This window comes from Tigheibacillus halophilus (genome assembly GCF_042683165.1).
Lineage (GTDB): Bacteria > Bacillota > Bacilli > Bacillales > Amphibacillaceae > Tigheibacillus > Tigheibacillus halophilus.
In genome coordinates this window covers 1-56,818 of the sequence record NZ_JBHUIZ010000014.1, presented here as the reverse complement: position 1 = coordinate 56,818, position 56,818 = coordinate 1, and the positions used below count along the sequence as shown (strand labels likewise).

70 protein-coding genes, 1 other RNA gene, 2 pseudogenes and 1 other annotated feature are annotated in these 56,818 nt (G+C 39.7%); of the genes and pseudogenes, 65 read left to right on the top strand and 8 right to left on the bottom strand.

Going from position 1 to position 56,818, the window contains the following annotated elements:
• Window positions 1–80 precede the first annotated feature (80 nt).
• The 9 genes from ACFSMW_RS14885 to ssrS all read left to right on the top strand — a co-directional run bounded on the left by ACFSMW_RS14885 (window position 81) and on the right by ssrS (window position 10,403).
• Entirely contained in the window at window positions 81–383 is a 303-nt protein-coding gene (locus ACFSMW_RS14885) for a LapA family protein (RefSeq protein WP_390356955.1), read from the top strand.
• A 143-nt stretch (window positions 384–526) separates the two neighbouring features.
• Window positions 527–2,866 (top strand): single-stranded-DNA-specific exonuclease RecJ, encoded by a 2,340-nt coding sequence (recJ, locus tag ACFSMW_RS14880; RefSeq protein ID WP_390356953.1) that lies wholly within the window; start codon window positions 527–529, stop codon window positions 2,864–2,866.
• Window positions 2,856–3,368 carry an adenine phosphoribosyltransferase gene (locus tag ACFSMW_RS14875; RefSeq protein ID WP_390356951.1) on the top strand — a complete coding sequence of 171 codons (513 nt, stop codon included), beginning with the start codon at window positions 2,856–2,858 and terminating at the stop codon, window positions 3,366–3,368. Before recJ ends, ACFSMW_RS14875 begins: the two co-directional genes overlap by 11 nt.
• Window positions 3,369–3,563: 195 nt before the next feature.
• Window positions 3,564–5,765 (top strand): RelA/SpoT family protein, encoded by a 2,202-nt coding sequence (locus ACFSMW_RS14870; RefSeq protein WP_390356949.1) that lies wholly within the window; start codon window positions 3,564–3,566, stop codon window positions 5,763–5,765.
• 14 nt (window positions 5,766–5,779) lie between these two features.
• Complete coding sequence (gene dtd, locus ACFSMW_RS14865) at window positions 5,780–6,226, top strand: D-aminoacyl-tRNA deacylase (protein ID WP_390356947.1); 447 nt, start codon at window positions 5,780–5,782, stop codon at window positions 6,224–6,226.
• A 183-nt stretch (window positions 6,227–6,409) separates the two neighbouring features.
• Entirely contained in the window at window positions 6,410–6,583 is a 174-nt protein-coding gene (locus ACFSMW_RS14860) for a hypothetical protein (protein ID WP_390356945.1), read from the top strand.
• Window positions 6,584–6,643: 60 nt separating this feature from the next.
• Window positions 6,644–6,873, top strand: a binding site (T-box leader).
• A gap of 173 nt (window positions 6,874–7,046) precedes the next feature.
• Window positions 7,047–8,336, top strand: a complete 1,290-nt coding sequence (gene hisS, locus ACFSMW_RS14855) for a histidine--tRNA ligase (RefSeq protein WP_390356943.1) — start codon at window positions 7,047–7,049, stop codon at window positions 8,334–8,336.
• Entirely contained in the window at window positions 8,329–10,098 is a 1,770-nt protein-coding gene (gene aspS, locus ACFSMW_RS14850; protein ID WP_390356941.1) for an aspartate--tRNA ligase, read from the top strand. Before hisS ends, aspS begins: the two co-directional genes overlap by 8 nt.
• A gap of 122 nt (window positions 10,099–10,220) precedes the next feature.
• A non-coding RNA gene (gene ssrS, locus ACFSMW_RS14845) (6S RNA) lies at window positions 10,221–10,403 on the top strand.
• A 47-nt stretch (window positions 10,404–10,450) separates the two neighbouring features.
• Here ssrS and ACFSMW_RS14840 read toward each other — a convergent pair.
• Complete coding sequence (locus ACFSMW_RS14840; RefSeq protein WP_390356939.1) at window positions 10,451–11,104, bottom strand: RsfA family transcriptional regulator; 654 nt, start codon at window positions 11,102–11,104, stop codon at window positions 10,451–10,453.
• Between the two features lie 150 nt (window positions 11,105–11,254).
• A complete protein-coding gene (locus ACFSMW_RS14835; RefSeq protein WP_390356938.1) occupies window positions 11,255–12,532 on the bottom strand; it encodes a replication-associated recombination protein A in 1,278 nt (425 codons plus the stop codon).
• A gap of 309 nt (window positions 12,533–12,841) precedes the next feature.
• Between ACFSMW_RS14835 and cymR the strand changes: the two genes are divergently transcribed.
• The 17 genes from cymR (at window position 12,842) to mtnN (ending at window position 29,088) form a co-directional block, all read left to right on the top strand.
• The gene (gene cymR, locus ACFSMW_RS14830; protein WP_390356937.1) at window positions 12,842–13,258 is read left to right on the top strand and encodes a cysteine metabolism transcriptional regulator CymR; all 417 of its coding nucleotides are present in this window, start codon (window positions 12,842–12,844) and stop codon (window positions 13,256–13,258) included.
• Window positions 13,259–13,321: 63 nt separating this feature from the next.
• Window positions 13,322–14,494, top strand: coding sequence for a cysteine desulfurase family protein (locus ACFSMW_RS14825; RefSeq protein ID WP_390356935.1), 1,173 nt, complete (start codon window positions 13,322–13,324; stop codon window positions 14,492–14,494).
• The gene (gene mnmA / locus ACFSMW_RS14820) at window positions 14,484–15,596 is read left to right on the top strand and encodes a tRNA 2-thiouridine(34) synthase MnmA (RefSeq protein ID WP_390356934.1); all 1,113 of its coding nucleotides are present in this window, start codon (window positions 14,484–14,486) and stop codon (window positions 15,594–15,596) included. The genes ACFSMW_RS14825 and mnmA overlap by 11 nt, the downstream gene beginning before the upstream one ends.
• Before the next feature lie 103 nt (window positions 15,597–15,699).
• Window positions 15,700–16,368, top strand: a complete 669-nt coding sequence (locus tag ACFSMW_RS14815; protein WP_390356932.1) for a tetratricopeptide repeat protein — start codon at window positions 15,700–15,702, stop codon at window positions 16,366–16,368.
• Between the two features lie 12 nt (window positions 16,369–16,380).
• On the top strand, window positions 16,381–18,705 hold the full coding sequence (gene recD2 / locus ACFSMW_RS14810; protein ID WP_390356930.1) for an SF1B family DNA helicase RecD2: 2,325 nt from the start codon (window positions 16,381–16,383) through the stop codon (window positions 18,703–18,705).
• A 70-nt stretch (window positions 18,706–18,775) separates the two neighbouring features.
• On the top strand, window positions 18,776–18,967 hold the full coding sequence (locus tag ACFSMW_RS14805) for a hypothetical protein (protein ID WP_390356928.1): 192 nt from the start codon (window positions 18,776–18,778) through the stop codon (window positions 18,965–18,967).
• 54 nt (window positions 18,968–19,021) lie between these two features.
• Window positions 19,022–20,089, top strand: a complete 1,068-nt coding sequence (locus ACFSMW_RS14800) for an AI-2E family transporter (protein ID WP_390357271.1) — start codon at window positions 19,022–19,024, stop codon at window positions 20,087–20,089.
• A gap of 330 nt (window positions 20,090–20,419) precedes the next feature.
• Window positions 20,420–23,074: an alanine--tRNA ligase gene (alaS, locus tag ACFSMW_RS14795; RefSeq protein ID WP_390356926.1), complete on the top strand. Its 2,655-nt coding sequence runs from the start codon at window positions 20,420–20,422 to the stop codon at window positions 23,072–23,074.
• A 61-nt stretch (window positions 23,075–23,135) separates the two neighbouring features.
• Window positions 23,136–23,402: an IreB family regulatory phosphoprotein gene (locus tag ACFSMW_RS14790; protein ID WP_390356924.1), complete on the top strand. Its 267-nt coding sequence runs from the start codon at window positions 23,136–23,138 to the stop codon at window positions 23,400–23,402.
• A gap of 4 nt (window positions 23,403–23,406) precedes the next feature.
• Window positions 23,407–23,835: a Holliday junction resolvase RuvX gene (ruvX, locus tag ACFSMW_RS14785; protein ID WP_390357270.1), complete on the top strand. Its 429-nt coding sequence runs from the start codon at window positions 23,407–23,409 to the stop codon at window positions 23,833–23,835.
• Window positions 23,836–23,853: 18 nt separating this feature from the next.
• Entirely contained in the window at window positions 23,854–24,144 is a 291-nt protein-coding gene (locus ACFSMW_RS14780) for a DUF1292 domain-containing protein (protein ID WP_390356922.1), read from the top strand.
• A gap of 162 nt (window positions 24,145–24,306) precedes the next feature.
• Window positions 24,307–25,428: an endolytic transglycosylase MltG gene (gene mltG, locus ACFSMW_RS14775; protein ID WP_390356920.1), complete on the top strand. Its 1,122-nt coding sequence runs from the start codon at window positions 24,307–24,309 to the stop codon at window positions 25,426–25,428.
• Between the two features lie 280 nt (window positions 25,429–25,708).
• Window positions 25,709–26,350: an O-methyltransferase gene (locus tag ACFSMW_RS14770; protein WP_390356918.1), complete on the top strand. Its 642-nt coding sequence runs from the start codon at window positions 25,709–25,711 to the stop codon at window positions 26,348–26,350.
• A gap of 67 nt (window positions 26,351–26,417) precedes the next feature.
• Window positions 26,418–27,050 (top strand): uridine kinase, encoded by a 633-nt coding sequence (udk, locus tag ACFSMW_RS14765; RefSeq protein WP_390356916.1) that lies wholly within the window; start codon window positions 26,418–26,420, stop codon window positions 27,048–27,050.
• A gap of 149 nt (window positions 27,051–27,199) precedes the next feature.
• Window positions 27,200–27,676 (top strand): transcription elongation factor GreA, encoded by a 477-nt coding sequence (gene greA, locus ACFSMW_RS14760; protein WP_390356914.1) that lies wholly within the window; start codon window positions 27,200–27,202, stop codon window positions 27,674–27,676.
• 85 nt (window positions 27,677–27,761) lie between these two features.
• Window positions 27,762–28,379, top strand: coding sequence for a YrrS family protein (locus ACFSMW_RS14755; protein ID WP_390356912.1), 618 nt, complete (start codon window positions 27,762–27,764; stop codon window positions 28,377–28,379).
• Window positions 28,380–28,395: 16 nt separating this feature from the next.
• Window positions 28,396–29,088, top strand: coding sequence for a 5'-methylthioadenosine/S-adenosylhomocysteine nucleosidase (gene mtnN / locus ACFSMW_RS14750; protein ID WP_390356910.1), 693 nt, complete (start codon window positions 28,396–28,398; stop codon window positions 29,086–29,088).
• Between the two features lie 448 nt (window positions 29,089–29,536).
• On the opposite strand, the pseudogene ACFSMW_RS14745 reads toward mtnN, so the two are convergent.
• The 6 genes and pseudogenes from ACFSMW_RS14745 to ACFSMW_RS14720 all read right to left on the bottom strand — a co-directional run.
• Window positions 29,537–29,941: pseudogene (locus tag ACFSMW_RS14745) on the bottom strand (sigma-70 family RNA polymerase sigma factor); the annotation flags it as partial.
• 15 nt (window positions 29,942–29,956) lie between these two features.
• Window positions 29,957–30,466, bottom strand: coding sequence for an ImmA/IrrE family metallo-endopeptidase (locus ACFSMW_RS14740; RefSeq protein WP_390356908.1), 510 nt, complete (start codon window positions 30,464–30,466; stop codon window positions 29,957–29,959).
• A 91-nt stretch (window positions 30,467–30,557) separates the two neighbouring features.
• Window positions 30,558–31,325, bottom strand: a complete 768-nt coding sequence (locus ACFSMW_RS14735; protein WP_390356906.1) for a DUF1829 domain-containing protein — start codon at window positions 31,323–31,325, stop codon at window positions 30,558–30,560.
• A gap of 20 nt (window positions 31,326–31,345) precedes the next feature.
• The gene (locus ACFSMW_RS14730) at window positions 31,346–31,828 is read right to left on the bottom strand and encodes a DUF6978 family protein (protein WP_390356905.1); all 483 of its coding nucleotides are present in this window, start codon (window positions 31,826–31,828) and stop codon (window positions 31,346–31,348) included.
• Between the two features lie 17 nt (window positions 31,829–31,845).
• Window positions 31,846–32,766: an exonuclease domain-containing protein gene (locus ACFSMW_RS14725; protein WP_390356903.1), complete on the bottom strand. Its 921-nt coding sequence runs from the start codon at window positions 32,764–32,766 to the stop codon at window positions 31,846–31,848.
• A gap of 146 nt (window positions 32,767–32,912) precedes the next feature.
• The gene (locus ACFSMW_RS14720; protein ID WP_390356901.1) at window positions 32,913–33,338 is read right to left on the bottom strand and encodes a helix-turn-helix domain-containing protein; all 426 of its coding nucleotides are present in this window, start codon (window positions 33,336–33,338) and stop codon (window positions 32,913–32,915) included.
• A gap of 161 nt (window positions 33,339–33,499) precedes the next feature.
• Here ACFSMW_RS14720 and ACFSMW_RS14715 point away from each other — a divergent pair, with 161 nt between their 5' ends.
• The 39 genes and pseudogenes from ACFSMW_RS14715 to ACFSMW_RS14525 form a co-directional block, all read left to right on the top strand.
• Entirely contained in the window at window positions 33,500–33,748 is a 249-nt protein-coding gene (locus tag ACFSMW_RS14715; RefSeq protein ID WP_390356899.1) for a helix-turn-helix transcriptional regulator, read from the top strand.
• Window positions 33,749–33,819: 71 nt separating this feature from the next.
• Window positions 33,820–33,978 carry a hypothetical protein gene (locus ACFSMW_RS14710; RefSeq protein ID WP_390356897.1) on the top strand — a complete coding sequence of 53 codons (159 nt, stop codon included), beginning with the start codon at window positions 33,820–33,822 and terminating at the stop codon, window positions 33,976–33,978.
• Between the two features lie 67 nt (window positions 33,979–34,045).
• The gene (locus tag ACFSMW_RS14705; RefSeq protein WP_390356895.1) at window positions 34,046–34,330 is read left to right on the top strand and encodes a helix-turn-helix domain-containing protein; all 285 of its coding nucleotides are present in this window, start codon (window positions 34,046–34,048) and stop codon (window positions 34,328–34,330) included.
• Window positions 34,314–34,574: a hypothetical protein gene (locus ACFSMW_RS14700; RefSeq protein ID WP_390356893.1), complete on the top strand. Its 261-nt coding sequence runs from the start codon at window positions 34,314–34,316 to the stop codon at window positions 34,572–34,574. The genes ACFSMW_RS14705 and ACFSMW_RS14700 overlap by 17 nt, the downstream gene beginning before the upstream one ends.
• Window positions 34,575–34,677: 103 nt before the next feature.
• The gene (locus tag ACFSMW_RS14695) at window positions 34,678–34,950 is read left to right on the top strand and encodes a hypothetical protein (RefSeq protein ID WP_390356891.1); all 273 of its coding nucleotides are present in this window, start codon (window positions 34,678–34,680) and stop codon (window positions 34,948–34,950) included.
• Between the two features lie 63 nt (window positions 34,951–35,013).
• On the top strand, window positions 35,014–35,244 hold the full coding sequence (locus tag ACFSMW_RS14690; protein WP_390356889.1) for a hypothetical protein: 231 nt from the start codon (window positions 35,014–35,016) through the stop codon (window positions 35,242–35,244).
• Window positions 35,241–36,056 carry a DNA adenine methylase gene (locus ACFSMW_RS14685; protein ID WP_390356887.1) on the top strand — a complete coding sequence of 272 codons (816 nt, stop codon included), beginning with the start codon at window positions 35,241–35,243 and terminating at the stop codon, window positions 36,054–36,056. The genes ACFSMW_RS14690 and ACFSMW_RS14685 overlap by 4 nt, the downstream gene beginning before the upstream one ends.
• A 34-nt stretch (window positions 36,057–36,090) precedes the next feature.
• Window positions 36,091–36,264 carry a hypothetical protein gene (locus ACFSMW_RS14680; protein WP_390356885.1) on the top strand — a complete coding sequence of 58 codons (174 nt, stop codon included), beginning with the start codon at window positions 36,091–36,093 and terminating at the stop codon, window positions 36,262–36,264.
• Between the two features lie 26 nt (window positions 36,265–36,290).
• A complete protein-coding gene (locus ACFSMW_RS14675) occupies window positions 36,291–36,479 on the top strand; it encodes a hypothetical protein (protein ID WP_390356884.1) in 189 nt (62 codons plus the stop codon).
• Window positions 36,476–37,273, top strand: a complete 798-nt coding sequence (locus ACFSMW_RS14670; protein WP_390356882.1) for a DNA replication protein DnaD — start codon at window positions 36,476–36,478, stop codon at window positions 37,271–37,273. The genes ACFSMW_RS14675 and ACFSMW_RS14670 overlap by 4 nt, the downstream gene beginning before the upstream one ends.
• Before the next feature lie 12 nt (window positions 37,274–37,285).
• A complete protein-coding gene (locus ACFSMW_RS14665) occupies window positions 37,286–38,098 on the top strand; it encodes an ATP-binding protein (RefSeq protein WP_390356881.1) in 813 nt (270 codons plus the stop codon).
• Between the two features lie 2 nt (window positions 38,099–38,100).
• The gene (locus ACFSMW_RS14660) at window positions 38,101–38,268 is read left to right on the top strand and encodes a hypothetical protein (RefSeq protein WP_390356879.1); all 168 of its coding nucleotides are present in this window, start codon (window positions 38,101–38,103) and stop codon (window positions 38,266–38,268) included.
• The gene (locus ACFSMW_RS14655) at window positions 38,265–38,516 is read left to right on the top strand and encodes a hypothetical protein (protein WP_390356877.1); all 252 of its coding nucleotides are present in this window, start codon (window positions 38,265–38,267) and stop codon (window positions 38,514–38,516) included. The genes ACFSMW_RS14660 and ACFSMW_RS14655 overlap by 4 nt, the downstream gene beginning before the upstream one ends.
• Window positions 38,517–38,565: 49 nt before the next feature.
• Window positions 38,566–39,252 carry a dUTP diphosphatase gene (locus ACFSMW_RS14650; RefSeq protein ID WP_390356876.1) on the top strand — a complete coding sequence of 229 codons (687 nt, stop codon included), beginning with the start codon at window positions 38,566–38,568 and terminating at the stop codon, window positions 39,250–39,252.
• 120 nt (window positions 39,253–39,372) lie between these two features.
• Window positions 39,373–39,531, top strand: a complete 159-nt coding sequence (locus ACFSMW_RS14645; RefSeq protein WP_390356874.1) for a DUF3954 domain-containing protein — start codon at window positions 39,373–39,375, stop codon at window positions 39,529–39,531.
• Complete coding sequence (locus ACFSMW_RS14640) at window positions 39,531–39,956, top strand: hypothetical protein (RefSeq protein WP_390356872.1); 426 nt, start codon at window positions 39,531–39,533, stop codon at window positions 39,954–39,956. Before ACFSMW_RS14645 ends, ACFSMW_RS14640 begins: the two co-directional genes overlap by 1 nt.
• An 89-nt stretch (window positions 39,957–40,045) precedes the next feature.
• Window positions 40,046–40,501, top strand: coding sequence for an ArpU family phage packaging/lysis transcriptional regulator (locus ACFSMW_RS14635; protein WP_390356870.1), 456 nt, complete (start codon window positions 40,046–40,048; stop codon window positions 40,499–40,501).
• Window positions 40,498–41,040 carry a site-specific integrase gene (locus ACFSMW_RS14630; RefSeq protein ID WP_390356868.1) on the top strand — a complete coding sequence of 181 codons (543 nt, stop codon included), beginning with the start codon at window positions 40,498–40,500 and terminating at the stop codon, window positions 41,038–41,040. Before ACFSMW_RS14635 ends, ACFSMW_RS14630 begins: the two co-directional genes overlap by 4 nt.
• A gap of 180 nt (window positions 41,041–41,220) precedes the next feature.
• Window positions 41,221–41,706: a hypothetical protein gene (locus ACFSMW_RS14625; RefSeq protein WP_390356866.1), complete on the top strand. Its 486-nt coding sequence runs from the start codon at window positions 41,221–41,223 to the stop codon at window positions 41,704–41,706.
• Between the two features lie 180 nt (window positions 41,707–41,886).
• Window positions 41,887–42,669, top strand: a complete 783-nt coding sequence (locus tag ACFSMW_RS14620) for a putative periplasmic lipoprotein (RefSeq protein WP_390356864.1) — start codon at window positions 41,887–41,889, stop codon at window positions 42,667–42,669.
• 67 nt (window positions 42,670–42,736) lie between these two features.
• The gene (locus ACFSMW_RS14615) at window positions 42,737–43,171 is read left to right on the top strand and encodes a hypothetical protein (protein ID WP_390356862.1); all 435 of its coding nucleotides are present in this window, start codon (window positions 42,737–42,739) and stop codon (window positions 43,169–43,171) included.
• The gene (locus tag ACFSMW_RS14610; protein ID WP_390356860.1) at window positions 43,161–43,505 is read left to right on the top strand and encodes an HNH endonuclease; all 345 of its coding nucleotides are present in this window, start codon (window positions 43,161–43,163) and stop codon (window positions 43,503–43,505) included. Before ACFSMW_RS14615 ends, ACFSMW_RS14610 begins: the two co-directional genes overlap by 11 nt.
• A gap of 157 nt (window positions 43,506–43,662) precedes the next feature.
• A pseudogene (locus ACFSMW_RS14605) lies at window positions 43,663–43,821 on the top strand (helix-turn-helix domain-containing protein); the annotation flags it as partial.
• A 27-nt stretch (window positions 43,822–43,848) separates the two neighbouring features.
• Window positions 43,849–44,175: a hypothetical protein gene (locus ACFSMW_RS14600; protein ID WP_390357269.1), complete on the top strand. Its 327-nt coding sequence runs from the start codon at window positions 43,849–43,851 to the stop codon at window positions 44,173–44,175.
• A gap of 3 nt (window positions 44,176–44,178) precedes the next feature.
• Window positions 44,179–45,849 carry a terminase large subunit domain-containing protein gene (locus ACFSMW_RS14595; protein ID WP_390356858.1) on the top strand — a complete coding sequence of 557 codons (1,671 nt, stop codon included), beginning with the start codon at window positions 44,179–44,181 and terminating at the stop codon, window positions 45,847–45,849.
• 14 nt (window positions 45,850–45,863) lie between these two features.
• The gene (locus ACFSMW_RS14590) at window positions 45,864–46,166 is read left to right on the top strand and encodes a hypothetical protein (protein WP_390356856.1); all 303 of its coding nucleotides are present in this window, start codon (window positions 45,864–45,866) and stop codon (window positions 46,164–46,166) included.
• A gap of 38 nt (window positions 46,167–46,204) precedes the next feature.
• Window positions 46,205–47,344: a phage portal protein gene (locus ACFSMW_RS14585; protein ID WP_390356854.1), complete on the top strand. Its 1,140-nt coding sequence runs from the start codon at window positions 46,205–46,207 to the stop codon at window positions 47,342–47,344.
• Window positions 47,341–48,075 (top strand): head maturation protease, ClpP-related, encoded by a 735-nt coding sequence (locus ACFSMW_RS14580; protein WP_390356852.1) that lies wholly within the window; start codon window positions 47,341–47,343, stop codon window positions 48,073–48,075. The genes ACFSMW_RS14585 and ACFSMW_RS14580 overlap by 4 nt, the downstream gene beginning before the upstream one ends.
• 19 nt (window positions 48,076–48,094) lie before the next feature.
• Complete coding sequence (locus ACFSMW_RS14575; protein WP_390356850.1) at window positions 48,095–49,309, top strand: phage major capsid protein; 1,215 nt, start codon at window positions 48,095–48,097, stop codon at window positions 49,307–49,309.
• A 101-nt stretch (window positions 49,310–49,410) separates the two neighbouring features.
• Window positions 49,411–49,845 (top strand): Ig-like domain-containing protein, encoded by a 435-nt coding sequence (locus ACFSMW_RS14570; RefSeq protein ID WP_390356849.1) that lies wholly within the window; start codon window positions 49,411–49,413, stop codon window positions 49,843–49,845.
• Window positions 49,846–49,850: 5 nt separating this feature from the next.
• Window positions 49,851–50,153: a phage gp6-like head-tail connector protein gene (locus tag ACFSMW_RS14565; protein WP_390356848.1), complete on the top strand. Its 303-nt coding sequence runs from the start codon at window positions 49,851–49,853 to the stop codon at window positions 50,151–50,153.
• The gene (locus ACFSMW_RS14560; RefSeq protein ID WP_390356846.1) at window positions 50,140–50,508 is read left to right on the top strand and encodes a phage head-tail adapter protein; all 369 of its coding nucleotides are present in this window, start codon (window positions 50,140–50,142) and stop codon (window positions 50,506–50,508) included. Before ACFSMW_RS14565 ends, ACFSMW_RS14560 begins: the two co-directional genes overlap by 14 nt.
• Window positions 50,505–50,903 carry an HK97 gp10 family phage protein gene (locus ACFSMW_RS14555; protein WP_390356844.1) on the top strand — a complete coding sequence of 133 codons (399 nt, stop codon included), beginning with the start codon at window positions 50,505–50,507 and terminating at the stop codon, window positions 50,901–50,903. The genes ACFSMW_RS14560 and ACFSMW_RS14555 overlap by 4 nt, the downstream gene beginning before the upstream one ends.
• Complete coding sequence (locus ACFSMW_RS14550; RefSeq protein WP_390356842.1) at window positions 50,903–51,283, top strand: hypothetical protein; 381 nt, start codon at window positions 50,903–50,905, stop codon at window positions 51,281–51,283. Before ACFSMW_RS14555 ends, ACFSMW_RS14550 begins: the two co-directional genes overlap by 1 nt.
• A gap of 11 nt (window positions 51,284–51,294) precedes the next feature.
• Window positions 51,295–51,927, top strand: coding sequence for a major tail protein (locus ACFSMW_RS14545; protein WP_390356840.1), 633 nt, complete (start codon window positions 51,295–51,297; stop codon window positions 51,925–51,927).
• A gap of 129 nt (window positions 51,928–52,056) precedes the next feature.
• Entirely contained in the window at window positions 52,057–52,437 is a 381-nt protein-coding gene (gene gpG, locus ACFSMW_RS14540) for a phage tail assembly chaperone G (RefSeq protein ID WP_390356838.1), read from the top strand.
• A 14-nt stretch (window positions 52,438–52,451) separates the two neighbouring features.
• Window positions 52,452–52,604 (top strand): phage tail assembly chaperone GT, encoded by a 153-nt coding sequence (gene gpGT, locus ACFSMW_RS14535; protein ID WP_390356836.1) that lies wholly within the window; start codon window positions 52,452–52,454, stop codon window positions 52,602–52,604.
• A gap of 11 nt (window positions 52,605–52,615) precedes the next feature.
• A complete protein-coding gene (locus ACFSMW_RS14530; protein WP_390356834.1) occupies window positions 52,616–56,323 on the top strand; it encodes a tape measure protein in 3,708 nt (1,235 codons plus the stop codon).
• Window positions 56,316–56,818: distal tail protein Dit (locus ACFSMW_RS14525; protein WP_390356832.1), on the top strand; the 503-nt coding region annotated here is incomplete at its 3' end. The genes ACFSMW_RS14530 and ACFSMW_RS14525, both read left to right, overlap by 8 nt.

Below are 56,818 nucleotides of genomic sequence, written 5' to 3'. Positions count from 1 at the left end.
TCCTCTATCTTTTGATAGAGGGTTTTTATTTGTGCATGAAAATAAGCGAAGCGGGGTAAAAGAATTTTAGGAGGGATAAAATGAAGGGACAAACTTACGTTATTCTAGCAATCATTTTTATCATTCTGATTGCAGTTTTCGCTGTCACCAATGTATCTTCGGTAGAAGTGAATTATTTCTTTTGGCATACTGAATCACCATTGATTCTTGTCATCTTGTTTTCTGTTTTAATGGGTGTGCTTATTACCGCTGCAACAGGTATGTTAAGGATGTATCGTTTGCAGCGCAAAGCAAAAGCTCTGGAGAAAGAAAACAATGTGTTGCGCAACACATTGGAAAAGAACGGTCTATTAGAAGAAAATTATGGAAAAAATGAACAATAGCATGTGGATGATACATGATTAGTGTTTGATCAGGAAAAAGTAAACATGTCTGTCTCGTTTTTAAAGGAAATGTTGAACATCCATGATTAGTGATTGCTCCCCTGCGATCTGTTTTGTATAATAGATTAGTCAGGGGTGAACTTATGATAAGCAGTCTAGCAAATTGGAAGTTGAAAAAAGAATTAGCGGAAAAGCGGCAGTGGCAAGGCAGCACGAATGAAATTTCACCGATTGTCCAGGAATTGCTATTGCAGCGCGGCATTACTGATGAAGTGCGAGCACAGGCGTTTTTACAACCTGACATAGCCGATTTGTATGCCCCGACTAATTTATCTTCTATGGCAGAGGCTGGGGAACGTGTACATAATGCGATTAGAAACAACGAAAAAATTCTTGTTTTTGGCGATTATGATGCGGATGGTGTCAGTTCGACCACTGTAATGATGAGTGCGTTGACTGAACTTGGGGCAAATTGTGCCTTTTATATACCAAACAGGTTTACTGAAGGCTATGGACCGAATGAAGCGGCTTTCCGCCAGGCTTATGATAATGGCTTCCGATTGATCATAACAGTCGATACAGGTATTGCGGCTGTCACAGAAGCCGCCTTTGCTAAACAGTTGGGGCTGGATTTGATAATCACGGACCATCATGAAGCACAAGAGCAATTACCGGATGCCTTCGCGATAATCCATCCTAAATGCTCACCTGATTACCTTTTTAAGGAGCTTGCAGGGGTCGGAGTGGCTTTTAAATTCGCACAATATCTTCTCGGTTATTTCCCAGCCCACCTGCTGGATTTAGTAGCTATTGGCACCATTGCAGATTTGGTGCCGTTGGTAAATGAAAATAGAATCCTTGCATTTCATGGTTTGCGACAATTGTCCGTCACACAGCGTAAAGGGTTAGCCGCTTTGAAAAAATGCTGTGGTTTGCAGGGAGAAGTAACCGAAGAGCATGTCGGTTTCCAAATCGGTCCTCATTTAAATGCTGTTGGCCGGTTGCAAGACGCTGATTTGGCTGTACAGCTCTTAATGACAGACAATGAAGAAGAAGCTGAGGAATTGGCTTCAATGGTACAGACCTTGAACAAAGAGAGAAAAAAAATTGTCGCTGAGATTGCTGATGAAGCGAAAAATATGCTTTTACATACTTCAGACGAAGATGGCGTAATTGTGGTAGCCCAAAAAGGCTGGAATGAAGGAGTATTGGGCATCGTTGCATCCAGGCTGGTCCGAGACTACGACAGACCGGCAATCGTGCTATCCATCAATGAGGAGACAGGTACTGCTAAAGGTTCTGCTCGCAGTATCCCAGCGTTTGATCTATTTCAGGGGTGCATGGAGGTCAATCATCTGTTTTTGAATTTTGGCGGACATTCACAAGCTGCAGGTATGACTTTAAAGTTGGAAAATATCGAGAAACTGCGCAACGAGCTGAATGGTATCATCCACATGAAATTATCCCCTGAAGATTTCAAACAGGAATTGCTCATAGATGCTGCATTGCAACCTTCCGATGTGACGTTGGAATTAATCAAGGAAATCGGTCGGCTGGCCCCTTTCGGGATGAAAAATAATAAGCCTGTTTTTCTGTTATCGGGAATCCCGTTCGGTATCCGAAAACTAGGTAATGGTAATAAACATCTGAAAATGCAGTTTGAGAATGCAGGCACCTCCATAGATGGCATTGGTTTTGGACTGGGTGAATGGGCTGACTTCATTACTCCGAATGCGGGTGTTTCGGTGGCAGGGCAGCTGGCCGTTAATGAATGGAACGGTGTCAGAAAACCGCAGATTATTATGCAAGATTTACGCATAGATGATTGGCAGCTGTTCGACCACCGTGGAAAAAAATCAAGGGACATGACAAGCTACTTGCAGAGAAGCTCGCATCCGGCAGTCATTAGCCATACAGATGAAATTGAAAAGGGTTGGGGCCTTGTGCATGTTCAAAAGACCACATATACATGTGCTGAGTCTGAATTGGGGCAAGTCACAGATATATTTCTGTTTGATTTACCGGATGATTTGCAACAGCTTGAAAAGATAGTCAAGAAAATCAGACCGGTAAATATTCACGCTTGTTTTTATGTGCAGAATAGTTCCTATCTGACAGTTTTCCCAGGAAGAAATGAATTTAAGAAGCTTTATGCCTATATATTCAAGCGTAAAAAAATAGATTCAAAAATGGATATGGAAATGCTGGCTGCAGTCACTGGATTGAATAAGCAGAACATCCAATTTATGCTGCGTGTATTTTTGGAATTGGATTTTGTAAAGCTGGAGAATGGAATAATCACATTACTTGAGAAACCGCACAAAAAGGATTTAACTTCTTCTTCGCTTTACCAACAACGAAGGAATCAAATGGATGTGGAGAAGACACTTTATTATTCCACTTATGAGAATCTTAGTAAATGGTTTGAGCAGATTCTTCATATTTCGGAAGAAGCCAAGGAGGAAGTGGCATATGGATTATAAAAAATTTATCAAGATCGTAGATAATTGGCCAAAAGAAGGAATCGAATTCAAAGATATCACGCCATGGATGGATAATGGAGAAGCTTTTAAATCTGCAGTGAACGAAATCGTGGACTTTGCAAAGGAAAAAGATATCGATATTGTGGTTGGACCGGAAGCAAGAGGATTTATAATTGGTTGTCCAGTTTCATACGCCCTTGGAATCGGCTTTGCACCAGTGCGCAAAGAAGGAAAACTTCCCCGGGAAGTTATCAAGGTAGATTATGGATTGGAATACGGAAAAAATGTTCTGACAATCCACAAAGACGCAATCAAACCAGGACAGCGTGTATTGATCACAGATGACCTGCTTGCCACAGGCGGTACAATCGAAGCGACTATAAAGCTTGTGGAAGAACTCGGTGGAGTTGTTGTTGGCTGTGCATTCTTGATTGAGCTTTCTTATCTGCATGGTTTAGATAAATTGAAGGATTATGAAGTACTGGCCCTGGTCAAGTACTGATTAAAATCGAATATACAGATGTTAAGGTCCGGCCTGCAACTAGATGGTCTGGCCTTCTGCTTTATTTTTCCAAGTTTTTATATTTATTTCTTTACATTTCGGGTATAATTCTTGATACTATTAGCAAGCATTGTTTTACGTGATATGTTGAACATCCTTCAAGAGGGAATTTCTGTAATGGATTAAGGTGATGACATGGCAAAAGATGGTTTGAAAACAATAGACAATATTATAGATGAAGCAAAGGTATACTTATCTGAGAATGATACTGCATTTATTCGGCGTGCATTTGATTTTTCCCAGAAAGCCCATGAAGGACAATTCCGTAAATCGGGAGAGGCTTATATCATTCATCCGGTTCAAGTTGCTGGCATTCTTGTTGGACTGCAAATGGATCCAGCCACAATTGCTGGAGGTTTCTTGCATGATGTGGTAGAAGACACAGATGTCACGCTGGAACAGCTACAGTCTGTTTTCAATGAAGAAGTCGCAATGCTGGTCGATGGTGTAACAAAGTTGGGAAAAATCAAATATAAATCGAAGGAAGCACAGCAAGCGGAAAATCATCGGAAAATGTTCGTTGCCATGGCAAAAGATATCCGTGTCATTTTAATAAAGTTAGCCGACAGGCTGCATAACATGCGCACATTGAAACATTTACCACCCCAAAAACAGCGCCGGATAGCTAATGAAACATTAGAAATCTTCGCTCCTCTGGCGCACCGGCTGGGAATTTCCACTATTAAATGGGAGCTTGAAGATACTGCGCTGCGTTATTTGAACCCCCAACAGTATTATCGTATTGTCCATCTGATGAAACTGAAAAGACAGGAAAGAGAAACATATATCAAGGAAGTCATGGACCAAATTGAAGACCAGGTAAATGCGGTAAATATTGAAGCGGATATTTCTGGCCGCCCCAAGCATATATATAGTATTTACCGTAAAATGGTCAAACAGCATAAACAGTTTAACGAAATCTATGATCTGCTTGCAGTAAGGGTGCTCGTTGACAGCATTAAAGATTGTTATGCTGTGCTCGGCATCATTCATACTTGCTGGAAACCGATGCCGGGAAGATTTAAGGACTATATCGCTATGCCGAAACCGAATCTGTATCAATCATTGCATACGACAGTAATTGGCCCTACCGGTGACCCATTAGAAGTACAAATCAGAACCAAGGAAATGCATGAAATCGCAGAATATGGGGTTGCAGCCCATTGGGCTTATAAAGAAGGCAAGCAATTCCATCAGGACAAGCATTCCTTTGAACAAAAAATGACATGGTTCAGAGAAATCCTGGAATGGCAAAACGATACACATGATGCAGAAGAGTTTATGGAAACGTTGAAAATGGATCTTTTTTCGGATATGGTTTACGTGTTTACGCCAAAAGGTGATGTTATTGAATTGCCTGCGGGCTCCGTTCCAATTGATTTTGCCTATCGCATTCATACAGAAATTGGTAATCAGACAATCGGAGCCAAGGTCAATTCTAAAATGGAGCCCCTTGATTACGAATTGAAAAACGGTGACATTGTCGAAGTGATGACATCCAAACATTCCTACGGACCTTCTAGAGACTGGCTTAAGTTGACCCAATCCTCACAGGCAAAAAATAAAATTAAACAGTTCTTTAAAAAGCAACAGCGTGATGAAAATATCGTCAAAGGAAAAGAACTGGTGGATAAAGAAATCCGCAATCTCGGTATTGAGCCAAAAGAAGCATTAACACACGAAAATTTGCAAAGGGTTTATGAAAAATTTAACTTTACGAATGAAGATGATCTATACGCAGCAGTCGGTTATCAAGGGATCACAGGTGCTTTAATAGCCACGAGGTTAACTGAAAAAATCAGACAAGCGAAACAAAAACAGCAAGGGCTTTCTGAATCATTAGAAGAAGTGAAGCAGGAAAATAAACCGAAACAGAAACATAAACGAGATTCCGGTGTCAAAGTGGAGGGAATCAATAACCTGCTTGTTCGCCTTTCCAAATGCTGCAATCCAGTGCCTGGAGATGATATTGTAGGCTATATTACAAAAGGACGAGGAGTGTCAGTACATCGCAGTGACTGTCCGAATGTACAAGCAGACGATGTACAGGAACGGCTGCTTCATGTGGAGTGGGAAAATGACCATACTGAATTGAAGCAATATCATGTCGATTTGGAAATCAGTGGCTATGATCGCCGTGGATTGCTGAATGAAGTATTGCAGGCTGTCAATGAAACAAAAACAAATATCACCCATGTAAATGGCAGAAGTGATCGAAACAAAATGGCCTTAATCCAAATTACGATTTTGATTCATAATACGAATCATCTGCGTAAAATTGTAGACAGATTAAAGCAGATCAAAGATGTTTATACGGTTACACGAACAGTGCAATAGCAGGAGGGCTAAGTTTGAAAGCTGTTATCCAAAGGGCAACAAACGCGTGTGTTAAAATTGCAGGTGAAACTGTCGGTCAGATTGACGCTGGTTTTGTCGTACTGCTTGGGGTCACACATGAAGATGATATGGACGATGTCGCTTACCTGGTGAACAAAATAGTTCATCTGCGGGTTTTTCCTGATAAAGAGGGAAAAATGAATGATTCCTTAAAAGATATGCAAGGCAGTGTCTTATCTATTTCCCAATTCACTTTGTATGCTGATACCAAAAAGGGCAGGCGGCCAAGCTTTGTAAATGCTGCCGATCCTGACAAGGCAAGACAGCTCTATGATTCCTTCAATCGGATGATTGTAAACGAAGGTATTTACGTGGAAACAGGCCAATTCGGTGCAAAGATGGAAATTTCACTGATTAATGACGGACCAGTAACGATCATTATCGACTCCAAGGACAAATGAACGACAGGATAGACATCTTTTTGACATGCTTAATCAGAAAAAAACACCAGTTATGTAGAATATTGCGGTTTCCCGGGAAATATTCATTGGAAATATAATGATTTGCTTCATACTGTTTATTCGTCCTTTCGTAATAACATCTCCTTTCTTTGGCTAAACTAGAGTCAAACAGGAGGGATATTTATGCGAACTGGTGAAAAGCACTGGCAGAGTTCCTTGGAAAAGACGATATTCGGTGTCAATTACCATCGTTTCCTTGAACTGGAGTCTGACGCAAATCATATGGAAATTGCACAAGAACTCGGTATTTCACTTGGTGAAGTGAAAATGCTTAAGAAAAAGCTTGATCGTGCTTGACAACATTAACAGTAACCATTAATATTATATTCATTCTAATAGTGAATAGTAGACAAAAAATGAAATTCGATGAAGGAAAAAGTAGCTGAATCAACCGTACCCAGAGAAAAAATGCCTAAGGCTGGAAGCATTTTGTACAGTTATCAGTGAAAGACATTCCGGAGAAGTTATGCTGAAAGATGTGAATTCAGTAAGCATGGCCGTTTACGGGCGTTATCCGAAAAGAGTAGCTGTATAGTTTTTGAGTACATGAACTAGGGTGGCAACGCGGGCGAACGCTCGTCCCTTTTAATAAAGGGATGGGCGTTTTTTATATACTCATTTGTCACTTTCTGGGAATGTCTGTTTATATTTCCCTGCCTGACAAACGATACATTTTCACGCTGAGTTCGTGTTGGCAGAGATCTTTGTCTAAGTTGCCTGGTTTTTGAATTTACATAAAATGGAAATGGAGGAATAAAATGTGAATATAAATGCGCCAAGAGGAACAGCAGATATATTACCGAAAGATGCAGTAAAATGGCAAATTGCCGAGTCTAAAATCAAAGAAATTTGTGCCCGTTATCACTTTGAAGAAATCCGTACACCGCTTTTTGAACATACCGAACTCTTCCAAAGAGGAGTAGGGGATTCAACTGATATCGTGCAAAAGGAAATGTATACATTCCAGGACCGTGGAGGAAGAAGTCTGACTTTGCGCCCTGAAGGTACCGCATCTGTTGCAAGAGCATTTGTTCAGAATAAATTATTTGGGGAAATTGTCCAGCCTGTGAAGCTTTATTATTTTATGCAGATGTTTCGTTATGAAAGACCGCAGCAGGGACGTATGCGCCAACTTAATCAATTTGGTGTTGAAGTGCTTGGCAGCGACAATCCTGCAGTTGACGCGGAAGTGATTGATCTGGCAATGACAATATATAAAGAGCTTGGACTAAAGTCCCTCAAGCTAGTCATTAACTCTCTCGGAGATCAGGAAAGTCGTCAAAACTACCGTGAAGCATTGATCGGGCACTTTACGCCTGTGAAAGAAGAATTATGTCATGACTGCCAAACTCGTCTCCAGCAAAACCCAATGCGTATACTCGATTGTAAAACGGATAGAGATCATCCGGCAATGAAGACCGCTCCATCGATACTGGATTACTTGAATGAGGAGTCGTACAAATATTTCGAACAAGTAAAAGCGTATCTTGATTTACTAGGGATACCTTATGAAGTTGATCCGAACCTAGTCAGGGGGCTGGATTATTATAATCATACTGCGTTTGAAATCATGAGCAATGCAGAAGGATTTGGAGCCATCACCACACTGGCTGGCGGTGGGAGATACAATGGATTGATTGAAGATATCGGTGGCCCGTCCACACCTGGGATTGGTTTTGGTATGGGGATTGAGCGCCTGTTGATGGCATTGGAAGCAGAGAAAGTGACACTCGAGGAAAAGGGATCGTTGGATTGCTATTTGATTTCAGTTGGTGAAATGGCAGAGCGCCAGGCGATGAAGATTTTGCATGACCTTCGGGATAAAGGGATCCGAGCTGACCGGGATTACCAGGGACGTAAAATGAAGGCACAGTTTAAAACGGCGGATCGCCTCCATGTGAAATATGTGCTTGTGCTTGGAGAGGAAGAAATTGAAAAACAGGTGATCAGTGTAAAAAATATGGAAACCCAGGAACAAACTGAGGTGAGTCTGACTGATTTGGCAGACAGCTTATATAATCAATTATATGGGGGCAAGAATCATGAGTGAACGTATAATGGCGGGAAGCCTAAGAGAGAACCACAAAGGGGAACAAGTGTTGTTGAAAGGCTGGGTCCAGAAAAGGCGTGATTTGGGCGGACTGATTTTCGTGGATTTGCGTGACAAGTCAGGGATCGTTCAGCTTGTTTTCAACCCTGATCATTCAAAAAAGGCTTTGGAGATTGCAGAATCAATCAGAAATGAATATGTTATCAAAGTACACGGCGTGGTCGTTGAACGTGATAAAGCGACCATCAATGAAAATATGGATACTGGAAAAATTGAAGTGGTTGTCAAGGATATCATGATTCTGAACACTTCTAAAACACCGCCATTTTTAATCCAGGATGATACAAGTGTAGCGGAAGACCTGCGTTTGAAATATCGATACATTGATCTAAGAAGAAATGAGCTGCAGCAAACATTTAAAATGCGACATGCGATTACTTTGGAAGTAAGAAAATTTTTGGATGCCAACGGATTTCTGGAAATGGAAACTCCTATACTGACAAAGAGCACGCCGGAAGGGGCACGTGATTATCTGGTCCCCAGCCGGGTCCATCAGGGTGAATTTTATGCGTTACCGCAATCCCCACAGTTATTCAAACAATTAATCATGATGGGTGGTTTTGAAAAATATTATCAAATTGCACGATGCTTCCGAGATGAGGATTTGCGGGCCGACCGCCAGCCGGAATTCACCCAAATAGACATCGAGACTTCCTTCATGACTAGTGATGAAATCATGGAAATGACAGAACAGATGATGCAGCATGTGATGCAAGAAGTCAAACAGGTGAATGTTCCGCTGCCGCTTCCACGGATGAAATACGCGGAGGCGATGAGACGTTTTGGCTCAGATAAGCCGGATACACGCTTTGGATTGGAACTAGTCGAAGTATCAGATCTTGTTGCTGCATCCCCTTTTAAAGTGTTCTCCGGAGCAGTGGCAAAAGGAGGAAAAGTTTGCTTGGTCAATGTTGAAAATCAGGCAGCCTCGTTTTCACGAAAAGATATCATGGCATTGGAAGACTTCACGAAGATTTATGGTGCCAAGGGGCTGGCATGGCTGAAAGTAGAAGAAAATGAATTAAAAGGACCTATTGCTAAATTTTTCTCCAAGGAGGATGCAGCCAGTTTAAAAGACAGGGCACAAGCCAAAGCAGGGGACTTATTATTGTTTGTAGCGGATAAAACGTCTATAGTCTATGACAGTCTTGGAGCTTTGCGATTAAAACTTGGTAAGGAAATAGGCCTTATCGATGAAAATAAATTTAACTTCCTATGGGTAACGGACTGGCCGCTGTTGGAATACGATGAGGAAGATGACAGGTATTATGCCGCACATCATCCTTTTACAATGCCGGTTGAAGAAGATTTGGATAAGCTCGACACTGAGCCCGGAAGTGTGAGGGCGATTGCCTATGACCTTGTGTTGAACGGGTATGAGCTTGGCGGCGGGTCTAGAAGGATTCATAAAAGAACTTTACAGGATCGTATGTTCAAAGCACTTGGTTTTACGCAAGAACAAGCTGAAGCACAGTTCGGATTCCTGCTCGAAGCTTTAGAGTTCGGGGCTCCGCCGCATGGAGGGGTAGCGCTGGGACTTGATAGGATAGTCATGTTGCTTGCGGGAAGGGACAACTTGCGTGATACTATCCTGTTCCCTAAAACAGCCTCTGCCTCGGACTTGATGATGGAGGCGCCTGACACAGTTGATGTAAAACAATTGAAAGAATTGTCCATTGAACTAACCGAGAAAAATGAATAATGCGTATTCAAGTGGAGTGAGGGAAGTGTGCAGTGAAACCAATCCAAAAATTCCATTTCTGCTGAATTGCAAATTAAAAAACGGTATGTTAGAATATATGTAAAGTAAATATTCAGTTAGTTGCAATCCTGATGTGTACGTTCAATTTAATTGTTTTGACCGAACAATTTGATACTTGGGAGCCTGTTGTTTTCAGACAGCGTGCGAGCCTTGCATCTAGAGGAAGCACCCCATCTGAAACGCGGCACCCACCTGCCTGAAGCGGGATCAAAACGTAGCTGTTGGACGGCACAATTGGGATTGCGGCATACATAAAAAAGATTACTTCCCTTTTAATGGGAAGTAATCTTTTTTATTGTCCGGAACTTTGTGCTAATTGCTCTAAGTTTCCATTCTTATCCATTCGGAACATTGGCGGTTTCTGGGCGTTTTCATCATTTAATACCGTCATTTTTCTTGCGCGATCCATAATTTGGATGAAAGCTTGGTAATCCTCTTGAATAGAAGCCATTTGGCTTTCAGTTTGTTTCAGCTGTTTTTGCAAGTTTTCGTTTTGCTTTTGTAGCACTTCATTATCTTTTATGATTTGGTCAAGCTGTGACTTTGATTGATTGGAAGCGTGATAGTTTTTCTTAACATGCTGCAAAAAGCCGATTACCGCATCAAAAGTGAGAATTTGTTCTGCGGAAGTTTCCCTTTCCGTTATCGTTTGTTCAGGGGCAGGCAGAGAAATGACCGGACGCCTGCCCGAACTTTTCACAGTATTTTGTTCTGCTCGCTTTTTTTCTTTACGTTGTCTTTTTGCGATTTCAATCGCATGGATATATTTTCCTCTTATTTCCGCATTCCAGCGGAATCCACAGGCTGCAGATGTGCGATTCAGTTCATCGCCCACTTCTTCGAATGCGTTTAGTTGTGTGCTGCCTTCCCGGATATGTCTCAGTACTGTCTCGGCAAGCAACAGATCGTCTTCGTGAGACCAAGCGTCTTGTCTTACTTTTGCCATTCTATTCGACTCCTTTTTCAATGAATCAATGTATTTTACATGAATTTGGTTAACTATGAATTTAGCGCAATAGCTGTCTGTAATATTAAAAACAGCTTTTGTTGACTGCTGTCAGTAGTTTTACCGTTTGAAAAAGGATTTATACGTTTATTATCTCTTTTTTTCTGTATTTATTTTATCGTAAACTTGTTTTAGCGCTTTTTCGAATTTTCCAGATTCCTTTGGAATGAAATATTGCTTACTTTTGAGTTTATCCGGCAAATATTGTTGTTTTACCCAGCTGTTGGAGAAATCATGCGGATATTGATATCCGACACCTCTGTTAAGTTTTTCAGCTCCAGCATAGTGAGCATCTTTTAAGTGCTGGGGTATGTCACCGCTTTTTCCGTTTCTGATATCGGTCAACGCTGCATCGATGCCTTTATAGGCGGTATTGGATTTTGGCGATAACGCGAGTTCTACGATGGCGGCAGCAAGCGGTATACGCGCTTCAGGAAAACCCAGCCGCTCAGCTGCCTGTACGGCAGCTAAGGCACGCACACCAGCCTGTGGATTCGCTAAGCCGATATCTTCATATGCTGTGACTACCATGCGGCGCGCTATACTGTCCATATCACCGGCTTCAATAAGTCTTCCTAAATAGTGCAGTGCTGCATTGACATCGCTTCCGCGGATTGATTTTTGAAAGGCGGACAACACATCATAATGTGCATCGCCATCACGGTCATGGGAAAAGCTTTTCTTTTGCATACATTCTTCAGCCACTTCCAAGGTGATATGAATCACACCGTTTTCGGAAGGGGGAGTGGAAAAGACAGCAAGTTCAAGTCCATTGAGCGCTGCCCGCATATCACCGTTGGAAGACAACGCAAAATGACTGACGGCTGCCTCTGATAAGTCGATATCGTAGCTTCCCAGTCCGTTCGTAACATCTGCAGCAGCACGTATAATTGCTGTTTCGACATCTTCTTCGCTCAAAGCTTGTAGTTCAAATAAATGGCAGCGGCTGCGGATGGCTGGATTGATGGAATGGTAAGGATTGCTTGTCGTACATCCAATCAATGTGATCAGATTGCTTTCCAAATGGGGCAGGAGAAAATCCTGCTTTGCTTTGTCAAGACGATGTACTTCATCCAGAATTAATACGATTCGTCCGGATAATCTGGCTTCTTCCACGATGATTTCCATATCTTTTTTCTTATCGACAACCGCATTGAGCATTTTGAATGGTATCTTTAATGTCTTCGCTAAGGCCATGGCCATGGATGTTTTGCCGGTCCCTGGAGGTCCAAAAAGGATCATGGAAGCCAGCCTGTCGGCTTGGATCATACGGTATAGAATTTTTCCTTCCCCGACTAGATGCTGCTGTCCGATAATTTGATCAATATGTGCAGGTCTCATTCGAAAAGCAAGTGGTTGCTGTGTCATAAAATCTTCCTTTATAATAAAGTTGCTTCTAACAGATGTAAAGAAACACGTTTGTTTAGCAAATGAATCCAATGCAAGATTCATCTAGTTCATGATATAATACTTGTATCATTTAGCCAAATAATATTGTATAATAAAAAGTTGCTATAAAGGATGGGCACGTCCGGCAATCACAACTAAATTTTATACTCCCATCTGAAGGCTGCCAAACGTTCGGGCTTTAGCAGGGACCTGCATGAAAAGCACGTCGTTATGACAGCAATGAAGAACGGGAGCGAAATCTTTTTCTTTGACTTGGAGTGTAATAGAATGAAAATATCAACTAAAGGAAGATATGGGCTAACGATTATGATTGCTTTAGCCAAAAAATATGGTGAGGGTCCGACCCCACTAAAATGGATAGCTAAGGAAAACAATCTGTCTGAGCACTATCTTGAACAACTTGCATCACCATTAAGAAATGCTGGTCTTATTCAAAGCGTCAGAGGAGCATATGGAGGTTACAAACTCCCGAGAAAACCGGAAGAAATCACTGCTGGTGATGTGATACGCGTTCTGGAGGGACCGATTATGTTTGTGGAAGGAATTGAAAATGAAGAACCGTCGAAGCAGGCATTGTGGTTAAAAATAACCGAGGCTGTCAAAAATGTCCTCGACAATACAACGCTGGCCGACTTGATCCAGGAACATGAGGAGCCTAAAGATGCTTACATGTTTTACATTTAGTCCCAATCGTTTGTGGCAAGGAAAGAGAATGGATTTTTTGCTGGTTAGAAAGGATAAAATACAATGAATCATACTCATATATATTTGGATCACGCTGCAACAACTCCGGTTGCACGTGAAGTAGCTGAAGTCATGCATGAGGTGCATTTAGAAGAATTTGGCAATCCTTCAAGTGTACACTCCTTTGGCAGAAAGGCCCGGCGTATTATCGATGAGGCCAGATTGACAATGGCATCAAGCATAGGAGCAAATGAAAAAGATATCATTTTCACCAGTGGCGGTACTGAAGCCGATAATCTGGCATTAGTTGGGACGGCGATGGCAAATAAAAAAAATGGCAACCATGTTATCATCTCGGCCCAAGAGCACCATGCTGTGCTTCATGCAGCGGAATTTCTTGAAAACATCGGATTTCAAGTAACCTATTTGCCCGTTTATCCGGATGGCAAAATATTGATTTCTGATTTAAAGGCTGCATTGACTGAAGAGACAATCTTAGTGTCGGTTATGTTTGTCAATAATGAGACAGGAGTCATTCAGCCGATTGCAGAAATCGGCCGATTGTTGGCAGATCACAGAGCTTATTTCCATACGGATGCTGTCCAGGCTTATGGTTTGCTAGAAATCGATGTCAAAGCACTAGGCGTGGATATGTTGTCAGTTTCTGCTCATAAAATCAACGGACCAAAAGGGATTGGATTTCTGTATGTGAATGATAATGTCCGTCTTCAGCCTATCGGGTACGGTGGTGAGCAAGAGAGAAAAAGGCGGCCGGGAACAGAGAATGTTGCAGCAGTAGCCGGTTTTCAAAAGGCTGTTCAATTGGTTGTTGAAAATAGACAGGATAATGAGAATAAATATTGCCGTTATAAGCAATTATTTTTGCATATATTGCGCGAGAAACAGGTGGACTTCGAAGTTAATGGGGATGAGAACAGCATGATTGCTTCTACATTCAATCTAAGTTTTCCTGGTACAAACGTGGAAACGATACTGACCAATTTCGATTTAGCTGGCATTGCTGCTTCAAGCGGAAGTGCATGTACGGCTGGGTCCATCGAACCTTCCCATGTTTTGACGGCAATGTACGGAAAGGAAAACGAGCGAGGAAAAAACTCCATCCGTTTTAGCTTGGGCAGCTATAATACAGAAGAAAACGTAAAAGAGGCTGCTGAAAGAATTGCAGAAATTCTTCTTCGGCTCACAAGGAAAGCAGGTGATACGCATGACAGATAATTCCAGAAAAAGAGTGGTAGTCGGAATGAGCGGCGGCGTGGACTCTTCCGTCGCTGCATTGCTTTTAAAGGAACAAGGATATGATGTTGTCGGTATTTTTATGAAAAACTGGGATGATACAGATGAAAATGGTGTGTGTACCGCCACGGATGATTTTGATGATGTGATCAGAGTATGCAATCAATTGGATATTCCCTATTATGCTGTAAACTTTGAAAAACAATATTGGGACAAGGTGTTTACGTATTTTCTCGATGAATACAAGGCTGGGCGTACACCGAATCCAGATGTGATGTGCAATAAAGAAATTAAATTCAAAGCGTTCCTGGATCATGCCATTTCATTAGGAGCGGATTATCTGGCGACGGGACATTACGCCAGGGTCAGAAAAATAGACGGACGTGTGGAAATGCTTCGCGGGGTCGATTCCAATAAAGACCAGACCTATTTTTTGAATCAGCTTACAGGGGATGTTTTGCAGAAAGTCATGTTTCCTTTGGGACATTTGCAGAAGAAGGAAGTTCGTGAAATTGCGGAAAAACATCAATTGGCAACAGCTCATAAGAAGGACAGTACAGGTATTTGTTTTATTGGCGAGCGCAATTTCAAGGATTTTCTTGGTCAATATCTTCCCGCGCAACCAGGCGATATGCGTACCCTCGGTAATATAAAAGTAGGTCGTCATGATGGATTGATGTATTATACGTTGGGACAAAGACAAGGACTAGGCATTGGAGGTCCTGGAGAGCCATGGTTCGTTGTAGGGAAAAATTTGAAAGAAAATGTGCTTTATGTGGAGCAAGGGTATGGGCATGACGCACTTTATTCGGATGGGCTGACTGCTACAGATGTAAACTGGATCAATGCAGACAAAATACTGGATAGCTTTGAGTGCACAGCTAAATTCAGATATCGGCAATCAGACAGTAAAGTAAGAGTCGTGGCTGCGGGCAGCGACCGTATGAAAGTAGTATTTGATGAACCACAACGCGCTATTACACCAGGCCAGGCAGTTGTATTTTATGATGGAGAAGTTTGCCTTGGGGGAGCGACTATCGATCAGGTCATCAAAGCCGATGCCTATTTGGATTATGTTGGTTAAAATAGAACCATGCTCCAGCAAGGCTGGAACATGGTTCTGATTTTAAACGGACACAAGTCATTTTTATCTATTGAATGAAGTATATCATGTGAGGGGATTGCTAGTGGATAAGAACAGCAAGGCGATTTCATATATGCAGGAAAATAAATTAGAAGAAGCTGCAAAGCTTTTTGAGGAAATTATTACTGAACATCCGGAAGACCCGGTCGGATATATCAACTTCGGCAATTTATTGCAACATGTACAGGAATACGATCGTGCAATAACATTTTATGAAAAAGCGATTAAATTGGACGAAAATGCTGCGACAGCTTATTACGGACTTGGAGGCATCTATTATGAGCGGTCAATGGCGGAAAAAGCTCAAAAAAGTTTCCAAAAAGCCATCGATTTAGGTTTGAATGAGGCTGATGTCTTTTATATGCTGGGGATGACTTTTCAGAAACAGTCACAATATAAATTATCTTTGCCATATTTGCAGCGTGCTTCAGAACTGGATGAAGACGATGAGGAGATTTTATTCCAATACGGGCTTTCACTAGCGCAAGTTGATGAAATTAATATGGCTAAAGCAGTGTTCCATCAAGTGATCGATTTGAATGATCAGCATAGTGATGCGCATTACAATTTAGGGGTCATAGCGTTATATCAAGAGGAGCCTGAAGTGTCTTTGAACCATTTTAATGCGGCACTTGCAGCACAGCCGGACCATTTGCTTGCTGTGAATGGCAAAAAGAAAGTAGAGGAATTTTTAGAAAAGTACGATGGATAGCGGGGTTTTTCTATGGAACAGGAACAATCGCAGCTACAAGCCAAATCTTTTTTCAAAGGAGAACCGCTTCATACAATTTTTCATCATGCTGCAGAACATTTCACCATTGCGAAGATCAAAGTGCTGGACACCAATACAGATTACAAGGAAAAAGAAATTGTCATTAAGGGATATTTTGCAAATCTGCAGGAAGGCACGGTGTACCGCTTTTATGGTGACTTTGAAAATCATGCGAAATTCGGCAGGCAATATGCGGTTACAGCGTATCAGACTGAATTGCCTGACACGAAAGACGGGTTGATCGCCTATTTATCGAGCGATATATTTCCTGGAGTCGGTAAAAAAACAGCAGAAAGAATAGTTGGCCATTTGGGCGAAAATTGCATTGCGAACATAATGAATGATGCTTCCATTTTGAAAGAAGTACCCGGCCTGAATGAGGAAAAAGCGAAAAAACTGGCTGAATCTTTAAAAGAGCATCAAGGATTTGAACGTATGTTCATCCATTTGTCCCAATATCAAATCGGGCTGAAAATGGCACAGAAAATCTATCATCAATACAAAGACGAAGCAATTGAACTATTACAAAAAGATCCTTATCAATTCGTGTTCGATGTAGAGGGTTTTGGTTTTGTAAGTGCGGATGCGATTGCGCTGAAAAACGGGTTATCTCTTACCCATCCAAATCGTATCAGTGCAGGTTGTATTTATATCCTTCAAAACAGCGTTTCTGAAGGGCATGTGTATCTTCCGATTTCAGACTGTATCAAAGGTGTTCAACGATTGTTGGTGGATCCCGAACAGCCCATTACAGAAACACTTATCATGGATAGTCTGCAGGAGCTTAACACGGCAAAGAGACTCATCATTCATCAGGGGCATGTGTATCTGCCATCACTTTATTACGCAGAAGACGGCCTTGCCGGAAACTTAAAGCGATTGCTTGACCAAAGAATCGAGACAGAAACGACGATGGCCGAGTTGATGAAAATTACCGGTGAAATCGAAGAAGAAGAAACATTGAGTTACGGCAGGGAACAATTTGAAGCCATCGAATCGTCGCTTCGATCCAAAGTAATGATTTTAACCGGCGGCCCTGGCACAGGGAAGACAACTGTCATTAATGGGATCCTGAAGGCTTTTTCTAAAATCCATGATCTTTCCTTGGATCTGAAAGATTACGACAAAAAAGCTGATTTCCCTTTTATACTTACGGCGCCTACCGGTCGAGCTGCCAAAAGGATGAACGAGTCTACCTCCTTGCCAGCTATGACTATACACAGACTGCTGGGTTGGAATGGAACCAGCTTTGAAAAAGATGAACACGAACAGCTTTCGGGGAAGTTCCTTATTGTCGATGAATTTTCAATGGTCGATATTTGGCTTGCCAATCATCTGTTTAAGGCTATACCGGATGATATGCAGGTGTTGCTTGTCGGAGATGAGGACCAGCTCCCTTCAGTAGGTCCAGGTCAGGTGCTCACTGATTTACTGGGCAATGATATCATTCCGTTTGTCACACTTAATGAAGTATACCGGCAAAAAGAAGGATCACATATCATTCAGCTAGCTCACCAAATTAAACACAATCAATGCAGCAGCGCTTCTTTTCAAAATGATAGTGATTTCAGTTTTATTTCTTGTAATGATGGGCAAGTGGTTGAGGCCGTTTTACAAATATTTTCGAAGGCGCAACAAAAAGGTATGGATGTCAATGATATTCAGGTCTTGGCCCCTATGTACCGCTCCCAGGCAGGCATCGACACGATTAATAAAGCATTGCAGGAACTGATTAATCCTCCGAAAAACACCAAGCGTCAAATCATATATATGGAAAAAACTTTCCGCGTGGGAGATCGCGTCATACAGTTGGTGAATCAGCCTGAAGATGGTGTGTTCAATGGGGATATCGGCAAAGTGGCAGCTATTTTCAAAGAAGAGGAAAATACTGATCATGAAGAACAGCTTGTCGTCGTTTTCGATGATAAAGAAGTGGTCTATGTTCGGAAGGATTATGGCAACATCACGCATGCCTACTGTATTTCTATCCATAAGTCCCAGGGAAGCGAATTTCCCATTGTTGTCATGCCTATCGTGAACAGCTACCATCGCATGCTCAGAAAAAATTTGATCTATACAGCAATTACACGCGCAAAGCAGTCTCTGATCATTTGCGGGCAGCAGCAAGCCTTTTTGCGAGGTGTGGAAACGATGGACACGAATAAGCGGAATACCTCTTTACGGGGATTGTTTGCGCAGAGACTCCCTGATACAGATTTGGAACTGACTGATAGTGACGTGGAGGAAGACGGAATCTCACCTTACGATTTCATGTAGTACAATGTATAAAAAGAAGAAAGACGGGCAAATATAGCATAATATCCTAACCAAAAATAGGGGAGATATTATGTTGATGCAGTGTCCTAATTGCCGAAGCAAGGATATAGGGAAAATAGGCTCACAACAATACTATTGCTGGAACTGCTTCATTGAATTAAGTATTCTGGGTGATGAGTGGACCGTTCATCAAGTTGAAGCAGACGGCTCTTTAAGCTCACTGGATGATATTTTCACTGCTGAGGAAAGAAAAATACAATGACAACTCATGCTAGGTGTTTGAAGGATAATACTATGCTGAAGGGTTGTTGTGTCTATGTTTTCCAAAAGTAAGCCTTTGAATTTTTTACTGTGGGTACTCACAGGTATTTTGGTGTTTCTATTTTTATTTTTACTTGTTAAGTTGTTCCCTTTTTACAAGGCTGTTCTCGTTTTTTTATGGCAAGTTTTCCTGCCATTTTTCATTTCGGCTATCATTGCTTATCTTTTATATCCGATTATTCGAAAAATGTATGATCATAATATACCGAAAACAGTGTCCATATTATCCATATATTTGATTTTTTTTGCGGGGGGTGCATATCTCATCTACCGGGTATATCCTATTTTTTTAGGACAGATACAGGATTTAAATGTGCAATTACCGCATTTGATCAGCTTATATGAATCCCTGATTTACAAAATGTATGATTCTACATCTTTTTTACCAGAAACGGTACATGATAAAATGGATGTTGTTATCAACAACCTGGAATCCAATATCGAGAATCTTACGGGGAAAGCAATCGGCGGTATGACTAAAATTATGGATATGATCATATTGCTGACAGTGATACCTGTTCTAGTGTTTTATTTTTTGAAGGATTTTACAAAGATGAAAAACTTCGCAAAGCGTTATATTCCCGTAAAATACCGCGAACGAGCGAGTAAAGTGGTCCACGCAGTTGATAAAAGCCTTGGCAGCTACATTCGCGGACTGCTTCTGGTCTGTCTATTCGTGAGTGTATCGACATATATCGCGTTTTATTTCCTTGGCTTGAAATATCCGCTTTTGCTTGCGATCATCATGGGGTTGACGAATATCATCCCATATTTTGGACCGATTATCGGGGCAGTCCCTGCGGCAGCGATTGCGATCACTATATCTTCGAAACTGCTGATTTATGTATTGGTAGCCATATTTGCAATTCAACTTATTGAAAGCAATTTGATTTCTCCTTATATCGTCGGGAAAAGTATTGACATCCATCCAGTGGCGATTATATTAGCATTGCTCCTTGGAGGGCAGGTCGGCGGTGTGCTGGGAATGATCGCAGCAGTGCCGATCATGACATTCCTGAAAGCGATCTGTGAGCACTTGCTTGTTTTACGGCATGATCATTGACTTTCAAAGCCTGATTGGCTATAATATGCATCAACAAGCAATAAATGAAAACGAAGAAGACTCTGAGTAAGTGGATGACTTGGCCAGTAGAGAGAGGTTTTCACCGGCTGCAAAAAACCTCGGTCCGAGCCCCGCTGAAAGCTAAGTTGGAGTGCGGCTAATCCCCGCCGGTCTCATACCGTTAACATGCCAAAGATGTGAACAGTTATATTTGTTCATAATATGGGTGGTACCGCGAATGAATCTCGTCCCTGCTGTTGCAGTGTGGCGTTTTTTTATTGCCGTTTTTCATTCCTGCATAGACTAACTACAAATTGGAGGTTTTTTATAATGAAACAACTTACATCAGCTCAAGTAAGGCAAATGTTTTTGGACTTTTTTAAAGAAAAAGGACATCGCGTGGAGCCGAGCGCATCACTCATTCCTAAAGATGACCCAACACTTCTTTGGATTAACAGTGGCGTTGCAACAATGAAAAAATATTTTGATGGCAGTGTTGTACCAGAAAATCCGCGTCTGGTAAATGCACAAAAATCAATTCGGACAAATGATATTGAAAATGTCGGCTATACTGCACGTCATCATACTTTCTTTGAAATGCTGGGTAATTTTTCAATTGGCGATTATTTTAAAAAAGATGCCATTGTATGGGCGTGGGAATTTTTAACTAGTCCGAAATGGCTTGCTTTCGAGGAGAAATTGCTTTCCGTTACCGTCCATCCGGAAGATGATGAGGCATATGAACTTTGGATGAATGAAATCGGTCTGCCGAAAGAACGTATTATCCGTCTGGAGGAAAATTTTTGGGATATCGGAGAGGGACCGAGCGGACCGAATACGGAAATTTTCTACGACCGGGGAGAAGCATATGGTAATGGCCCTGATGATCCAGAGCTTTATCCGGGTGGCGAAAATAATCGGTATCTTGAGGTTTGGAACCTCGTTTTTTCCCAATTTAACCATAACCCTGATGATACCTACACACCGCTCCCTAAGAAAAATATTGATACCGGAATGGGACTCGAAAGGGTTGTGTCAGTGATTCAGAATGTGGCGACGAACTATGATACGGATTTGTTCATGCCAATTATCAAAGCTACGGAAAAAATGTCCTCGGCTCGTTATGGAGATGGCGAGCAGGCAGATACTGCATTTAAAGTGATCGCAGACCATATTCGTACCGTATCATTTGCGATTGGCGACGGCGCCCTGCCGTCAAATGAAGGACGTGGCTATGTACTTCGTCGTTTACTGCGCAGAGCTGTTCGTTTTGCGAAGCAAATCGGCATTGAAAAACCGTTTATGTATAAACTGGTACCAGTCGTTGGTCAAATTATGGAGGATTTTTACCCGCAAGTCGTGAAACAGCAGACATTCATTGCTGATGTTATTAAGGTGGAAGAGGAAAGATTTCATGAGACGCTGAATGACGGACTGGATATGCTTAGCACGATCATTGCAAAAGAGAAAGAACATGGCAGCGATGTGTTCCCTGGTACAGAAGTGTTTCGCCTATATGACACTTACGGTTTTCCCAAAGAATTAACAGAAGAATATGTTGCCGAGGAAGGATTCACCATTGATGAAGCGGGTTATGAAGCAGAGATGGAAAAGCAGCGGGAGCGCGCAAGAAATGCTCGCCAGAAAGTCGATTCAATGCATGTCCAGGATGATGTGTTTACAAAGATACCTGTAACGAGTACATTTGCGGGTTATAAGCAGACCGAAACAGATACTGCCATTGCTTATCTGATTAAAGATAAAAAGGCTGTCAAGCAAGCAGACGCAGGTGATGACGTATTCATCGTGTTAACAGAAACGCCTTTCTATGCAGAGAGTGGCGGTCAAGTCGCTGATAAAGGAACTATCCAAACAGAGAGCGGTTTAGCGGTTGTCAATCAGGTTTTTAAATCTCCAAAAGGCATACACATTCAGCAAGCCACCATCACAGAAGGAACGGTATCCTGTGATGAAGCTGCATCTGCACGTATTGATAAGGAAATGCGTCAATTCATCACGAAAAACCATACTGCCACACACTTGCTGCATCAAGCATTGAAGGATGTGCTTGGTACACATGTTAATCAAGCGGGCTCACTTGTGGAATCAGAGCGTTTACGATTCGATTTTTCGCATTTTAGTCCGATCAAGCCAGATGAATTGAAGCAGATAGAACATATTGTCAACGAGAAAATTTGGGCTGAATTGCCATTGCATATCGCTCATAAAAATTTGCAAGAAGCGAAAGATATGGGAGCGATGGCATTATTTGGTGAAAAATACGGTGATATTGTCCGCGTTGTTCAAATAGGAGATTACAGTCTGGAATTATGCGGAGGCTGTCACGTTGTCAATACGTCGGAAATCGGTCTGTTTAAAATTGTTTCCGAAAGCGGAATCGGTGCTGGAACGCGCCGGATTGAAGCCGTGACCAGTAAACGTGCATATGAATATTTGAATGAGAAGCTTTCTGTTTTAGAACAAGTTCAGCAACAGCTAAAAACAAGTGAGGATAATGTTGTTTCCCGTATTGAATCTTTATTCATGGAATTGAAATCTGCCGAAAGGGATAATGAGTCACTACAGGCTAAAATTGCCCATGCACAAGCTGCCAGTATGACGGATGATATTGAAACAATCGGTGATGTCCAACTGTTGGCTAAAGAAGTACAGGTAAAAGATATGAGTCAGTTACGCAGCATGATGGACGATTTGAAACAACGTGTCGATTCAGCAGTCATTTTGTTAGCTGCAGCAAATGACCAAAAAGTACATTTGGCTGCAGGAGTTTCAAAGGATTTAATCGAAAAAGGCTTCCATGCAGGAAATTTGATCAAACAAGCTGCTTCCATATGTGGTGGCGGAGGCGGCGGACGTCCAGATATGGCTCAAGCCGGCGGAAAAAAACCTGAAAAAATAGCCGAAGCATTAAAATATGCCAAACAATATGTGTCAGATCATATAAATGAGGACAAATCAATATAATAAAACTTCTAAACGTGTTAGAATAATGAAATAGAATGAAAATCGCAAATGGGGTGTCGAGATGAGTTCAATTGATAAAACAATGAAGTTTAATTTTTCCGAAGAACCATTTGAGCGAGATATCAGGGACATCCTGCAGACAGTACATCAATCGCTGAAAGAGAAAGGCTACAATCCAATTAATCAGATTGTGGGCTACTTGTTGTCAGGAGATCCTGCCTATATCCCTCGCCATAATGATGCGCGTAATTTGATCCGCAAAGTCGAACGTGATGAGGTGATTGAGGAGCTGGTCAAATACTACCTTGAGAAAAGAAAGGAAAATTGAACAATTGAAAATGATTGGATTGGACGTCGGTTCCAAAACGATAGGTGTATCTATCAGTGATGAACTAGGGTGGACAGCGCAAGGAGTCAAAACCATTTTATGGAATGAACAAAACATCAAATCAGCGGATGCCGAGTTGTCGGAAATCATTGCTGCCAATGACATTGGGATGGCTGTGGTGGGCTTACCCAAAAATATGAACGGCACAATCGGAGAACGTGGACAGGCTTCTGAGAAATATGCCAAGCATATCGAAAACACTTTCCACATCCCTGTTACATTATGGGATGAACGTTTAACCACAGCAGCTGCAGAACGTGTTCTCCTTGAAGCTGATATGAGCAGGAAAAAACGTAAAAAAGTCATCGATAAAATGGCGGCAATCATGATATTGCAAGGATACCTGGATAGCAGACAGAGCTATCAATCATAATGACAGGATGGTGAAGAAATGGCGTTGGAAGAAAAAGAAAGAATTATCATACCCGATGAAAATGGAGAAGAACATTTATTTGAGGTGCTGTTCACTTTTGATGTGGATGAAACGAACCAATCATACATCGCTGTAGTACCTGCAGAACAAAAAGACGATGATGAAGTGGAAGTATATGCATTCCGTTATGAGGAAAAAGGACAAGATGACGATGATTTGGCTCTGTTCCCGATTGAAGACGATGAAGAATGGGAACTGGTGGAAGAAATGCTGAATACACTTGCAGATGAGGAAACACATGATCATTGATCAAACATGGCTGACAGTTTCATAAGGATATCTTTCCAGAAAAGCTGATGTAATCTACATCAGCTTTTCTTTTAGTCACGCGCGAATAACTGCTTTTCTTGTCTAGGTATAGCGTATATTGCTTTTTTTTAGTATAATATACCGGATGAGAGGAGTAGTTGTATGGCCAAGGATAAAAATAAGAATAATACATATAAGCAGAACTTGCTTCAGAGAAGCGAAGAAGCAAAAACCGTACGCAAAATAGTCTCCATCATATTAATCTCTTTGATTTTGATTTTGGTAGTAGGCGGTATTTCTGGTTATATGTACATAAAATCCGCATTGAAGCCCCTCGATCCGGATAGTCAGGAAAAAGTGAAGCTTGAGATACCAATGGGTTCATCCACTTCTGAAATCGGACAGGTTCTGGAGGACAAAGGGGTGATCAAGGATGGACGTGTATTCAGATTTTATGTGAAGTTCAAGAATGAATCGGATTTCCAAGCGGGAAAATATACTTTTAATCCTGCAATGAACTTGGATGAAATCATCGCTTCCTTGAAAAAAGGTAAATTGGTTCAAGAGGCTAAATACAAAGTCACGATCCCTGAAGGGAAAACAATTGATCAAATTGCAGATATATATTCCAAAAAAATGCCTATCAAGAAAGATGAATTCATACAAAAGGTAAATGATAAGAAATATGTAAAAAAACTGATGGACAAATACCCTTCGATATTGACGAAAGATATTTTGAATAAAAAGATCAAGTCACCATTGGAAGGATATTTATTTGCTGCGACTTATAAATACTATGATAAGGATCCGTCTGCAGATGAAGTAATCACGGCAATGCTTGATAAAACGGAATCGGTAGTTACGCCATATTTGAAACAAATCAAATCCAGGAAACTGACTGTTCATGAAGCGGTCACTATGGCTTCACTGGTAGAAAATGAGGCTAGTTCAAGCAACCAGCGCAAAAAAATAGCTAGCGTGTTCTATAACCGTATGGATGACGGGATGAAACTGCAAACGGATCCAACGGTACAATACGCACTTGGCAAACACAAATCAAAGGTGTTGTTAAAAGACCTGGAAGTCAATTCTCCATACAATACCTATAAGATTGAAGGATTACCGGTCGGCCCTATCTCCAATTTTTCCGAGGATTCCTTGAAGGCGATTGTCGAACCAGCAAAAACGGATTATAAATATTTTCTGCATGACAGTGATGGCAATATCTATTATGCTAAAAATTATGATGATCATTTGAAGTTGAAGAAAAAACATATTAAATAATTTTATTTATGTCGTAAGACAGGACGTTGTTTACACCTTGTACTAATCACTTCCTCTGAATGGAAGGGTGAGTATGCGATGAGGGGACACATGAGTCTGGGAACCGGCCTTGAACGAATTCCGCTTTATCATCAATTGGAGGTATTTAAGGGAATGTGGGACGCTCACATTCCCATATTTCTAATACAGGGAAGATACATTTGCAGCCTGGAAGTAGCCAAAAAAGCTCAACGTTTTCCTGGAGTTGAAAAAATGGTATAGTATAAAAGAGGTATTTACAATGGAAGAACAAATTAAAGGTTATTTGAACAAATTGAAGCCGCAGGATAGTCCCTGGGTTAAGAATTTAAAGATTCAAGCGGAAAAAGATCATATTCCGATCATGGAAGACGACAGCATGCATTTTTTGATGCAGCTTACCCGTATTAAACAGCCCGCTGCCATATTGGAAGTAGGGACTGCGATCGGCTATTCAGCGCTTCGTATGTCTGAGGCATGTCCAAAGTCAAAGATCATTACGATTGAAAAAGACGAAAAACGGTACAATCAGGCAGTAGCAAATATCACTGGCCAGGATAAAGCGAATACCATCCGAGTAATTTATAATGATGCCATACAGGAAATGGAGCGTCTGCTTTCAAATGAATGTTTGTTTGATATCATTTTCATCGATGCTGCGAAGGGGCAGTACAAACAGTTTTTTGAAAAGGCAATGGCGTTGTTGAAGCCAGATGGTGTCATCGTCACAGATAACGTCCTCTTCAGAGGCTACGTTGCGGAAGATAATTTTGAACATCCAAGGTACCAAAAAATGGTAAAAAGGATCAAAACATTCAACGATTGGATTTGCAGATTGCAGGAATATGATACCGCCATTTTTCCAATCGGCGATGGAGTTGCAGTTAGCTGCAAAAAGCAATAGTTTGCAGAAGGAATAATTCTGAAACAAATTCATATTTTTAAAATGAATGATGGAAGGGAATAACGAGATGCAAGGAAAACCTGTAGTTATCGGGGTTGCAGGAGGAAGTGGCAGTGGAAAAACATCTGTCACCAGATCCATCTGCCAGAAATTTTCCGATAAAACAATTTTGGTAATAGAACAAGATTATTATTACAAAGATCAAAGTCATCTTCCATTTGAAGAAAGATTGAATACCAATTATGATCACCCGCTGGCATTTGACAATGACTTGCTCATTCAGCATATTCATGAACTACTGGCAGGAAAACCGGTTTCAAAACCTGTTTATGATTATAAGATCCATACGAGATCAAAAAAAGTGATACCGATTGAGCCTAAAGAAGTAATCATTTTAGAAGGCATATTGATATTGGAAGATCCTAGACTTGTGGATCTAATGGATATCAAACTATTTGTGGATACAGATGCTGATTTACGTATTATCCGCAGAATGATGAGAGATATTAAAGAACGCGGCAGATCATTGGATTCTGTCATTGAGCAATACATCAACAGTGTAAGACCGATGCATCTGCAGTTTGTGGAGCCAACAAAGCGTTATGCAGATATTATCATCCCTGAGGGCGGCCAGAATCATGTCGCTATCGATTTGATGGCAACGAAAATAGAAACCATTCTGGCTAAAAATCGGAAATAGAAATGATTGCAAGTTTGCATGAAATCTGGCATAGTAACTTTGTAATTGCAATGCCATCACATTCCGAGCGCAATTGGTTTGCGGCTCGTTTTTATGTATCATGAATTAGTGATCAATGAAAGTTTAGGATAAAAAAAGGAGTGTTTTTCATGTCTACAGAGAAAAGTTACTATATGACTCAAGAGGGAAAAGAGAAATTAGAACAAGAATTATTGACATTGAAGACTGATAAGCGTCAGGAAGTTGTTGAAAGAATTAAAGTAGCCAGGGACTTCGGAGATTTATCCGAGAACTCCGAATATGATGCGGCTAAAGACGAGCAGGCATTTGTTGAGTCACGTATTGCTCAAATAGAAAAAATGATTCGTAACGCTGTCATCATCGAAAACGATGGGAATAATCCCAATGTGGTCGCTTTGGGTAAATCCGTCACTTTCCAGGAACTGCCAGACGGTGAAGAAGAAACGTACACTATTGTCGGTAGTGCAGAAGCAGATCCATTCGAAGGGAAAATTTCCAATGATTCACCAATGGCTAAAAATCTCATCGGGCAAGAGGTTGATGCAGAGGTTACTGTCAATACACCTGGCGGAGACATTGTCGTAAAAATTCTTAAAGTGGAGTAGGGAATATCCTAACGTATTAATGAATGTTGTAAAGTCCCTATATGCAAGATTTTTATGGTGATGTGGATAAGGAGATGTCGATTCTATGGACTCTAAAAGCCGCCTCGATAAATTTGAAAAACGCAGAAAAAACAAAAAACGAATTTCTCTTCTGCTTCTAATCGCAGGAGTACTTGTTGTTGTCTTGGCGGGCATTTGGCTGTTTGGTAATGGAAGTAATGAAGCATCAAATCAGCCTGCAGAAAATGAGAATATTAAAATAACCGAAGATGATGGCGACAATGGCCACGAAACGAATGACACAGAGCAGGCAGACAAAGATGATTCTGAAAAAGACAAGGAAGATAGTACTGACGATAAGGAAATAAACAAGAAAAAAGTGGAAACAGATGATAGTAATGTCGTAGAAGCTTATACTGCTGATTGGGACCCTGCGGGCACAGATCAGTCTGGACCGCACACCACCAACTATGACGATGGGTCAGAAGACAGGAAAGAGATCGCACACGCTGCGGCAGATGCAACAGGTTTGGACGAAAATGATCTAACGACCTATTGGGTTGGAAATGCAGGGGATCAGAATGTTACTACGACTATCTATAATAGTGATCAGTCAGAAATTTACCGGGTAGCTTTATCCTGGGTAGAGAATAAAGGCTGGCAAGTGACCAAAGTAGAGAAATTGAAAGAACCGGCGCATTAATGCAAGGAGGAGCACCATGGGTACAATTGGTATTATTGGAGCAATGGACGAAGAAGTCGAATTGCTGTTAAATAAAATGAAAGATAAAAACGAAATTACAGTTGCCGGTACCTTGTTTATTACAGGAAATCTGGAGAATAGAGACGTTGTACTGTTGAAATCAGGTATTGGTAAAGTGAATGCAGCAATGGCTACAACCATCATGCACGAAAGGTTCGCTCCTTCATGCGTGATCAATACTGGATCTGCAGGAGGCTTTGCTCAAGATTTGAATGTGGGAGATATTGTCGTTTCTAATCAAGTGGTCCACCATGATGTGGATGTGACAGCATTCGATTACGCCTATGGTCAAGTCCCTGGTATGCCGCCGATGTTTGCATCTGATCCCAAGCTGATTAGTCTGACGGTGGAAGCGGCTAAAAATTTCAATGTGCATGTGAGACAGGGAAGTATCGCCACCGGTGATTCTTTTATGTCTGATACGGAACGAGTCGCTTTTGTTAAAAATAAGTTTCCTGGTCTGTTAGCTGCCGAGATGGAAGCAGCGGCCATTGCCCAGGTTTGTTATCAATACAAGTGTCCTTTTATCGTTATCAGAGCTTTATCTGATATTGCTGGTAAAGATTCTTCAGTCTCATTTGACTTATTTTTAAATCAAGCAGCAAAGCATGCGGCATTATTGATAATTGGAGTGGTTCGGCACTTGTAAGAATCAATTTAACAATGGGTGGCATTTTCATCCATAAATTACCTTCCTTTGAAACCGGAAATCTATGATATGATGTCCATAAAGGGAGGTATTCTTATCGATAAACAACTTGAGTACTTCACCAATAAGGCGAAAGATTACAGGATTTTGCTTGTTGTTTATGCTATTGTCGGGGGATATTTGTACCTTGGAGGGGTAAACGACACTTTTATAGCAATTAATCCTGACGGACCGATATTACTTTTAGCATCTTTACTAATAGTGGTTATGTCAGGAATATTTGGTATGAATATTTATATACTTGAAAAACAAATAAAAAGAATGAGATCAAAGTGATTTTGGCGCCACAATTTTTAGCAGCAAGAAAAGTTTACTTTTACACTTTTCTTGCTGCATTGCTTTCGATTCCTATTTGACTTTTATTTGATGGGTTCTGAGTTCTGACCTGTCATTTTCTTCGTTCATTTCTATAATATTCATGAAATACCTTCATCAGAGCTCTTTTTTCGATGCGCGATACATAACTTCTGGAAATGTTGAGCCGTTTAGCGATTTCCCGCTGTGTAAGCTCTTTTTTCCCATTCAACCCATATCGATAAATGATGACCTCCTTTTCACGTTTATCGAGAATGGTAAAGTAATCCTGCATTTTAGCGATTTCCATGTTCAGTTGTATATAGTCAATCACATTTTCGTTTTCGGCCTCCAGAATGTCAATGAGGCTGATTTCATTTCCCTCTTTATCCTGCCCAATAGGATCGTGGAGGGAGATATCTTTTTTCACCTTTTTTAATGCTCGCAGATGCATAAGAATTTCATTCTCAAAGTCTATAGGGTACTGCGTGCCTTTCCCTTTTCTAACGGGGTTTTACGCCCAATTATACATAGCTTTTTGTTCCGCAACAATCATTTGATTAGAAAGCAAATTCCTTTTAATTTGTTCCATTCGTTTTTTACAAAGTCCTTCTGTTACTTTAAAATCGTATGCCAGGTCTTGAATAAGATAAGGATTTTCAAAATCATATTTCGTCACCATGGAATAGGGAAGGGCAGCATACATGACGAATCGGTTTGCATCCCACTCCTGAAGTTCCCGAAAAGCCTCCGGCAACATCGATTGATGACCTGCATGCCGAAGAATATGGCATAGTTCATGAAAGAACTGTTCGCGCTGTTCTTCAAGAGAAACACGCTTATCAACCACGATGCACTTAAATCTGCCAAATATATCGTATCTGGCGGGCATTTCCCTGTAATGAATATAAATATGATGCCATCGTGCAATTCGCGTTAAATTGATGTCCTGTGGCGTTTTTATGTGTTGGTGTGAATAATTGGTTGTGATCCAGTCCTCCAATGCTGTTGCAGTATAAGTCATGTTTAATAATATCCCTTCCTATAAAGAATGTATGTTCTGTTTGTTTGCGTATAGAAAGGTGCACATAAAGATGTACACCTTATAGTAGATTTTAACTGGATTTTAATTTTTGTACCCAGCTATTTCTTTGAGACCATGGTAAAACATCGACTCCATAATTTTCTAATGGCTCACTAAACTTTTTTGAAATGCTTATGTTCGAATCATTAGCTAGGACTATAAACTCGTGATCATTCATAGTTTCAGTTACATCAACAAATGCCAGAAGTGGATCCTTATAAGAATCAGCTGAAGGTGTATTTATCGCCTTTATTAGTTTCGGCTTGGTTTTCCTTGACTTTGGTAATGAAAAGTCAAAGGTGTTATTTCTTCCCGTTTTTCCGATAAAGCTTGGAAACTCATTAAAAAACACATCGTTATCCAAAAAGAAATTTGAAATATCCTCGGTAAAGAAACTAATTACTTTATTTCTTGAAGTCAATAACATATCAGATACTCTTAGCATGCATTGAATCAACCTTTGCTGCATTTCGGGATATTGGTTAATGGTATTGAAATTCAAGTACAGTTCAGATGTATTTTCATCATAATTTACACCGAATATTTTTAAAGTAGAAGCAAAAAAATGTTTCCTTTTCTTCGAACCTTTAATATCCACATTTAAGCTTGATAATTCATCCATAATAAATCCATCATCCGATATCTTAAAACCGTTACCTGTTTTAGTGAAAAACAAACTAATATAGTCATGGTGTAAATCTACAAAAGGGGTGGTGATTTCAACAAAGTCCTCATTTTCCTCTAACTTTATTTTTTGTTGAGTCCATTCCAAATATTCCTTTTTTAATTGCTCAATCATAATTCACACCCCTTTATGTGTTAAAAAATTGAACCCTGATAATTAATTGTATATTCATTAATGTTCCCTACATTACATCTTTCTAAAAATGAACATAATACTTTTCCAAGATCGTTCAACTCTTTATCTGTTAATACTATTTTAGCATATGTATCATTTAATGGATAGGCGATACTTGTGCCATAATCAGGATGAGCAATATGTAGATGGGGACAAGGAATATCCATATCAGCATAAGGAAAATCACCAGCCGGATTTTTATGGGTCCTACCTATTATATCCAATCTTAGTAGTGGAAAATCTTTGTTTTGTTGTTCTCTTAATTGAAAGGTACATTTTGGTTTTTTGTATCCACTTCTATTTAAATCAACAAAAAAGAGATAACTACTACTTTTTAATTCGATTTTATCTTTTTGTCCCACACCAGGTATGTTTATTATTTTATTCGTTTCGATAATACTCTTTAAAGAATTTATTAATTCTTGAATCTGTCCAAAATCCACAAAAAACCCTCACTTTTTTAAAGCATATTTAAAAAATCATCTTCAGCGATTATCTCTATATCAATGCCTTCATGTGCGTATTTTTCTGCTTTGATCATTTTGCTGCTTTTGGTAGTACCTTCCTTAAGCTTTGTGAGATCCTGTATGCCAACTACCAAAAAATTTGTATTCATTGTTACTCCATTCATACACAGTCCGCCTATATCTACAACTTTTTGCATGGCAGCTTTCCTATTCATGGATTTTAATGTTCCTGTGAATACAAAAGATTTATCGTAAAAAGGATGATCTGTATCAAATTCAGTATTTGTCGTGGTGATGCTTTGTGCATTAACTTTTTTCTTTTTACGGGTGGAGCTAAATGGCCGGTATGTATTATCAGAGCACAAATTACCTAATCGATAATCATGATGGGCAATTGTTTCTTCTAAACTATCAAAATCAGAATCCGATATGCATTGATTAAACAAATCAGCTGCAGCCTTTGCATCACTAAGCGCATGGTGGTGGTCAAATTGTTCTAAACCGTGATGTTTTATTAAATAATCTAAGCGATAACTAGGCAGCCCTGAATATATTCTTTTTGAAAGAAGATAACTACAGACATAATTCAGCGCGGGGAATTGTAGAGCGTTTTCATTCAAACAGTGCCTAAGCACACTCATATCAAATGAGGCATTGTGTGCTACGACCAAGTTGTTGTTAAGAAATGTTTCCAGTTCGGGCCAGATTTCATCAAAGGTGGGTTCATTTTCAACCATTTCTGGAGTTATGCCGTGAATGTCCATGCAAAAATAATCAAATTCGTCTTTCGGGTTAATTAAGCTATAATATTCATTCACTACCCTCTCATTTCGTAATTCCACTAGTCCCACTGAACAAGCGCTGGAACGGTTCCATGAATTGGCTAATTCAAAGTCGATTGCGATAAAATGCATGTTTAATCCCTCCTATGTTTTTAGCATTAGAATAATTAGGAATATAGTCCTGCTTGCTATGTAAAGAAATGGCACTACAATTTTGAGTGCCGTGAGATGCGTTTGTTAATACCTGTTAACTACTTTTTTAAAATAATTTAATCCATTTAGCTTTTTTTAAATCCTCCCTTGTTCTTGAGAGGATTATCTTTGTTTTCCTTCTCAGCCTGTTCCGTCAAAAACTTAAAGTAGCTATCTAACTGCTTAACCCCCTCTGGGCCCATTGCTTTCCATTTCTCGATATCAAAGAAGCCTGATTGATCTATGTTGTATTTTTTAAGAAGTTGATTAATTTCATCTATAGCATTAAAAGAATTATCTGTTTTTGTGCTTGGGACATCCGTATTACCAAGAAGATAATCTGTAGTTACTTTAAAAAAAGAGGATAGTTTTATTAAAGTATCATGATCAGGTTCACTTTTTCCATCTTCGTATTTACCGTACCCTTGTCTTGATATACCAAGGAAATCAGCCATTGCTTGTTGAGTTAATTTCTTTTCTATTCTTAAATATTTTAGTCTTTTCGAGAACATATTTTATCTCCTCGCTTTTATATAAATATAATTATAGCAACAAAATGTTTCTTTTTCTCTTATGGAAACTAAAAGTGGCAAATATTTGTTGACAGAAACTAAAAGTTACGTATAATGATAATTAGATGGTAACTAAAAGTTGCTTAAAGGTGGTGATTGTAATGAATAAGATTCAATTAAAAGAAATACTGGTAAATGCTAGAAAAGATAAGAACCTTACTCAAAATCAAGTTGCTTTATGTACTGATAAAGATATATCCCGTCAATATTATGGGATGATAGAAAATGGAGAAAGACGACCGTCTGTAGAAGTAGCAAAAGCAATTTCCGTTGTCTTAGATATTCCATGGACTATTTTTTTTGAAGTTAATTGCAACCAAGAGTTGCAAACAACAAATAAAATTATTTAAAAATGTTAACTCAATTTTACTTACATTTAATTATCTTTAACATTCCAATTTGGAATATGGGGGAGGAGAACATGAAAAAAGTAAACGTTACCCTCATCAAGGGGCCGAATTTTGAACAGGTAGAAAAGATGGCCTACGGATTGCTGCACGACATTTTACTAGAAAAGGCCATGGAGCAAGATGGTCAAAAGGCATCTAACCAAATCCCGAAAAAAGTAGCGAACGATTGATTATGTAATGGGAAAGTCTCACATATATTTTTAACATCATCTCCCATAAACGAAGGGAGGTGCACTGGTGAAAGTCGGAGCGATTTTGAAGGCATGCAGAATGAGAAGTGGGTTAAGTCAGGAGGAACTGGCACACCGATTATTTGTCAATCAATCGGATATAAGCAAATTTGAAAGCGATGTGAAAGAGCCGTCAATTTCAATATTTCAACAATGGATGATGAATACACAAGCACAGGAGGTAATGGTGGCATTCTTTTGCGGCATCGATGGTATCAGCATCATGCAAAATATCACACAGCTTGTAGCTGGAACAATTGTAGGGGGAATATTTCATGTTCTTGGCATCTGATCAAGAAAAGGCAGATAGAGAAATGGATTGCTATGGATACTGTTTAAAAATCGCTATCGAGCATTATATGCGTGGTGATTTCGCAAAGGCTGCAGCATATCACGAAAACATCATTCGGTCATTACGTGAGCTGGAAAATATGGTCCGGTGGAAGCAAATGCATGTTGAAGCCATGGAGTTGTTGAATCAAATGGAAATAAAGCAGCAACAGTCACTGGCTGAACGATTGGAGATGGGAATGTGATAAATCATATTGTGGAATCGGAATGGACCTATTACATCTTGTTTGCATCAAGCCTAGCATTTTTATGTGTCACATTGATTATAAGCTGAAAGGAGGAATTGGGATGGAATTACCAATGTACATCGTTGAAATGTTGGAAGAAAACCTCAAATTGATGGAAAAAGAGAAAAAAATCATGTCAGAGGTCAGTAAAAAGTATGGTGCAGAATACCACGATGAATCCGTAAAGGATGAGACTTACGAGGAAAAAATAATATCAGCATTGAGTACTGCTATCATCTTTCATGAGATGGAGATGAAAAAGTATATAAATAAATACGGAAAAATTTTGGGCGAAAATAAAACCCACTGCGCCAACAGTGAGTCCGGAAAGTAATTTATCTTATAGACAGTCTACCATAATTTGATGGTGACTGTCTATGAAATACAGGTGATAGTCATGGAACAAACAAATATTTACGATTTTTTAGTGGATATGGATCCAGTGCTTTCCAAAATAAAGAACCTGGCCAAAGGACAAGCGTTTGTGCTTGAACAAATAAGAATATCGTTGAATCCGTTTGGTTTGTACGAAGTGGAGTCTGCCGATTTTCATCAGCAATTTGTTGATTGTCAAAAGTGTTATCAATTTGTTTGTAAAGTAACTGTGCAAAGGGGTGAGGAAAAATGAAGATTCCAAGAATATTACATTATCCTGGAAGTAAATGGAGTATGGCTAAATGGATTATTAATCACATGCCAGAACATAAAACGTATTTGGAACCATTTTTTGGATCCGGAGCAGTGTTTTTTAATAAAGGTAAATCACCCATTGAGACAATAAATGATTTGGATAGCAATGTGGTGAATCTTTTCAAGGTTATTCGCGACTGGCCCGAAGAGTTAGCGAGACAAATAAAATTCACTCCACTATCGAGAGAAGAATACTACGATTCGTATAGGGGTCCGGATCCAAAGGAAAATGACCTTGAACAGTCTAGACGTTTTCTGGTGCGTTGTTGGCAGGCTATTGGAGCAAAGACTAGTGATAGAACGGGATGGCGCAGTCTTATTGCTTCGAACGGACCGGATACAGCAAAAGATTGGGACAGACTCCCAACAAAAATATTGCAAGTGGCTGAAAGGTTGAAGCAAGCACAGATTGAGAACCAACCAGCTGGAAAATTGATTGAACGATACAAGCGGTCAGATGTACTGATATATGCTGATCCACCTTACATCTTGGAAACACGTACAAAGCGCCATTACAAGCATGAAATGAGTATGGATGACCACATAGGTTTATTAAAACAATTGGATGAGCATCCAGGCCCAGTATTATTGTCTGGCTATGATCATGAGTTGTATAACGAGATTCTGATGGGATGGCATAAAGAGTATTTAACCGTTCTAGCCGAGGCAGGAGCGAAAAGACAAGAAGTTCTATGGATTAATCCGGTTGCTGCTAAACATGGGTATTTTCAAGAATCATTATTTAGTTAAGACCCAACAGAATATAGCAAAGGATGTGAGAGAAATGAGGGTTTATGAAGCACAGGAGCACATCATGATCAATCACATCAAAGAGCAATTAAATCAGTTAGGTTATGTAGATACAGAAAACAAGTCCAAGAGGGAACTTACGCATAAACTAGCCGTCTTGAGGGCGACGGTTGTTAAGGTGGGCAATCCTGCTAATAAGTGGTTCTAAGTCATTTTTACAAGGATGGGGATAAGATGCGAGAGACGATACAGGAGCAATATAACGTTTTACTGCCGAAATGGGTTTTTAAACCTGAAAATGAAAAAGAGCAGACTTCCCTTGCTATGTATTATATGCAGAGTTATCCCCACTATGACGTACTTTTCATTAAGAATGGATTTGCAATGTGCGTGCGAAGACAAACGGAGGTGGGGACAAAGTGAACGGATGGATTAAACTGCATCGGGAAATCATGGATAAACCAATTTGGACAGAGTCCACTCCAGAACAAAAAACCATTTTGATCACTCTTTTGGTCATGGCCAATCACAGAGAAAAAGAATGGGAATGGCAAGGAGAAAAATTTAAAACAGAACCCGGACAATTTGTTACAAGCTTGGAAAAAATCGCACAAAAATGTGGTCGGGGAATAACTATACAGAATATTCGTACCGCCCTTAAGCGCTTTGAACGGTACGGTTTCCTAACAAACAAATCAACAAACAGAAATAGACTTGTAAGCATCGTCAATTGGGAGATTTATCAGTCACTAGATGAAGAAGATAACAAGCCATCTGGCAGGCAACTAACAAGCAACCAACAAGCAACTAACAAGCAGCTAACAACTAACAAGAATGTAAAGAATTTAAGAACTAAAGAAGTAAAAGATATACGTCGCAAACGCGTTTACGACGAGACCTCCAATTTTTATCAGCTGGCTGTCTTTTTCTTTGAACAAATCAAAAGCAACAACCCGGATCATAAACTACCAAACTATCAGGTATGGGCTGATGATGTACGAAAAATGGTGGAATTGGATAAGCGTACAGAGGACCAAATCAAGTATCTCATGCAATGGGTACAGCAAGATGATTTTGAAATGGCAAATGTCTTGTCGCCAGCTAAGCTACGGAAACGGTTTGATAATTTAGTGATGAAGGTTAAGCAGCAGAAAAAGCAACAGCCATTGCCAGACAATGTTACACCAATCAAGAAAAAATATAACTATGGATTTTAGGGAGGAAGCAATATGCAGTCATTATCCGACAGCAAGGGCATTATTCGTCCACGGCAAAGACTCATCAAAACATTCGTGTGCAAAGGATGCGGTAAAAGCGTGGAGCAGAAAGAAATGGTCATTCCCATGGGTCCGAGGAAAGGCGAAATAATCATCGCAAACCTTGGCTGCAAGTGTGAAGACATTCGCTTGGTTGAACAGGCCATCCGGCAGGGCAAGAAAAATAAAATGCGGAAGATTGAACGCATTTTCAGGAATAACTCCATGATGAATAAGTCACTGGAAAAAGCGAATTTTTCTACCTACAATCCAACGACTCCTGATTTGGAACGGGCGAAAGGCAAATTATTGGAATATGCCAACACATTTGATGTCAATGAGTCAGGAAATATCCTGTTGGTTGGTAATTATGGTACGGGAAAAAGCCACCTTGCTATATCAGTTTCCAAGGCACTGATGGAGAAAAAGTTCACGTCACTATTTTTATCCGTTCCGAAGCTACTGACAAAGATTAAACATACATACAGTGCAGCAAGTCAGTTTAGTGAAGCAGATATTCTTGAACTTATCGGCATGGTAGATTTATTCGTGCTTGATGATCTTGGCGCCGAATACATCAACATGAAGAACAGTACGGATAATTGGGCGCATACCAAGCTTTTCGAAGTGTTGGACAATCGGGCAGGCAAACCGACCATCTTCACATCCAACCTGAATAGCGAGCAGTTGGAGATTAAAATGAACGAACGTAATTTCTCTCGGATCCTAGACGATACCGAAATTATTCAGATGAACGGTCCAGATTACCGCAGGAAGGAGTTTTAGACATGTGCAAAACTTGTCATGGTGAAGGTGGATTGACAGTGCAGCAGTCATGGGGCGTGGAATTTGTACCCTGTCCGGATAGTCACTGCGGTTTTGATAAAGTAAAGGCTTGGCAGGAAACGTTAGCCACTTTGGATAGGCTGATGGCGAAAGTGAAGGTGACAGCATGAACACGCTGACTTACCTTCCAACCAGTTTAACCAGTAACTTCGAAGATAACATCATTTTGATGGAAGATGTGGAATTCACGATGTCGAAAGAACAGCTGAAGCAAATAACGATGCTACACAACGAAGGATGGCATTTTAAGAAAATCGCTAATGAAGTTAAGCGGGATCCGTTCGAAGTGATCATTGCTCTTTTGCACCAAGTTAGGCATAGGAAGGAAATGCGCCCGTTTGCATGGGTGGAAAAATGAATCAATATGTTGATTGGTTATCAGAAAAAATGGAGGAGTTGCAAAGAATATGAATCTATCAAAGCTATTTCAAATCCAATCAGAACTGGACAAGCGCATTTTAAAGGAACACGGACTAGAGGGTCAGGACTTGTTAGATAAAAAGATTCTGGCTTTACAGGTGGAATTAGGTGAGTTGGCTAATGAGTGGCGGGGGTTTAAGTTTTGGAGTAAGAACCAGAAGCCGAAGAGAGTTATTCATACCACGGCAGGAGCAAATCAAGAAAACGCAGCTTACTTCCAATGTTCTAATGATGAGTGCGGTTTATACCTTACACACGAGGACTTTGTAAACGCATTTGATGAACCAAACTATGAAGATTGCCCTAAATGTGAAGTGGGATATGTTTATTCTTTTAAGGAAAAGAACCCACTCCTAGAAGAATACGTCGATTGTCTGCATTTTATTTTGTCGATTGGGTTGGAGTTGCAAGCAACGGAAATAATCATTGATAGCGATTATACAGAAGAAAATACAGTGAAAACATTCATGAAAATATACGATCTTATATCAATAATTTTGATGGATGTAGAAACAGATACTTTTAGATCGCACATCAGACCAGATTATGAAGAATTATTTAATACCTTCGTCGGTTTAGGTGAGAAATATCTTGGCTTCACGTGGGAGCAAATCGAACAAGCCTACCTAGATAAAAATAAAATCAACCACAACAGGCAAGCGAATGGATATTAACACATTATATAAACGATGCGAAGGACAAACGCTTGCTGTCACCGGGCATCTTAACAGCAATGAATTGAAGAAAATGTGAGATGAGGGTTTTCGGTTTCGAAATAAGGAAGGGGCGGTCAATTGGAAAAAGAAAACGGGGTCTACATCATCCAAGATGGGAAAGAAATCAGAATCATACCGAAAAACTTTGGCCACGACACGCTAATTTGGAAAAATGGTAGGGTACTGGATGTGGAAAGCAGCAGAAGGGTCAGAGTTAATGAACAGGAGGAGATATGATGGATAAAAATCTTCCGGACAAAATCATTGGCCTTGACCAAGTCAGGATCAATCGAGGACTTGAAAAAATCTGTAAATGCGAAAAACGTAAATTCATGATAGATACGAAGAATCGTCGTGTTACTTGTCGAAGCTGTGGCGCTGTTCTGGATCCATATGATGCCTTGTATGAATTGGCATATGCAGACGAAGAGCGCAACAGACAGATTGAACAGTTTTTTGAGCAGAAAAAACAGATAGCCAATTATAAGCCATGGCTGGTTGTTATTAAGAAGCTGGAAAAGCAGTACAGAGGGCGCAAGATGATTCCTAATTGTCCAAGATGTAGTGAACCGTTCTATCTTGAAGAGTTGGTTCAATGGACTGGAAAGCCATATGCAGATGCCAGGATTAAGAAATGGCGGGAACAAGCTGAAACAGATTAATATATAAGTCCTTACGGAAGAACCGACGGACACCAGATAGCAATAGTGCTATTTGGTGTCCTTTTATATTATAAAAAGGGGTGTCGCTAGTGCAGCAACAGTTGACGTTTAAATTACCGGAAATTGATCGTGATGCGACAAGGTCAGAAGTCGAAAAGATGATGGAGCAATACAAAATATCTTTGCTGATGGATCCAGAAGATGAACAACCGAAGATTACATCCGCATTCAGATTGGTGCCAGCAGGACCAAATAATCAATTCCAATCCACCACAGAAGATGTTGCTGTCAAACGATTGGAAATGGAACGCAAGAGAAAAGAAATCATATCCAAGATACAGAAGGCAGTCAACCGGTTAAACTTTCAGGAGCGTTCTGTCATTATTAAACGGTATCTTACAGAGGACGATGTGTATGATTATGAGGTCTATAATGAACTGGGATTCAGCGAACGAAAATATTACCGTATCAAGTCCAGGGCATTCTACAAGCTGGCTTTTATCTTGCGCATTGAAGTATATAAGCAAGAAGGTGAAGTAAGTTGAATTTTGTGCAACCTATTCGGGATCCTGAAGTTATTCGGGAAGTGAAACGGTACCTGAAAGAACAGAATGAACGTAACTACATGTTATTCGTCACCGGCATTAATTCCGGTTTACGTATATCGGACATACTGCCTTTACGAGTATCAGATGCCAAGAAATCATATTTTAAAATTACCGAGATGAAGACAGGTAAAGATAAGTACCTGGACATGACGCCACAGCTGCAAAAGGAATTAAAGAAGTACATTATTGACAAGGAGGACCATGAATTCCTCTTTAAAAGCAGGGAGGGTATCAATAAGCCCATTGGCAGAAGCATGGCATATAAAATACTGCGTAATGCTGCCAATCATGTTAATTTAATCGATATCGGCACCCACACACTCAGAAAGACGTTTGGTTATCATCTGTATAAGCAAACAGGAGATGTGGCATTGCTGCAGAAGATATTGAACCATTCAGACCCAGCATTCACTTTGAGATACATCGGTATTGATCAAGACGCAATGAATAATGCAATGAAAGGTTTCAGGATATAGGCTCATCCATTCGAGTGGAAGGGCCTTTATTTTTGTCCTTTTTACATATCAGTTATCCACAATAAATGAACGTGTAACTCATTTTGATAAAGTGTGGTAGAATTAGTTGTGTCAAGGTGTTGAGGGATTGGGTAAGTTCAACACAATATAAGATATGGGTAATTAGCGAGGTAGGTTAGGATGAACAAAAATTATAATGAACAAGATAACATGATTAACGGACTAGCTCTTGGAATAACTTTTGTAATTGTATCGGGGTTTCTATATTATTACCCTAGTTTCTTATATTTTGAGGTTGCATCTTATATAACCGGAGCTTCACTTGGTATCATTGGGTTAGTAGGAATGCTTAGTGAAATAGGAAAAATGATAGACAAACAATATAAAGATGCCCTGAGAGATGTAAGCTCAGCAGTTGCGTTAGGTATTATTGTTTTTGTTCTTTATTATTACTTTTCAAATAGAATAGTAAATATAATAATTTTGATTCTATCTATAGCGCTCATGTTTGGTTTCTTACGTGGCGTGCTTAGAATTTTTTACATAATTATTAATCAGCAAAACTTGAGAAATTCCTTTATCAGGCTCTCAATTTTTATTTTAAATCTCATGATTTTCACGCTGACCATACTTCAAATCCTTCAAATCATCAAGATAATTAAATAGTGGCAGATAAATGGCAGAATGAAAGCAGAGCAATTCCAACAATAAACGATATTATGGTAGTAAGACATAAAACTTTCCCTCCTATAAAATAGGGCATCCGCAATCGGTGGATGCCTTGTTGCACATTATTGCTAGGTTAGGCATAATTAACCTATACATAAACGTATGGGGGTTGAGGGAATGAAGAAGCTTTTAGTTTTATTAGCAATAGTATTTTTACTAACAGCATGTGGAAGCAAGAACTTATTAAGCGAGGACTTTAAAAAAGATACCGATCAAGTTCTCCCTATTATTGAATCAGTACATGAAAAACAAAACAATTTTACTAAAAAGGAAACAAACTTGCTTGATAGTTTTATTAGTAAATATGAATTGGGTCAATACTATGATACTAAAGATGAAAAATATCATAAGATGAATGATGCGGAAAAAGCAATATTTTATCAGATTATGGGTATGAGAAACTTCGCTGTTAAAACAGAAGATGAAAAAGAAAAAGCAATATTGGCAAGTGAAGAAGATTTATACCCTGATAAGTATAAAGAATCAAAAGAAAAACTTGATAAATTGATGAAAACTAAAAGCCTGGATGATTTACCATCAGAATATAAAGGTAAGTATCCAACATATGAGCGTCATAAAGGTCTGTATCCAAAACAATTCAAGAAAGATATGGATGAACTAATTAGGCTATACGATCCAATAATCAATGAAGACGAAACAGATGTTACCGATAAAGAATGGGATCCGCTGGAGAGTTTTTTAAAACAGTACGGTGGAGATGATGCCGAGTATCCGTTTGATTACAAGCAAAACGGTAAATACTTCTTAACCAATAGCTTCATGGATAGGGCGATTAAAACGTTTAACAGCTTGAAATCAGATATAGATGATGGGCACATTGATGCAGATACTATTGATGGATTTAATTCAGTTAAAGAAAATGCCGAAACATTTGATTAAGTTTCATACATAAAGACATCTCAATGAGGTGTCTTTTTATTATGCATAAAAGGAGGAGATGGGTATTTTGGGAAAAAAACGTATTGAACGGATTGTACACGGGTGCGCTAAATGCAATGCAGAATTTATTATCAGTAAAACAGATTGCATAGATGGAATGAACTGTCCAAGGTGTGGAGGTTATTTGATTAGTATGGGCGTTGAAACTGTCAGAGCATATTCGGATGATGAGATAGCTATAATTTATGCAATGGATAAAGTTGATACGATGACAAAACAGCAACCACCTCTACTCACTATCGAGCTGCAGGATGAAACATCTGCACCGAAAGTATTCTACAAAGGTGAAGAGATCCATTTGAAAACAAACGTTACGTTTGATTGGGAAACCGATACAGATACGTTTGGAGGTTTGTCTTATGCCATTGAGCATTATGTAAAAGAGAATGGTTGTCCAACAAGAAACCGTATTGAACGCAGGGTGAAAGGTCATGCCACTTGAATACAAAACAGAACAACAGAAGAAAGCATTCTACAACTCTGGTGCTTGGAAGAAGTTAAGACTGGATGCATTAGAACGAGATAACTACGAGTGCCAGCATTGCAAGGCAGATGGCAAGGTTACTGTTGATTCCGTCAAAGAAGAAGGTAAGCGCAAAGAGATTGTATTAAACGTGGATCATAAGTATCCGATTGAGTTTTACCCTAAGCTTGCACTTGTCTTGGACAACCTGCAGACACTATGCATTAATCATCACAATATCAAAGAAGGTAGGACCATGGACAAGATCAGGCCAAAATCGAAAAAGAAAAAGTGGGATGATGAATGGTGGTAGACCCCCCGGCGATAAACTTTTGCCTTTTTTATTCATCGGGAGACCGGTGCGTGGGGTCAACTCCGCAGATGCATCAAAATATTTTACCCCTCCCCTCCCCGGTAGGTCGTACAGAAAGTAGGTGATTAATTTGGATAAGCAAAAAGTTGGTTTTCGGATGCGTGAAAAACGAAAAGAGAAAAAGCTTACACAAGCTGAATTTGCTAGGACGGCAGGTATATCAACAAATTATTATGCAAGTCTGGAACAAGGAAAAAATTCTCCTAGTTTAGACGTGTTGGCAAGAATTGCAAAAGCGTTTGATGTATCTGTGCTTTATTTGTTAAACGACAGAATTGACGACATGGAAAGTCGAGTAGAAACAGAAGCAAAAAGGTTGAGGAATCTTTTCAAAAGCATCCCACAAAACCAATTGGATGTTGCGGAAGGATTAATCACACAAGCTGCACGGCTTAGAATCTTACTCGATGATAACTGGAAAGATATCTTGGAAAACGGGGAGTATGAGAAATTTAAACAAAGTGAGAATCAAGTGCCATATGACCGTAAACGACCGATCGTTGAGAATTATGACAATCGAGATAAAACCTATCAGTCAATTATCAAACAACTAACCGATTTATTGCCACGAGCCAAACCGGATAGGAAATCGAAGTTATTAGGTCGATAGCCTATGCTGCATAACAAATATGTTGAGAATTATATAAAAAAATGGAAATGTGGCAAGATTTTACTTAACAAAAAGCGAATACAATTGATTTGTTTGATTGAAAAGCATATATTGCCCCGCGAAGATCTTTATTACTTTGATGATGAACAAATTGAAAACTATATAGAATTTAGTGAAAGCTGGTATTTCGAATTAGATGAATGGGAAACGTTTATAGTCCCATTCATTTTTTTATTTCATAAAGAAGATGATGAACTTGTCTTTGATGAGTTTGTAATCAACATGGGGCGTGGCGGCGGTAAGAATGGCTTCATTTCTACTCTTGCCAATTACTTTATCAGTGAGCTGCACGGAATTGATTATTACGATGTATCTATAGTGGCTAACTCAGAGAAACAAGCAAAGAGAAGTTTCCAGGAATGTTTTCGCACCATCAAGAAAAAAGGAAACGAAGTTTTAGAAGAGGAGTTTGAAGCTTATAAAAGCAGTATCACAGGTCTAACTACGCAATCTGTTTTCGAATATAAAACTAGTAATGCCGGATCCCAAGACGGCGGTCAAGAAGGTGCGGTTATTTATGATGAATATCACGAAATGGAAACGACAGAAATTGTTGATGTGTTTTCTGGCGGTCTTGGAAAAGTAGATTGCGGAAGACAGTTTTTTATCGGTACAAAAGGTTTTGTTCGTGAAGGATTCTTTGACATTAAATATCGCGAATGCGAGGACGTTCTTAATGGCATAATCGAATTTGGTGGTGTTTTTCCGTACATCTGTGAATTAGACGAACTAGAAGAAATGGACAATCCTGAATTGTGGGCAAAAGCTAACCCAGCACTTCAGGAGCCCTTAAATAAACGAGGTAAAAGATTATTTAATACGGTTATGAAGCAATATAAGAAATTAGCATACAATCCTTCAGGACGTGCAGCGTTTGTTACTAAGCGTATGAATTTCATTGAAGATAACATGGAGAATTCCGTTGCTTCTCGTGAAGAGATAATGGCCACTAAACGACCATTCTTCAAACTTGATAACAAGCCGATTGGGTCTCTGGACTTTGGTAGTGTACGGGATTTTACGACTTGCGGTCTATTATTTAGAAAAGGTGACGAGTATGCATTCAAATCATTTACTTTTGCAATTAAATATTTTTGCGATGTGCATTATGGATACTCCAACAGCGCAAGTGATTTTGGAACAGAAAAAAGAGCACCAATAAAAAAATGGGAAAAAGATGGCTTGATGAAGGTTGTAGATGAGCCATCACTTAATCCAATGCATGTGGTTAATTGGTTTGTTCGAATGCGTGAAAAATACGGAGTAGAAAAAATCATTGCCGATAATTATAAATTGGATATATTAAGGCCGTTGTTAGAAGCGGAAGGTTTTGAAGTTGAAGGAATCCGGAGGCCATCAAGCATTCATCCTTTACTTGCTCCACGAGTAGAAGATGGATTCGCTAACCATAAATTTATTTTTGAAGACAATCCTCTTATGCGATGGTTTACCAATAATGTTTATGTAAAAGAAACGCAAGCAGGTAAATTGTTTTTGAAAAAAGAAGAAGTCAAGCGTAAAACAGATGGCTTCCAAGCTTTTATCCATGCTTTATATCGTGCAAATGAGTTAGAAGATGAAGAAGAATTCATGTTAGATGATATTGACTTTTAAAGGGGGGTATTAATGTGGAGTCACTTTCTAAACAAGATTTGTTAGAAATATACGCTAATCTTAACAAATACCAATGGGATTATCGTTTAGGAACGAAACCGAATGGATTTGATGAGATGCCTGATTACGATAGAAATTTATACCAAACCAAGTACAATGTATTAAAACCCTACCTGAGATTGCTGGGGAGTATTCTTACGGAAAAAGAAGTCTTGAAGTACCATCATATTAAAAACTTAAATCGGACAGATAGTGAATTTAAATGGTGGTGGTTTAAGCGGAAAATAAGAATACTGTTAACTGGTGACCCGTTTTAAGATGGCTTTGTAGCATATTTTTAAGGAGGTGAGCATATTTGGGATTTTGGGACAAAGTCATCGGCAGAAATAAAGAAATAATCATTGTGGATGACAAGGATCTATATGACAGTGATACCGAACATACATCATCGAAACGAATGGCGATTGAATCTGTTATCGGATTTATTGCCAGGATTATTATTCAATCTGAGTTCCGGATTAAAAAAGGCAATAAATATGTTAAAGATAAGTCGTATTATAAATTTAATTTAAAGCCTAATCTGAATCAGACTTCCGCGACTTTTTGGTATCAAGTTGTATCTAGGCTTGTGTATGACGGTGAATGTTTAATCATTAAAAGTCGGACAGACGATTTGCTGATTGCCGAGGATTTTAATAAACAAGAATACGCAGTGAAAGAGGATGTATTTTCCAATGTTTATGTGAAAGGGCTTGAACTTAACGGATCCTTTAGGAGAAGTGAAGTGTTGTATTTCGAATATGGAAATGAGGAACTATCGAAATTGATCGATAGTCTTTTTTATGATTACGGGGGATTGATTTCCCGCATGTTTGAAACACAAAAAATGAAAAATCAAATCCGTTCTACCGTTGATGTGGACAGTAACTTTTTGAAAACAGAAGACGGGCAGTCAAAACTCCAGAATTTTATTAATCGGGCTTATAAAGCTTTTAAAGAAAAGGCAGTCGCCATTGTTCCCCAACAAAAAGGTTTGACATACCAGGAACATTCGAAACAGGGGACTTCCGGACAAAGTGTTGATGAAATCAACAAGATGACGGATGGATTTTTAGATCAAGTTTGTCATGCTGTAGGCGTACCGCCAAATCTGTTAAAAGGGGATATGGCCGATATCGAAAAGACTACTAGAAATGCAATGAAATTTTGCATTGATCCAATCATCACCATCATTGGGGATGAATTGAATATGCAATTCGTGGATGAGATGGATTACCGAAATGGTGATTGTATAAACATCAAACGTATTTCTTATCGGGATATGTTTGATATCGCGGTTGCAGTAGACAAATTACGGTCCTCCAGCGTGGTTAATGGTCATGAATTGCGCGATGCAATTGGTCTGGAATATTCCGATGACCCAATCCATGATGAATTCATTATGACCAAAAACTACGAGGGAGCCAATGATTATAAAGGAGGTGAGGAAGATTGACATACAAATTAAAAGTAAAAGGAACAATTGTTTCGGATGATATTGCTTGGATTTATGATTTGTTCGATATAGAACATACGAGTCCGAAAAAGATAGAAACAGCACTAGAAAATGCTAACGGGGATGATTTAGAAATTATCGTCAATAGCCCAGGTGGATCGGTCTTTGATGGGTCTGAAATTTATTCCACTTTAAAGGATTATCCAGGCGATTCTACTGTAAAAATAGTTGGTATTGCTGCAAGTGCTGCTAGTGTGATTGCAATGGCTGGTAAAAAAATATCAATGTCACCTACTGCTCAAATGATGATACACAATTCTGCGACTGGCCAATACGGTGATTATCGTGATATGGATAAAGCATCAGAATTTCTTAAAAGCACTAACCAGTCCATTATAAACGCCTACAAAATTAAAAGCGGTAAATCCAATGAAGAATTGCAAGCTATGATGGATGAAGAAACTTGGATGACAGCTCAGAAAGCAAAAGAACATCATCTGATTGATGAAATTATGTTCGAAGAAGGTTATCAAGCCGTTGCTGCTGTGGATTCGCCTGTATTACCAAAACAGGTAATCGACAAGGTGAGAAACCAAGGGATACACAAACCATCCACGGGAATTGATGGGAAAATGTTAGATGAAGCATTAACAAACATGAAGCAAGAAATTGTTAACGAATTAAAAAATAATCAACCAAACAAACCAGCCAAAAATGGTTGGTTATTTTAAATTTTAGGAGGATTTAATTATGCAAAAACTCAAACAAAGTTTATTAAAACTAAATCTACAACACTTCGGAAATAAAATGAAATTTACAGATCTGAAAGAAGCTAAGAATAATTTTGCAACGGTTAGTCAAGACCCTGAAGCTACGGGGGAGGAAAAAACACAGGCACTGGCTGATTATATGGAAGCTGTGCAAAAGGATGCAGAAAATCGTATTTTAGAGGAAGCACAAACTTTTGCTAGTGACAACAATGTGCTGCAATCACGTGGCCAGAATGTACTAACTTCCGATGAGCGTAAATTCTTTAATGCAGTAATTGACGAGGGTGGGTTTACGGATGATGACATTTTACCAAAAACGACGCAGGAAAGAGTGTTTGAGGATGTTGTACAAGATCATCCGTTGTTGCAAGCTATTGGCGTTCAAAATCTAGGCGCTGTTACGGAGTTTATTTTCAGTGATCCAGAATTGGCATATGCTTGGGGCCCATTATTTGGTGAAATTGATGGTAAATTAAATACTGCATTTAGAAAAGAAAAAATCGAACAACTAAAGTTAACAGCTTTTATTCCAATCGCTAAAGATATGCTTAAATTGGGGCCTGCATGGGTAGAACGTTATGTCCGGACGATTATTGTAGAAGCAATGAAAATCGGTTTGGAATATGGTTATGTTGCTGGTCGTGGTCCATCTAAAAATGAGCCTATTGGTTTGTTAAAAGAAGTATCAAGTGAAGGAGCTGTAACTGATAAGGAATCAGTAGGAGAACTTACTTTCAAGCCTGGTCGTACCACTGTCAATGAATTGAAAGGTGTAGTTAAGAAGCTAGCCGAAAAACTCGATAAAGATGGTAATGTTAGTGAGCAACCACGGAAAGTAGAGAATAGAATCGTTATGGTTACCAATCCATTCGATACATTCGACGTTAAGGCAAATGCTACTATCCAAAATGCAAATGGTGCTTATGTAACTAATTTACCATTTAATCCAACGCAAACTGAATCTGTCTTTGTCCCACAAGGTAAGGTGGCTTTCTTTGTCCGCGGTGAGTATATCGCAGCTGTTGGTGGTGCGATGGATGTTAAACGATACAAAGAAACATTGGCTCTGGAAGATGCGGACTTATATATTGCAAAACAGTTTGCCACGGGTAAACCAAAAGACAATAATGCTGCACAAGTATATGATCTAAATGTCGATATTTCCGATGATGAAAAAGAGGACACACCCTCGTAAGCCCGTAAATTTAAAGGCTAGTAATGCAACAGACACTAAAGTTGACCTTGAGTGGAACTAGCCTTTGAACAGGGCTATTTGAAAGAGAAAGGAGTATTTTAATGGCATATAACGTATATCAAGGCGATGAACTGATCGCAGAAGGTATTGAGGATAAAGAGTATGCTGTTGAAGGGTTAACCCCTAATACAGACTACTCTTTTTCTATTTCTGAAGTTATTGGGAAGCAAGAATCGGAAAAGTCAGATCCAGTTACCGTTACCACAAAACACAGTGATGTAGAATCTGTCGTTGTTAGTCCGAAAACAAATAACTTGGAAGTTGGAAGAACAAGAACATTGAGGGCCACTGTCACGCCGGACACGGCTAAACAGGATGTAACGTGGTCCAGTGATAACGACGAAGTTGCTACTGTTGATAATGGAACCGTCACTGCAGTGGGAGAAGGTACTGCCACTATAACAGCAACTGCAGAAGGTAAAACGGACACATCAACTGTGAATGTTACGGAATCTGAATCCGGACCAGAAGAATAAGAGAGGTGATCTACTTGGTCACTGATGAACTATTAAAAGAATTTAAAGGAAGGTATAACTTTTTCCATGATGGTAAAGACGGCGACTTTAAAAAGTTGCTGTCTTATTCTATCGCTTATGTAAAGTCTAAATGCGGCGATTTTGAGCCTGGCGGTAAAAAGGAAACGGATAAATTGGCTACTGAATTAGTATTTGAACGTACTCGTTATGCCTACAACGATGCACTAGAATATTTCGAAGATAATTTTCTAAGTGAAATATTCTCGCTCGGTATTGAAATGGCTGGTGATATAGATGTGGAAGAATGAATACAAATCACCACGTTATCGAAGTAGTGACTTTGATACGCCAGTCATCTTCTATGAATATGAAGAACAAAGCGGACCCTTGCCAGGGCAAAAAGAAAAGAAAGTTTTGTTTAAGTGTCTAGCAAAGATTGAAGGAATTTGGCTAAAAGATTTGGAGCGAGCGAAACAAAACGGAACCCTATCAGAAGCAACGATTATTATTCGTAATCCTATCGGCACATACACACCAACAAATAAGCACTTTTTATCTGTTGAAGTAGGTATTTACCAAAACGATCGATATAACATTAAACACGTTCAGCCAGATGTTAAAGATCCTGATTTTATCAATATTGTTGCAGCGGTGTCGACATGAGTGTAAAAGTTACTGGCTTGGAACAGTTGTTGGGCGAATTAGATCGTCGTTTTGGAAAGGAAGCGATGGAACGAATAAGTGACGCTGCTTTATTAAGAGGCGCGGAAATATTTGTAAAAGAATTAAATGCTTCTATTGGTACATCTGGGAAATATGCAAAGGGATGGTCGGTGGAAGATACGTCTATTGAAGGACCTGAATATATAGGCGGCGTGAAAACTGTTAAAGTGCATTGGAATGGCCCACATGGTCGTTACCGCATTATCCATCTTAATGAGTGGGGCACGGTCAAAATACCTAGCCCGCCAAGAAAGGGCGCAATAGCACGGGCGATGAGAAATGCGGAACATGCATATCGTGAAGCAATTAAACAAGCAGTATTGGAGGGGATATGATGATATGGGAAATTAATGATGCACTAGTTGCTGACAGTGTAATCAATGACCTAGCAGGCAACAGAATCAAATTTTATGAGTATCCGGAATCAAAAAGCATGACCGAGACGCATATCATCATTGACCCGCTTGATCCCCCGAAGCCAGGTGATTATGCAGATGATAAATGGCTTACCGACGATTATTTGTTCCAGATTGATGTGTGGTCAAAAGGTATGGAGGAACGTGATCTAATCGCTAATAAAATCCAGCACATTATGTGGAAAATGAATTTCAGACAAGTTGGCGGAATGGACGAGTACGACAACGATTATGAAATTTTTCGCGATGCTCGTCGCTACAGAGGTAAAGCATATAGAAAAGATTTTAATACATTATAGGAGTGATTAATTTGGCAGATAAAGAAAAGAATTATTTATCCTTTACTGGATTAACACATTTTTATTACGGAACAACAAAAAGTGATGATACCGGAATCACAGAGGAACAGGCAGAGCGTATTAAGTTTTTACAAAATATTAATATTAGTACACCGCAAAATATTGAAAAAGCATATGGAGATAATGGTGTTGCTGAAATGGCAACGTCTACTGAAGCAACTCAATTAACAACCCAGTTTCACAAGTTGCCAATTGAGGACCGTGTAATAATTTACGGTTGGGAAACTGCTAACGGGATGCATGGATTGTCGAACAATCCTAATCCTCCGTATGTTTCATGTATGTTCACAAAAACAATGGAAGATGGAAGTACAGAGCATATTGGATTTACAAAAGGTAAATTTAAAATTGCCGATGTTGAAGGAAATACGAAAGGTGAAAGTGTAGAATTTAGTAGCGACTCTACAGAAGGTGAGTTCATGTCCCGTAAGGTAGAAGGGTTTGACAAAGATATGACTTTTATCATTGTTGCAGATGAACCAGGAGAAACAGAAAACCGAGACAAGCTGTATAAAGCTATCTTTGGCATGGAACATCCTGATGCAACGAAAGGTAATGAGGAAGGCGAAGACACACCCTCGTAAGCCCGTAAATGTTACTGCTGAAAGTACAGACACTACTGCAACATTAAAATGGCAGTAATACAGGGTGAAGTAAATCAGAGAACAGGCCAACGGTCGGTCTGTTCTATTTTTATATCTGGAGGAATGAAAATGTCAAAACTAAAACGTGAAAAAATAGAACTTATTAAGAATCCTGAAGGAGTAAATAAGGGAGATGAACCCGAGATTGAAAAAGTATGGACTATCCCCTTTATTTCTTTTGGCGTTAGCCGAGAAGCGGTGAGCCTAGTCAATGATGTGCTTGGTAATAAAGAGTTGTCGGATGATGATAAGAACGATAGAATTATTGATTTCTTATCAGAAAAAGCGTTTGGAGGTAAGATTACCAAAGACGACATTTACAATCGTTTACCTGGACCAGGACTCAACGGGAATGTAAGTGCGCAAGAAGTCTTGGAAGATGTGCTTTATTTTGTAGCGAGCGGTCAGCAGACAGATGATACAAAAAACTTCCTAGCGGGGAAGAAATAACCCCGCAATCCTTAATGGAAAGTATGGATAAATTTGCACGGGATTTGATGAAAGAAGGCAAAGATATTAACGAAATATTAGACATGCCTGTTCATTATGTCACGGAAATTTTAAGAGAAAAGAACAAACCAAAACAGTCCAGTTCGTTCTTTGACTTGTTAAGTTAGGAGGTGCGGCATTGGAAAAAATAAAAGGTATGGCAATTGAACTGGATCTTGATCATCTTAGTGTCGATAGAGGCCTCAAAGGATTAAAAGATAATTTAAGAACTGTCAACAGCGAAATGAAAAACAATATGAGTGCATTTGACCATAGTGAAAAAAGTGTAGGAAAATACGAAACCCGTTTAATGGGTCTAAATAAAAAGCTAGAGGTTCAAAAGCGGGCAGTTGCAGAGGCGAAAAAAGAATATGAAGACATGGTCGATGAACACGGTCGTGGTTCAAAGGAAGCGGAAAAGGCTGCACGGGAATATAATAACCAAGCCGCATCCCTTAATAACTTAGAAAGATATATTGAAAAAACAAAAAACGAACTAGCAGAATTTGAAAAGCAGCAACGCATTGCAAATTCCAGTTGGACAAAAATCGGAGATAGACTTGAAGCTGCAAGTGGTGGTTTTAGGAAGATCAGTGAAAAGTCAGGTGAAGTTGGTAGATCGCTAACCAACAAAATCACTAAGCCAGCACTTGTAGCTGGTGGTGCGGTAGCAGGTTTAACTTCCGCTTTTGGCTGGAAAAGGCTTGTGGGATTGGATAGTGCACAAGCACAGTTAAAAGGGTTAGGATATACTACCAAAGAGGTTGGTCGAATATCCGATCAAGTCACTCGTGCTATTGATGGTGGAATGACCACTATGGCAGAAGGTACAGCAGTTGCAGCAGGTGCACTTGCCGCTGGGGTAAAAGAAGGGAAAGAGCTTGAGCGATATATTAAATTAGTCGGAGATGCGGCGGTCGGTGCCAATAGATCCGTTGATGAAATGGCAATGATTTTTAACCGTGTGCAAGGATCCGGAAAGTTAATGACCCAAGAGTTAAATTCTATTGAACAGGGCATGCCAGGTTTTTCAAAAGCTATGTCGAAGCATTTAGGTGTTTCTTCCGAAAAACTACGCAAAATGGTTACCGATGGAAAAGTCAGTTCAAAAGACTTTTTAAACGTTATGGAGGATTTTGCTGGCGGGATGGCAAGTGCTTATTCCGAATCCTGGTCAGGCATGGTAGCAAATACGAAAGCCTACATTGGGATTATTGGAGAAAACTTACTACGTGGAGTTTTTCAACGATCTAAAATGGAAATCGCTGATTTTATTGAGCTGTTAAAATCTGATGAAGTAATTGAATGGGCACAGAAATCCGGGGAAGCAATTGGAAAATCGTTTAGTGCGATGTTAGACAAATTTAGGGATTTAAAGCAACGATACGATGAACTCACACCAGCTCAGCAAGAGTTCGTAAAGAAACTTTTATTAATTGCCCCTGCAGTAGCGGTTGGCATTGGTCCAGCATTAACTTTATTTTCAAAACTGACGCTTGGAATTAGTGGTACATTAAGTTTTGCAAGCAAACTAACAAAAGCGATCGGGATTGCACGAGGTGCAGGTTTAGCTGCAGGACTTGCTAGTTTAGGACCGGGGGCAATCGGTGGTATTGCAATGGCGGGGTTAGGTGCAGTCGGTGTAGCTTTATATAAATTGCATAAAGAATCCAAAAAAGCTAAAGAGGTCAATCTTGACCTGACAGAATCTTTATCAGATCAAGCTATTCAATTGGAAAATAGCGCTGATACTTTCGATAAGTTATCGAAGAAAGCCAAAATCAGTAATAAGCAATTGGCCGAACTCAACGACTTGAACAAGCGTATAAGTGAATCGAGCAACCCTGGTGAAATCAATGAGTTGCAAAAAAGATATGATGATCTCGCCAAAAAGTCTGGGCTTTCTAAAGATGAAATTAAACGATTATTTAAAGCTAATGATGATATTATCAAACAATCTCCAGGCGTTAAAAAATCAATATCAGAACAAGGAAATGAATTTGCAAAGAACACGGATGCTGTACGGGAGTATATAGATTCTTTAAGAGAAGCTACATTGGAAGAATTGAAAGGGCAAAGGTCTAAAGCGCTCTCTCAAGAAAAGGAATTACGTAGTAAGATTAATTCCGAGCAGAAAGAATTAAATGGTTTACTTGATGAAATGCAAGTCAAAACCGATGCATCTAAACTGTCAACTGAAGAAAATAAAGCTAGGCAGGAAGAAATAAACAAACTGCTACAGGACCGTACTATTAGTGCTGAAAAAGGGAAGTCGTTGCAAGAAGAACTCACTGCATTAATGGATGTTGAAAACGGAGACCATGCTAATGCTGTTGACCGTCTGCAGGAAAAAATCAATAAGAAGAAAGAATCAATTGAAGGCACGCAAGAAGAAATTGAGAAAAATAAAGTACTTGAACAGCAGATGGGTGATCTGGTGCTTAAGCAGTCCGGTATTACTGCGGAAGGCGAGAAAGGACTTGTCGCACTTGATAAATCCATTGCAAAAAACGAACAGGAAATGGCAAAACTGGATGCCAAACTTGAGAAGAATGGCAAGCTGACTGTAAAAGAGCAAGAGAGATATGACGCCCTTGCTAAAACGAACCAGAAACAGAAGGAAGCCAAACAATATCTTAACGAGGAATTAGGATTATATTCAAGTATTAATTCACTGGCAGAAGCTAAGCTGGGCAAACTGTCGAAGGAAAAGCAAACAAAGGTTGAAAACCTCGCCAAAACTCGCGACATTAAAGTCGAAGAAGGAAATATCGTCAAGCAATTGGAGAATAAAAATAAGAAATTACTTGAAGAGCGCCAAAAACATGGCGCCAACAAAAAAGAAATTGACAAGCAGATTGCTGCAAATGATACAGTGCTTGTGAAGATATTAGATGAACTGGGGTTATGGGGAAAAGTCAGTAAGAACATCGACCTTGCATCCGACAAGATAGGCAAGAAGAACAAAGTTATTGAAGCTGGTACTGGAAAACTGAAGAACCAAGGAAGCCAGCAGGATGCAAACAACAGCAAAACATCTAAAGGTATCGGCTTGGAAGAAAAACGAACCAAAGAAGCAGGGAGAAGTGTCAATAAGAAAGTTACTGCCCAGGACCATGGTACGGTCGCTGCTATTGATAAAAGAGCAACTACACCAAAAACGAAGAAAATAACAGCCAAGGACTACGGTTCTATCGCATCCTTAGACAGGCTTGCTACGTTAACCAAGTCGAAAAAAGTTAATGTAACTGATGCTGGGAGTGTAGCAAGATTGGACAGAAGCGCATCTAGTCCAGTTACTAAGACGATTAATTTTGTTGCCCGGGGATTAGACTTACTCAAGTCTAAATTTTGGGCGAAAGGTACGCCTCCTTCTGGTCACCCAGGTGGAAATGCTGTAATGGGTGATGGCGGCGGAAGAGAGTTGGCACAGCTTCCAGATGGTCGGATGTTTTTGAGCCCGGACAAGCCGACATTTTATCCCGGCTTGCCAAAAGGCACCCACGTTATCCCGCACAGAGAAACTGCCAAAATGTTAAGTTCAGTAAAGCACTATGCGAGAGGTACCAAAGATTATAAGAATACTGAGTTTATGAAGCTTTTGGATTTGAATAGAAAGCGGTCGGAAACCACTGTGTATATGCCACGGAGCCAATCGAGTAGTAACAAAAAAGATTACACGAAAGAATTACTAGATGCCACACTGCAGCAAAATGAGATATTGATGAAGCTGCTTGCCAAAGATCCTAATACGTATTTAGATAGTAGATCGTTGGGGAGAGGCTTAGAACCAGTTATTACAGAATTACAGGGGAGAAACAAGAAAGTGAGGGATGGTTTTGCCTAAGAAAACATTCACCTTTAACGGTATACGAAAAGATTGGCTGATTATGACGCGGGGCAGGACCAAACCTCTTTTTGCCCCTGTGGACCGAAACCTATTGGCTGTTCCCGGAATGAATGGGGCACATCTACAAGGTACTGAAATAAAACCAGTGGAATTTGAACAACCTATTGCCTACGTATCTGAAGACGATAAGACAGACTTGCAATTGAAGGACGAGCTGGCGGAATGGTTGATTACAGACGAGCCTGCATCTTTGGAATTTGATGACGAACCAGGACGCACCTATTATGCGCTTGTGCAGAATACTATATCAGATTTTGAGAAGATAAGCGTATTAAGACAAGGGAAGATAAATTTCCTACTTTTGGATCCATATGGCTACGGTCCAGAGATACCCAAAGAATTTACATCTGATGTCCTGCAGTTTACCTATGACGGAACCGCTGAAGCAGACCCAGTGTTTAATCTACAAGTCACCAAACCGATTACATTTGC

Coding starts and splice junctions, on each gene's coding strand:
- ACFSMW_RS14790 (WP_390356924.1), top strand. CDS start 23,136: ATGAGTTCAATTGATAAAACAATGAAGTTTAATTTTTCCGAAGAACCA.
- gpG (WP_390356838.1), top strand. CDS start 52,057: ATGTCAAAACTAAAACGTGAAAAAATAGAACTTATTAAGAATCCTGAA.
- ACFSMW_RS14835 (WP_390356938.1), bottom strand. CDS start 12,532: ATGACACAGCAACCACTTGCTTTTCGAATGAGACCTGCACATATTGAT.
- ACFSMW_RS14755 (WP_390356912.1), top strand. CDS start 27,762: ATGGACTCTAAAAGCCGCCTCGATAAATTTGAAAAACGCAGAAAAAAC.
- greA (WP_390356914.1), top strand. CDS start 27,200: ATGTCTACAGAGAAAAGTTACTATATGACTCAAGAGGGAAAAGAGAAA.
- mltG (WP_390356920.1), top strand. CDS start 24,307: ATGGCCAAGGATAAAAATAAGAATAATACATATAAGCAGAACTTGCTT.
- ACFSMW_RS14620 (WP_390356864.1), top strand. CDS start 41,887: ATGAAGAAGCTTTTAGTTTTATTAGCAATAGTATTTTTACTAACAGCA.
- ACFSMW_RS14735 (WP_390356906.1), bottom strand. CDS start 31,325: ATGATTGAGCAATTAAAAAAGGAATATTTGGAATGGACTCAACAAAAA.
- ACFSMW_RS14595 (WP_390356858.1), top strand. CDS start 44,179: ATGCTGCATAACAAATATGTTGAGAATTATATAAAAAAATGGAAATGT.
- ACFSMW_RS14700 (WP_390356893.1), top strand. CDS start 34,314: ATGTTCTTGGCATCTGATCAAGAAAAGGCAGATAGAGAAATGGATTGC.
- ACFSMW_RS14885 (WP_390356955.1), top strand. CDS start 81: ATGAAGGGACAAACTTACGTTATTCTAGCAATCATTTTTATCATTCTG.
- mnmA (WP_390356934.1), top strand. CDS start 14,484: ATGACAGATAATTCCAGAAAAAGAGTGGTAGTCGGAATGAGCGGCGGC.
- ACFSMW_RS14570 (WP_390356849.1), top strand. CDS start 49,411: ATGGCATATAACGTATATCAAGGCGATGAACTGATCGCAGAAGGTATT.
- ACFSMW_RS14610 (WP_390356860.1), top strand. CDS start 43,161: ATGCCACTTGAATACAAAACAGAACAACAGAAGAAAGCATTCTACAAC.
- ACFSMW_RS14625 (WP_390356866.1), top strand. CDS start 41,221: ATGAACAAAAATTATAATGAACAAGATAACATGATTAACGGACTAGCT.
- ACFSMW_RS14575 (WP_390356850.1), top strand. CDS start 48,095: ATGCAAAAACTCAAACAAAGTTTATTAAAACTAAATCTACAACACTTC.
- ACFSMW_RS14740 (WP_390356908.1), bottom strand. CDS start 30,466: ATGACTTATACTGCAACAGCATTGGAGGACTGGATCACAACCAATTAT.
- ACFSMW_RS14560 (WP_390356846.1), top strand. CDS start 50,140: ATGTGGAAGAATGAATACAAATCACCACGTTATCGAAGTAGTGACTTT.
- ACFSMW_RS14860 (WP_390356945.1), top strand. CDS start 6,410: ATGCGAACTGGTGAAAAGCACTGGCAGAGTTCCTTGGAAAAGACGATA.
- recJ (WP_390356953.1), top strand. CDS start 527: ATGATAAGCAGTCTAGCAAATTGGAAGTTGAAAAAAGAATTAGCGGAA.
- ACFSMW_RS14870 (WP_390356949.1), top strand. CDS start 3,564: ATGGCAAAAGATGGTTTGAAAACAATAGACAATATTATAGATGAAGCA.
- ACFSMW_RS14695 (WP_390356891.1), top strand. CDS start 34,678: ATGGAATTACCAATGTACATCGTTGAAATGTTGGAAGAAAACCTCAAA.
- ACFSMW_RS14840 (WP_390356939.1), bottom strand. CDS start 11,104: ATGGCAAAAGTAAGACAAGACGCTTGGTCTCACGAAGACGATCTGTTG.
- gpGT (WP_390356836.1), top strand. CDS start 52,452: ATGGAAAGTATGGATAAATTTGCACGGGATTTGATGAAAGAAGGCAAA.
- ACFSMW_RS14725 (WP_390356903.1), bottom strand. CDS start 32,766: ATGCATTTTATCGCAATCGACTTTGAATTAGCCAATTCATGGAACCGT.
- ACFSMW_RS14680 (WP_390356885.1), top strand. CDS start 36,091: ATGAGGGTTTATGAAGCACAGGAGCACATCATGATCAATCACATCAAA.
- ACFSMW_RS14665 (WP_390356881.1), top strand. CDS start 37,286: ATGCAGTCATTATCCGACAGCAAGGGCATTATTCGTCCACGGCAAAGA.
- ACFSMW_RS14655 (WP_390356877.1), top strand. CDS start 38,265: ATGAACACGCTGACTTACCTTCCAACCAGTTTAACCAGTAACTTCGAA.
- ACFSMW_RS14780 (WP_390356922.1), top strand. CDS start 23,854: ATGGCGTTGGAAGAAAAAGAAAGAATTATCATACCCGATGAAAATGGA.
- ACFSMW_RS14800 (WP_390357271.1), top strand. CDS start 19,022: ATGTTTTCCAAAAGTAAGCCTTTGAATTTTTTACTGTGGGTACTCACA.
- cymR (WP_390356937.1), top strand. CDS start 12,842: ATGAAAATATCAACTAAAGGAAGATATGGGCTAACGATTATGATTGCT.
- udk (WP_390356916.1), top strand. CDS start 26,418: ATGCAAGGAAAACCTGTAGTTATCGGGGTTGCAGGAGGAAGTGGCAGT.
- mtnN (WP_390356910.1), top strand. CDS start 28,396: ATGGGTACAATTGGTATTATTGGAGCAATGGACGAAGAAGTCGAATTG.
- ACFSMW_RS14650 (WP_390356876.1), top strand. CDS start 38,566: ATGAATCTATCAAAGCTATTTCAAATCCAATCAGAACTGGACAAGCGC.
- ACFSMW_RS14770 (WP_390356918.1), top strand. CDS start 25,709: ATGGAAGAACAAATTAAAGGTTATTTGAACAAATTGAAGCCGCAGGAT.
- ACFSMW_RS14690 (WP_390356889.1), top strand. CDS start 35,014: ATGGAACAAACAAATATTTACGATTTTTTAGTGGATATGGATCCAGTG.
- recD2 (WP_390356930.1), top strand. CDS start 16,381: ATGGAACAGGAACAATCGCAGCTACAAGCCAAATCTTTTTTCAAAGGA.
- ACFSMW_RS14720 (WP_390356901.1), bottom strand. CDS start 33,338: ATGTTCTCGAAAAGACTAAAATATTTAAGAATAGAAAAGAAATTAACT.
- ACFSMW_RS14640 (WP_390356872.1), top strand. CDS start 39,531: ATGGATAAAAATCTTCCGGACAAAATCATTGGCCTTGACCAAGTCAGG.
- ACFSMW_RS14710 (WP_390356897.1), top strand. CDS start 33,820: ATGAAAAAAGTAAACGTTACCCTCATCAAGGGGCCGAATTTTGAACAG.
- ACFSMW_RS14660 (WP_390356879.1), top strand. CDS start 38,101: ATGTGCAAAACTTGTCATGGTGAAGGTGGATTGACAGTGCAGCAGTCA.
- ACFSMW_RS14555 (WP_390356844.1), top strand. CDS start 50,505: ATGAGTGTAAAAGTTACTGGCTTGGAACAGTTGTTGGGCGAATTAGAT.
- ACFSMW_RS14685 (WP_390356887.1), top strand. CDS start 35,241: ATGAAGATTCCAAGAATATTACATTATCCTGGAAGTAAATGGAGTATG.
- ACFSMW_RS14715 (WP_390356899.1), top strand. CDS start 33,500: ATGAATAAGATTCAATTAAAAGAAATACTGGTAAATGCTAGAAAAGAT.
- ACFSMW_RS14805 (WP_390356928.1), top strand. CDS start 18,776: ATGTTGATGCAGTGTCCTAATTGCCGAAGCAAGGATATAGGGAAAATA.
- ACFSMW_RS14600 (WP_390357269.1), top strand. CDS start 43,849: ATGGAAAGTCGAGTAGAAACAGAAGCAAAAAGGTTGAGGAATCTTTTC.
- aspS (WP_390356941.1), top strand. CDS start 8,329: ATGAGTGAACGTATAATGGCGGGAAGCCTAAGAGAGAACCACAAAGGG.
- alaS (WP_390356926.1), top strand. CDS start 20,420: ATGAAACAACTTACATCAGCTCAAGTAAGGCAAATGTTTTTGGACTTT.
- ACFSMW_RS14825 (WP_390356935.1), top strand. CDS start 13,322: ATGAATCATACTCATATATATTTGGATCACGCTGCAACAACTCCGGTT.
- ACFSMW_RS14675 (WP_390356884.1), top strand. CDS start 36,291: ATGCGAGAGACGATACAGGAGCAATATAACGTTTTACTGCCGAAATGG.
- ACFSMW_RS14875 (WP_390356951.1), top strand. CDS start 2,856: ATGGATTATAAAAAATTTATCAAGATCGTAGATAATTGGCCAAAAGAA.
- ACFSMW_RS14550 (WP_390356842.1), top strand. CDS start 50,903: ATGATATGGGAAATTAATGATGCACTAGTTGCTGACAGTGTAATCAAT.